This window comes from Methylobacterium mesophilicum, from assembly GCF_022179445.1.
Lineage (GTDB): Bacteria > Pseudomonadota > Alphaproteobacteria > Rhizobiales > Beijerinckiaceae > Methylobacterium > Methylobacterium mesophilicum.
Window position 1 is genome coordinate 1 of the sequence record NZ_BPQU01000008.1, and the last position, 57,671, is coordinate 57,671.

Annotated in this window: 44 protein-coding genes and 4 pseudogenes (1 of these 48 running past the window's edge); 13 read left to right on the forward strand and 35 right to left on the reverse strand. The window is 66.9% G+C overall.

From position 1 onward, the window contains the following. Together MFF40_RS10595 and MFF40_RS10600 are read right to left on the reverse strand one after the other, a co-directional pair. Positions 1-354, reverse strand: a pseudogene (locus MFF40_RS10595) (hypothetical protein); the annotation flags it as partial. A gap of 166 nt (positions 355-520) precedes the next feature. Continuing rightward, on the reverse strand, positions 521-919 hold the full coding sequence (locus MFF40_RS10600) for a hypothetical protein (RefSeq protein ID WP_238260333.1): 399 nt from the start codon (positions 917-919) through the stop codon (positions 521-523). A 149-nt stretch (positions 920-1,068) separates the two neighbouring features. Here MFF40_RS10600 and MFF40_RS10605 point away from each other — a divergent pair, with 149 nt between their 5' ends. The 4 genes from MFF40_RS10605 to MFF40_RS10620 all read left to right on the forward strand — a co-directional run bounded on the left by MFF40_RS10605 (position 1,069) and on the right by MFF40_RS10620 (position 4,395). Continuing rightward, positions 1,069-1,473: a lysozyme inhibitor LprI family protein gene (locus MFF40_RS10605; protein WP_238260334.1), complete on the forward strand. Its 405-nt coding sequence runs from the start codon at positions 1,069-1,071 to the stop codon at positions 1,471-1,473. Between the two features lie 107 nt (positions 1,474-1,580). Then, complete coding sequence (locus MFF40_RS10610; protein ID WP_238260336.1) at positions 1,581-2,117, forward strand: lysozyme inhibitor LprI family protein; 537 nt, start codon at positions 1,581-1,583, stop codon at positions 2,115-2,117. A gap of 453 nt (positions 2,118-2,570) precedes the next feature. After that, positions 2,571-3,863: a sulfite dehydrogenase gene (gene soxC / locus MFF40_RS10615; RefSeq protein ID WP_238260337.1), complete on the forward strand. Its 1,293-nt coding sequence runs from the start codon at positions 2,571-2,573 to the stop codon at positions 3,861-3,863. 19 nt (positions 3,864-3,882) lie between these two features. Then, on the forward strand, positions 3,883-4,395 hold the full coding sequence (locus tag MFF40_RS10620; protein WP_238260338.1) for a c-type cytochrome: 513 nt from the start codon (positions 3,883-3,885) through the stop codon (positions 4,393-4,395). Positions 4,396-4,430: 35 nt separating this feature from the next. Here MFF40_RS10620 and MFF40_RS10625 read toward each other — a convergent pair whose 3' ends face one another. From MFF40_RS10625 to MFF40_RS10665, 9 genes are all read right to left on the reverse strand, one after another. After that, positions 4,431-5,516, reverse strand: coding sequence for a YeiH family protein (locus MFF40_RS10625; protein ID WP_238260339.1), 1,086 nt, complete (start codon positions 5,514-5,516; stop codon positions 4,431-4,433). A gap of 155 nt (positions 5,517-5,671) precedes the next feature. Further along, positions 5,672-6,022, reverse strand: coding sequence for a SorB family sulfite dehydrogenase c-type cytochrome subunit (sorB, locus tag MFF40_RS10630; RefSeq protein ID WP_238260340.1), 351 nt, complete (start codon positions 6,020-6,022; stop codon positions 5,672-5,674). Between the two features lie 11 nt (positions 6,023-6,033). Further along, entirely contained in the window at positions 6,034-7,248 is a 1,215-nt protein-coding gene (gene sorA, locus MFF40_RS10635; RefSeq protein WP_238260341.1) for a SorA family sulfite dehydrogenase catalytic subunit, read from the reverse strand. 47 nt (positions 7,249-7,295) lie between these two features. Beyond that, positions 7,296-8,183 (reverse strand): GntR family transcriptional regulator, encoded by an 888-nt coding sequence (locus tag MFF40_RS10640; protein WP_238260342.1) that lies wholly within the window; start codon positions 8,181-8,183, stop codon positions 7,296-7,298. Then, positions 8,180-9,175: an Ldh family oxidoreductase gene (locus tag MFF40_RS10645; protein WP_238260343.1), complete on the reverse strand. Its 996-nt coding sequence runs from the start codon at positions 9,173-9,175 to the stop codon at positions 8,180-8,182. Before MFF40_RS10645 ends, MFF40_RS10640 begins: the two co-directional genes overlap by 4 nt. After that, entirely contained in the window at positions 9,172-10,119 is a 948-nt protein-coding gene (locus MFF40_RS10650) for a hydroxyacid dehydrogenase (RefSeq protein ID WP_238260478.1), read from the reverse strand. Before MFF40_RS10650 ends, MFF40_RS10645 begins: the two co-directional genes overlap by 4 nt. A 60-nt stretch (positions 10,120-10,179) precedes the next feature. After that, complete coding sequence (dctA, locus tag MFF40_RS10655; protein WP_238260345.1) at positions 10,180-11,565, reverse strand: C4-dicarboxylate transporter DctA; 1,386 nt, start codon at positions 11,563-11,565, stop codon at positions 10,180-10,182. 152 nt (positions 11,566-11,717) lie between these two features. Further along, positions 11,718-12,998, reverse strand: a complete 1,281-nt coding sequence (locus tag MFF40_RS10660) for a UxaA family hydrolase (protein WP_415623788.1) — start codon at positions 12,996-12,998, stop codon at positions 11,718-11,720. 7 nt (positions 12,999-13,005) lie between these two features. Then, on the reverse strand, positions 13,006-13,323 hold the full coding sequence (locus tag MFF40_RS10665; RefSeq protein ID WP_238260347.1) for a UxaA family hydrolase: 318 nt from the start codon (positions 13,321-13,323) through the stop codon (positions 13,006-13,008). Positions 13,324-13,606: 283 nt separating this feature from the next. Between MFF40_RS10665 and MFF40_RS10670 the strand changes: the two genes are divergently transcribed. After that, on the forward strand, positions 13,607-14,350 hold the full coding sequence (locus MFF40_RS10670; protein ID WP_238260349.1) for a sulfite exporter TauE/SafE family protein: 744 nt from the start codon (positions 13,607-13,609) through the stop codon (positions 14,348-14,350). 16 nt (positions 14,351-14,366) lie between these two features. Here the strand turns inward: MFF40_RS10670 and MFF40_RS10675 are convergent, their stop codons facing one another. From MFF40_RS10675 to MFF40_RS10715, 9 genes are read right to left on the reverse strand one after another with little or no spacing between them, the layout of a single operon-like run. Next, a complete protein-coding gene (locus tag MFF40_RS10675; RefSeq protein WP_238260351.1) occupies positions 14,367-15,383 on the reverse strand; it encodes an ABC transporter substrate-binding protein in 1,017 nt (338 codons plus the stop codon). A 40-nt stretch (positions 15,384-15,423) separates the two neighbouring features. Next, positions 15,424-17,055, reverse strand: coding sequence for a thiamine pyrophosphate-binding protein (locus MFF40_RS10680; RefSeq protein WP_238260352.1), 1,632 nt, complete (start codon positions 17,053-17,055; stop codon positions 15,424-15,426). A 39-nt stretch (positions 17,056-17,094) separates the two neighbouring features. After that, positions 17,095-18,825: an L-aspartate oxidase gene (locus tag MFF40_RS10685; RefSeq protein WP_238260353.1), complete on the reverse strand. Its 1,731-nt coding sequence runs from the start codon at positions 18,823-18,825 to the stop codon at positions 17,095-17,097. Then, on the reverse strand, positions 18,822-19,529 hold the full coding sequence (locus tag MFF40_RS10690; protein ID WP_368858850.1) for a fumarate hydratase C-terminal domain-containing protein: 708 nt from the start codon (positions 19,527-19,529) through the stop codon (positions 18,822-18,824). The genes MFF40_RS10685 and MFF40_RS10690 overlap by 4 nt, the downstream gene beginning before the upstream one ends. Then, positions 19,469-20,341 carry a fumarate hydratase gene (locus MFF40_RS10695; RefSeq protein WP_238260355.1) on the reverse strand — a complete coding sequence of 291 codons (873 nt, stop codon included), beginning with the start codon at positions 20,339-20,341 and terminating at the stop codon, positions 19,469-19,471. Before MFF40_RS10695 ends, MFF40_RS10690 begins: the two co-directional genes overlap by 61 nt. Before the next feature lie 25 nt (positions 20,342-20,366). Continuing rightward, entirely contained in the window at positions 20,367-20,747 is a 381-nt protein-coding gene (gene sdhC / locus MFF40_RS10700; protein WP_238260356.1) for a succinate dehydrogenase, cytochrome b556 subunit, read from the reverse strand. Further along, on the reverse strand, positions 20,744-21,073 hold the full coding sequence (locus MFF40_RS10705; protein ID WP_238260357.1) for a succinate dehydrogenase: 330 nt from the start codon (positions 21,071-21,073) through the stop codon (positions 20,744-20,746). The genes sdhC and MFF40_RS10705 overlap by 4 nt, the downstream gene beginning before the upstream one ends. Beyond that, positions 21,070-21,855, reverse strand: coding sequence for a succinate dehydrogenase/fumarate reductase iron-sulfur subunit (locus tag MFF40_RS10710; RefSeq protein WP_238260358.1), 786 nt, complete (start codon positions 21,853-21,855; stop codon positions 21,070-21,072). Before MFF40_RS10710 ends, MFF40_RS10705 begins: the two co-directional genes overlap by 4 nt. 3 nt (positions 21,856-21,858) lie before the next feature. Next, complete coding sequence (locus MFF40_RS10715) at positions 21,859-22,878, reverse strand: ABC transporter substrate-binding protein (protein WP_238260359.1); 1,020 nt, start codon at positions 22,876-22,878, stop codon at positions 21,859-21,861. A gap of 105 nt (positions 22,879-22,983) precedes the next feature. Between MFF40_RS10715 and MFF40_RS10720 the strand changes: the two genes are divergently transcribed. Continuing rightward, positions 22,984-23,781: a GntR family transcriptional regulator gene (locus MFF40_RS10720; RefSeq protein WP_238260361.1), complete on the forward strand. Its 798-nt coding sequence runs from the start codon at positions 22,984-22,986 to the stop codon at positions 23,779-23,781. A gap of 12 nt (positions 23,782-23,793) precedes the next feature. Here the strand turns inward: MFF40_RS10720 and MFF40_RS10725 are convergent, their stop codons facing one another. From MFF40_RS10725 to proA, 9 genes and pseudogenes are all read right to left on the reverse strand, one after another. Beyond that, the gene (locus MFF40_RS10725; RefSeq protein WP_238260362.1) at positions 23,794-24,669 is read right to left on the reverse strand and encodes an ABC transporter permease; all 876 of its coding nucleotides are present in this window, start codon (positions 24,667-24,669) and stop codon (positions 23,794-23,796) included. Between the two features lie 16 nt (positions 24,670-24,685). Beyond that, a complete protein-coding gene (locus tag MFF40_RS10730) occupies positions 24,686-25,480 on the reverse strand; it encodes an ABC transporter ATP-binding protein (protein ID WP_238260363.1) in 795 nt (264 codons plus the stop codon). Positions 25,481-26,807: 1,327 nt separating this feature from the next. Beyond that, a pseudogene (locus tag MFF40_RS28955) lies at positions 26,808-26,873 on the reverse strand (pyridoxine 5'-phosphate oxidase C-terminal domain-containing protein); the annotation flags it as partial. 67 nt (positions 26,874-26,940) lie between these two features. Continuing rightward, on the reverse strand, positions 26,941-28,140 hold the full coding sequence (locus MFF40_RS10735; RefSeq protein ID WP_238260364.1) for an IS256 family transposase: 1,200 nt from the start codon (positions 28,138-28,140) through the stop codon (positions 26,941-26,943). Between the two features lie 74 nt (positions 28,141-28,214). Beyond that, positions 28,215-28,835 carry a pyridoxine/pyridoxamine 5'-phosphate oxidase gene (locus MFF40_RS10740; protein WP_238260365.1) on the reverse strand — a complete coding sequence of 207 codons (621 nt, stop codon included), beginning with the start codon at positions 28,833-28,835 and terminating at the stop codon, positions 28,215-28,217. 341 nt (positions 28,836-29,176) lie between these two features. Next, entirely contained in the window at positions 29,177-29,503 is a 327-nt protein-coding gene (locus MFF40_RS10745) for a helix-turn-helix transcriptional regulator (RefSeq protein ID WP_147812737.1), read from the reverse strand. A 106-nt stretch (positions 29,504-29,609) separates the two neighbouring features. Beyond that, a pseudogene (locus MFF40_RS10750) lies at positions 29,610-29,900 on the reverse strand (transposase); the annotation flags it as partial. A 365-nt stretch (positions 29,901-30,265) separates the two neighbouring features. Further along, positions 30,266-31,225 carry a hypothetical protein gene (locus tag MFF40_RS10755; protein ID WP_238260366.1) on the reverse strand — a complete coding sequence of 320 codons (960 nt, stop codon included), beginning with the start codon at positions 31,223-31,225 and terminating at the stop codon, positions 30,266-30,268. 7 nt (positions 31,226-31,232) lie between these two features. Then, entirely contained in the window at positions 31,233-37,175 is a 5,943-nt protein-coding gene (proA, locus tag MFF40_RS10760; protein WP_415623787.1) for an anti-phage protein ProA, read from the reverse strand. Between the two features lie 408 nt (positions 37,176-37,583). Between proA and MFF40_RS10770 the strand changes: the two genes are divergently transcribed. After that, complete coding sequence (locus tag MFF40_RS10770; RefSeq protein WP_238260370.1) at positions 37,584-38,591, forward strand: dienelactone hydrolase family protein; 1,008 nt, start codon at positions 37,584-37,586, stop codon at positions 38,589-38,591. 14 nt (positions 38,592-38,605) lie between these two features. Here MFF40_RS10770 and MFF40_RS10775 read toward each other — a convergent pair whose 3' ends face one another. Then, positions 38,606-39,577, reverse strand: coding sequence for an alpha/beta fold hydrolase (locus tag MFF40_RS10775; RefSeq protein ID WP_238260372.1), 972 nt, complete (start codon positions 39,575-39,577; stop codon positions 38,606-38,608). A 339-nt stretch (positions 39,578-39,916) separates the two neighbouring features. Here MFF40_RS10775 and MFF40_RS10780 point away from each other — a divergent pair, with 339 nt between their 5' ends. After that, positions 39,917-40,135 (forward strand): hypothetical protein, encoded by a 219-nt coding sequence (locus tag MFF40_RS10780; RefSeq protein ID WP_238260374.1) that lies wholly within the window; start codon positions 39,917-39,919, stop codon positions 40,133-40,135. A 66-nt stretch (positions 40,136-40,201) separates the two neighbouring features. Next, complete coding sequence (locus MFF40_RS10785; RefSeq protein ID WP_238260482.1) at positions 40,202-40,453, forward strand: hypothetical protein; 252 nt, start codon at positions 40,202-40,204, stop codon at positions 40,451-40,453. A gap of 496 nt (positions 40,454-40,949) precedes the next feature. Here MFF40_RS10785 and MFF40_RS10790 read toward each other — a convergent pair whose 3' ends face one another. Beyond that, positions 40,950-41,252, reverse strand: a complete 303-nt coding sequence (locus MFF40_RS10790; protein WP_238260376.1) for a hypothetical protein — start codon at positions 41,250-41,252, stop codon at positions 40,950-40,952. 266 nt (positions 41,253-41,518) lie between these two features. Here MFF40_RS10790 and MFF40_RS10795 point away from each other — a divergent pair. Both MFF40_RS10795 and MFF40_RS10800 read left to right on the forward strand, forming a co-directional pair. Continuing rightward, a pseudogene (locus MFF40_RS10795) lies at positions 41,519-41,968 on the forward strand (transposase family protein); the annotation flags it as partial. A gap of 268 nt (positions 41,969-42,236) precedes the next feature. Further along, entirely contained in the window at positions 42,237-43,775 is a 1,539-nt protein-coding gene (locus MFF40_RS10800) for an ISL3 family transposase (protein ID WP_238260377.1), read from the forward strand. Between the two features lie 342 nt (positions 43,776-44,117). Here the strand turns inward: MFF40_RS10800 and MFF40_RS10805 are convergent, their stop codons facing one another. Together MFF40_RS10805 and MFF40_RS10810 are read right to left on the reverse strand one after the other, a co-directional pair. After that, the gene (locus tag MFF40_RS10805) at positions 44,118-50,465 is read right to left on the reverse strand and encodes a tetratricopeptide repeat protein (protein WP_238260378.1); all 6,348 of its coding nucleotides are present in this window, start codon (positions 50,463-50,465) and stop codon (positions 44,118-44,120) included. 636 nt (positions 50,466-51,101) lie between these two features. Continuing rightward, positions 51,102-54,833, reverse strand: coding sequence for a vitamin B12-dependent ribonucleotide reductase (locus MFF40_RS10810; protein ID WP_238260379.1), 3,732 nt, complete (start codon positions 54,831-54,833; stop codon positions 51,102-51,104). Positions 54,834-55,348: 515 nt separating this feature from the next. On the opposite strand from MFF40_RS10810, the gene MFF40_RS10815 reads away from it, so the two are divergent. Continuing rightward, positions 55,349-55,765, forward strand: a complete 417-nt coding sequence (locus MFF40_RS10815; protein WP_147855414.1) for an NADH:ubiquinone oxidoreductase subunit NDUFA12 — start codon at positions 55,349-55,351, stop codon at positions 55,763-55,765. A 209-nt stretch (positions 55,766-55,974) separates the two neighbouring features. Then, positions 55,975-56,631 carry a DUF2155 domain-containing protein gene (locus MFF40_RS10820; RefSeq protein WP_147855415.1) on the forward strand — a complete coding sequence of 219 codons (657 nt, stop codon included), beginning with the start codon at positions 55,975-55,977 and terminating at the stop codon, positions 56,629-56,631. 3 nt (positions 56,632-56,634) lie between these two features. On the opposite strand, the gene aat is transcribed toward MFF40_RS10820, so the two are convergent. Together aat and accC are read right to left on the reverse strand one after the other, a co-directional pair. After that, positions 56,635-57,318 carry a leucyl/phenylalanyl-tRNA--protein transferase gene (aat, locus tag MFF40_RS10825; RefSeq protein WP_147896701.1) on the reverse strand — a complete coding sequence of 228 codons (684 nt, stop codon included), beginning with the start codon at positions 57,316-57,318 and terminating at the stop codon, positions 56,635-56,637. Between the two features lie 289 nt (positions 57,319-57,607). Then, a protein-coding gene (gene accC / locus MFF40_RS10830; RefSeq protein ID WP_147855417.1) for an acetyl-CoA carboxylase biotin carboxylase subunit crosses the window boundary here: on the reverse strand, positions 57,608-57,671 show its final stretch. Its footprint extends 1,289 nt past the window's final position; the window shows 64 of its 1,353 coding nt (coding positions 1,290-1,353); the start codon falls outside the window, past its right edge; its stop codon occupies positions 57,608-57,610.

Consider the following 57,671-nt stretch of genomic DNA (forward strand, 5'->3'; position numbering starts at 1 on the left):
AACGGTATCGGCCCCCCGGGGTGACAGGATCAGCGCTCGGTCGAGCAGGGTGACGCCGCGCGAACCGCCGCCGAGGGGCCGGTAACAGGCCTCGGTCGCGCAGAGCAGCACGCGGGGGGACGACCGCAGGTCGCCGTAGAACTCGCGTACCTGGGCGCGCGCCGTCTCGATTGTCGCCTTGGCAGCGGCGCGACGGTCCGGGGACATGTCACCCTCGACGTAAACGCCGTCGCCCAGATCGGTGAAACCGTAGCAGGACGGGCAACCCGCGGTGGCTGCGGCCGGGTAGGTAAAATGGAGGACTGCGGTCGCGGCGGCTCCCACGATGACGAGCAGAGCGATGATTCTCTTCATCGGTTCCCCTCCCCCGTTGCGGGCAGCAAGGACTGCCGGAAGGCACAGAAGTCGATCCTGCCGCGGCGCCATCTCTCGCGCCAGCCTAGCGACGGTCTCAGCCAGAAGGGGCTCACGGTGAAGTGATCCGGCCTGTCGCCATCGCCCGACCTGCCGGCCAGCTCATTCAACGTTGACCGGCAACGCCTCTGACGGCGAGTTGCCAGTAGACCGCCCCGCCCACCGCCCCGGCGGCCGCGGCTTGCACCAGGTGATCGACCGTGACGGGCAACAGGCGCCCCAGGACGAGACCGATGGCGGCACCGCAGGCCATGTGGATGGCCGGGTGGCGCAGGCCCAACCGGACCGAGACGGCCAGGCACAAGAGGAAGCCCGGCATCGCGAAGACCGTCACGAACAACGTGGCCATGACGAAAGTGATTGCGACCGAGCCCCAGTCGGATGGGAACACTGGCTCGGCGACGGTTGGGGGTGAAGGCTCGACCAGCGCGGCGGACGCTCCCGCCAGCATCAAGACCGTTATCGCCGCCGCCACGGCGGCGAGGTAGCCGCCGAGCACCCGCACGACCGGGTCTCGGCGTTGGTCTGTCGTGGCTCGGTTCGGCGTCGTAGCCTCCCAAGGTGAGTTCTTGGGCGACGTTAGCGCGCCATGTTACCACAGGCAAAGTCTCGGGCACGGCCGCGATGATGGTTCTGTCCGCAAGGAGCCTCGCAATGAAGCAGGCATGCCTCGCTGTCCTGATGCTCTGGTCGACGGCGGCGGCGGCGGAGGTGCCGACGCTCTGCGCGGACGCGCCGAACCAGATCGAGGGGACGCTATGCGCCAAGCGCAAGTTGGACGATGCCGAGGTCGGCCTCGCGAAGGTACAGGATGCCCTGCAGGCCAAGCTCGACCCGAACGGGCGGCGCAACCTCGACATTGCGCAGAAGGCATGGCGGCGCTTCCGCGACCTCGAATGCCAGCTTGAGACCGGCTACGACGCTGAGCACCCCGATAGGAACGGCTCGATCATGCCCATGCTCATCGAGGAATGCGAGACCGCCATGACCGAGCGCCGGACCCGCGACCTGACGGACCAGTTGGCTTGCCCGGGCGGGGACATGTCATGCGAGCGGTAAGCGTCCTGCGGCACTCGGCGACCTACCTCGGGGCATCCGCGGCATTCGCTATCGTGGCGCCGGCTGCCTACGCGGCAAGCTTTGACTGCGCCAAGGCGTCGACTGGAATGGAGCGCCTCGTCTGCGAGGATGCCGCCCTCGGTGCCCGGGACGAGATCATGGCGAGGCTTTACGCGGCCGCCCTGAAGGCCGGCAAGCGCGATGGGGTCGAGGCGCGGCAGCGAAAGTGGCTGAGGACCGCTCAGATCTGCAACGCCTCAGTCTGCCTGGCCGAGGCCTACGACAGGCGGAACGCCGAACTACAACGGTCCGAGGGAGGGACCATCGTCGGCACGGACTTCTTCAGCGAGGAGCCCAAGGGCAACCACGCGACCCTCAGCGTCGTGGGGCCGGTCCACGGCTTCGCCAGCGTGTCCCTTTCTTCGACGTACATCGGGGCCGGCGGCGAGGAGGCGGGCGATGTGTTCGCCATCGGGACTGACGCCTTGTTGGACCTCCGGGAAGGGCGCGCCACCTTCTCCGATGGCCCCTGCAGGCTGGCCTTTGCGCCGCTGAATGCGGACCGTTGGGAGGTCACCCAGTCCGGCACCTGCGAACTGCCCGGCGGCACGGTATTCGCCGGCGTCTACCGTCGCCTGCCTTGACAGGACCGCGACCGGCCGCCGGTCGCCATTGCGCTCGCGACACCTGACAATCATCGGCGGACAGGCGGTCGATGATGGAAGACGCACCAGCGTGGACGCTCATCAAGGCAGGGCGGGTTCGCTAAGCGTCCGTCCGCCTGCGCCCGGCACGTCCGCTTATGAAAAGAGCCCTGAACTCGTTCTACGTCTGGCTCGGGTCGATGACGGCCAGTCCGCACTGCATTGGATCGGGCGGCGACGCTGGCGTCACGTGTCTCGCTGGCGTCGGCGACCGGGTAGTACGGAGTTACGCGTTAGCGATGGGTCGAAGCCGAACTGCAGCCAAGTGATCAATTAAGGCGTTTCGTTTCGGCGATGTCACCCGGAGGACTGGCTTGGGGATGACTCAGTCGGATTGGCGGAACTACAATCTCGCGTCCGACCACGGCCCCAATCCAGCTGAGGAGATACAGGGTGAGCGGAACAGACTCCGATGCCGAAACGGTCCGAGACATCGAGGCGGTTGCGCCGACGTCGCGCCGGCGGTTCCTTGCACGAGGATCCGCTCTCATCTACGGCGGCGTCGTTGCCGAATTTGCAGCTAGCCCGGCCTCCGCGAACGGGCCGCCAAGCGTGCCGCCTTGGATGAAGGTACCGGGCGCAGATACAGGGGCGCATCCTTACGGAACGCCGTCGCCGTTCGAGGCGCACGTCGTCAAGAACATCCCGAAGACCCTGCAGCAGTCAATATCGGCCTCGGTACGCACGCCGCTGCAGGAACTCGACGGGATCATCACGCCCAACGGCCTGTTCTATGAGCGCAACCATGGCGGCGTCCCCGAGATCGACCCGACCCAGCATCGACTGATGATCCACGGCCTGGTCGAGCGGCCCCTGATACTCTCGATGGACGACATCCGCCGCTTCCCGAGCCTGTCGCAGATCCATTTCATCGAGTGCTCGGGAAACCCCGACTTTAAGGCGGTGCATGCGGGCCGAACGGCATCGGACCTCGTCGGGCTGTTGAGCTGTGCCGAATGGACGGGCGTTCAGCTCAGGACGGTGCTCGAGGAGGCCGGGCTCAAGCCCGGTGCCAAGTGGGTGATCGCCGAGGGTGCCGATGCGGCCGCGCTGACCCGCAGCATTCCGATCGAGAAATGCCTCGACGACGCGCTGCTCGTCTACAGCCAGAACGGCGAGCGCCTCCGCCCGCAGCAGGGCTACCCGTTGCGCGTGCTGCTGCCAGGCTTCGAGGGCAACATGAACGTGAAGTGGCTGCGCCGCCTCAACGTCACGGACGAGCCGGCCTATTCCCGCGAGGAGACCGCGAAGTACACCGACTTGATGCCGGACGGGACCGCGCGGCAGTTCACCTTTATGATGGAGGCGAAATCGGTGATCACGCGGCCGTCGGGCACGCAGCGGATCGAGCCCGGCTTCAACGAGATCACGGGGATCGCCTGGAGCGGGCGCGGGAAGATCGCCCGGGTCGAGGTCTCGGTCGACGACGGCAGGACCTGGCAGGAGGCGCAGCTTCAGACGCCCGTCCTTGGCAAGGCGCTGACCCGGTTCCGCCTCGCCTGGACTTGGACCGGTGTGCCGACCGTCATCCAGAGCCGTGCCATCGACGAGACCGGGTACGTGCAGCCGCTTTTTGCCGAACTGGCCGAGGCCCGTGGACTAAACTCGTTCTACCACAACAACGCTGTCATCCCGTGGCGCATCGCAGGAAGCGGAGAGGTGTCGAATGGCTATGCCAAGGCTTAGCGGCGCTGCCGCCGTCCTGATGCTCGTCGGCGCCGCGAACGCCCTGGCCGCCCCAGCCTCGGCCGAAGGTCGCTACGGCCTCGGACGCGCCGCCACCGAGGCGGAGATTGCCGGCTGGAACATCGACATCGATCGTGACGGCAGGAAGCTCCCAGCGGGAAGCGGCAGCGTCGCGCGCGGCCGTGCGGTTTTCGCCGAACACTGCGCGTCCTGTCATGGCGAGAAGGGGGAGGGCGGCATCGGCGACAGGCTCGTCGGGGGACAGAGCACGCTGGCCTCTGCCAAGCCGGTGAAGACGGTCGGGAGCTTCTGGCCCTATGCGCCCACGCTGTTCGACTATGTCCGCCGTGCGATGCCGATGAACGCACCGCAATCGCTCGACGACGACAAGGTCTACGCTGTGGTCGGCTACCTGCTGAACTTGAACGGCCTCTTGTCGGACGATGCCGTTCTGGACGCCCGGACGCTTCCGGCCGTGCGGATGCCCAATCGCGACGGCTTCGTTCCCGATCCGCGGCCCGACGTGCCCTGAGGCGAGGCGGCGCGCGTATTCCCGAACGATGAGGGTCAGACGATCTTCAGGGCCCAGATCAGGGACAGGCTGACGACGAGTAGGACGACGAGCGATCCGGTGACCGCCAAGGTGACTCGGCCGCCGACCCGCGCCAGCACCCGCACGTCGACGCCGAGACCGAGTGCCGCCATCGACACCACGGTGAGGAGGCCGGCCATCCGGGTCACCGGCTGGGATGCCGCCTCCGGGACTAGCCCGGCCGAGCGCAGGCCGGCCAGGGCCAGGAAGCCGAGGATGAACCAGGGCACGATCTTGAAGAAGCCGAGGCGTCCGGGCCGGACCTTAGCCGAGGCGCCCTCCGTCGGCAGGTGCGGCGCGATGAATGAGAACGCCACCACGACGGGCCCCAGCATGAGCACGCGGACGAGCTTGACCAGGGTGCCGACCTGGGTCGCAAGGATGCCGACTGGGACCGTCGCGGCGAGCACCTGCGGCACCGCGTAGACGGTGAGGCCCGCGAGCGTCCCGTACTGGTGCTCGGACAGACCGACCAGAGGGATGAACAGAGGCAGGCCGAGCACCATCAGCACGCCCAGCACCGCCGTGAAGGCGATGGCGGCGACCACGTCTTTGCTGTCGGCCCCGATCACCGGCGCCACCGCGGCGATGGCCGAGTTGCCGCAGATGGCGTTGCCGCAGGCCACTAGAATGGCCATGCGGGGCGGCAGGCCGAGCGCCCGGCAGATGGCGTAACTAGCCACGATCGCCAGCACCACCGTGGCGACGATGCCGACAAGGAGGCTGGTGCCGGACGCAACGATGGCCCCGAGGCTGATCGAGGCGCCGAGCAGGGTGACGGCGAGTTCGAGCACCTGCTTAGCCGAGAACGCGATCCCGGCCCGGAAGCGGTCGCCTGGGCTCCACAGGGTGCGGAGCGCGATCCCCAGCAGGATCGCGATGACCAGCGCCTCGACGTACGGGTGGCCCGTAGCGCGCTCCTCAAGGGCCTGCACGGCCAGCGCCGCCACCGTGACGGCGAGGCAGACCAGGATGCCGGGCACGAGCGACACGATCCAGCTGCTGGCTGCTTCCGGCCTGCTCGCTCCGGCGGCGGCCGTCGTGATGTTTTTGGCGCTCATGCGAAGCTTTCGAAGCTCATGGTGCCTTTTCGTGATGGAGTCGGAAGAAACACCTGCTCCGGCCGCCGGCGGCGAGAGCGATGTCCGCCCCCATCACTGACATCATCTAAGATCCTTGCGCTTTTCGAATCGGGGTCCATCGTCAGTCCCAACGCCTAGTATGCCTCCGCGAGGTAATCGGCGATGACTTGGCTGTCCGCATCGCTGATCGGCGCATGATAGACTTTACGCATCTTCGTCACCTCGCTGGTCCAGAAGGCCGATCCTTTTCCGGGCGGCTGCATCGCGATGTAGTCGACCGAGTGGCAGCTCTGGCAGTTAGCCTCGGCCGCCGCGCGGCCCGCGTCGTGGCTGGGCGTGGGCCGAAGCTGCGCGGTCGGCTCCGGCAGATCGTAGCTCCGGGGCGCGGCGGCTGCGGGCAGACCAGCCAGAAAGCCGGCTCCCGCAAGCGCGGCCGCGAGGGGAAGGAACGACTTCCCTGCCGTTCTCCTTATGACCCTCGTCATCGTGATCCTCCTCATGCCGCCCGCACCCGGACGGACTCGATGACGTTGCGCATGTAGCCCGGCGGGTTCCATCGGGGCTCCATCGGCTGGGTAGCGCCGTCGTTGCCCGTGGCCTTGACCCGGATCGCGTGCCCCCCCGTGGCCAGATCGACTTCCGCGTTCCAGCGCCGGAAGGCGTAGCCGCCTAGGTCTTGCTCAAGCTTGGCCGGACTCCAGGTCCGGCCGTCGTCGGCGGAGACCTCCACCGTCTTGATGCCGGAGCCGCCGTCGAAGGCGATGCCGCGCAGGGCCACCTTGCCCGCCTTGACGTCCGCCCCGTCCGTTAGGTTCGTCACGAAGGAGCGGACGTTGAGGCGGCCGATCGGCACGGTCTTGTCCGCCGCCTTGCCAGGCTCGGTGCAGGCGCAGGCGTTGTCCGGGATGCGGTAGGCCGTCTTCATCCAAAACCCTTCGTAGGGCTTGTCGAGGACGGTGACGGCGTTGAGGTGCTTCACCCAATAGGTACCGTAATAGCCTGGCACCACGAGGCGCAGCGGAAAGCCGTTGAGCCAGGGCAGTTCCTCCCCATTCATGCTCCAGGCCAGCATCACCGCCCCGTCGCGGGCGTGGTCGAGGGTAAGCGCCTTCGCAAAGTCCGGCGTTTCCGGAAGGACCGGCCCGTCTAGCCCTTCGAAGGAGACCTGCACGGCCCCGGCCTTCACGCCTGCCTTGTCGAGAACGGTCTTCAGGGGCACGCCGACGAAGCGGGCGCAGCCCATGGCCCCGTTCGCGAGCTGGCCGCCCGCGACCCGCGGCTCGACGAAGCCGCGCGAGTTGCCCGAACACTGGTTGACCGCGACTACCTCGGTCCCGCCCATCCCCTTGAGGTCGGCGAGCGAGAGGGAGACCGGGCGCTCGACATGGCCGCCGATTTCGACGCGGAAGGCCTGAGGGTCGATCTCGGTGGGGATGTCGGCGAGATGGTAGCGCACGAAGAAGGCGTCGTTCGGGGTGATCGCGCCTTCGTCGAACACTGAGAACGGCGTTTCGAGCTGCGGCGGCCGTGCGGTCATCTGCAGAAGCGGACGCTTACCGGGATAGGCCACGAGCGGCCGCTCGCCGTTGCCGAACGGGAGTGTGACGGCCTGGCCGGCCCGGGCGGCGAAGGGCGCGAGAGATGCGCCGGAGGCCGCGAGCAGCCCGGCTCCGGCCTGCCTTAGGAGCGTTCTGCGATCGATATTGGTCATCCCGGCATGTCCCCGTCCGGCTGAAGGCGCCTGCAGCGTCCGCGCGGTCATCGCAGGACGGAGGCGTAGTGAATGTCTTCGGTGAGACACGTCGACAGCCGCCACTCCACAGGGCGATCCTCTAGATCGACGGCGATGCGGTCGACCTCAAGCACCGGTGTCCCCGCCGGTTTGCCCAGCAGCTCCGCCTTGTCTGGGTCGAGCGGAATCGCCTTTAGGCGCTCGTGCGCGGTGGCGATGGTGATCCCGAACCGGGTTGCGTAGAGGCTGTAGAGCGTGTTCGGGAGCTCCATCGCCGCTAGTCCGGGAAACAGGCTCGACGGAACCGCGATCGTCTCGAACAGGCAGACGCGTCCGTCGAGGGCGCGCACCCGATCCAGCCGCACCACGCGCGTGTTGCGCAAGAGGGCAAGACGGTCGCGCTCGTCGACGGTGGCGGCGGTCTCTGCGATCGAGACGACCCGGCTCGTCGGCGTGCCGGCCACCGCCCCGTCGGGGCGCAGCTTGAAGAAGCGGAAGACGCTCTGCACGTCGTCGTGCTCGGCCACGAAAGTACCGCGCCCCTGGCGGCGCACCAGCAAGCTGTCGGCGGTGAGAGCGTCGAGGGCCTTCCGGACCGTCCCCTGGCTGACTCCGAGTTCCGCCGCGAGCACCCCCTCGCTCGGGAGGATCTGGCCGGGCTGCCAGACCGCGTCGGCAAGGCGGCGCAGGAGCGTGTCGTAGACTTGCCTGTAGAGCGGCCGGAAGCCCACCGCCTGACCACCCGTACGTTCCATGTCGGCGCGCCCTCGATCCCCGGGCGTGGGAGGAAGGAGGGAGAGCTTTCCCAGCACGGTGTCCCGTCCTTCGTTAAGGCCGAGCCTCGCTCCGGGCAATCGCTCGATCCGGAGGGCCGGCGGCCGGGGGCGGGACCCGTCCGGGATGATGGTCTTCATCGACCGAGCGCCTCGATCTCGGCCACAAGGGCGTCCGGGACGGCGAGGCCCTCGGCTTCAGCCCGGACCCGGAGGGCGAGGCGGCGCGCACCGGGCAGGCGGGCTCCGTCCTGGGCTTCTATGGAACCGGCAAGGTCCGCGAACCGCGCCAGCGCCCCTGGCCCGAAGGCATCCGCCGCGAACGCGATGAAGAGTTGACCGGTGCCCGGAGGATCGCCCTCGGCGTCGAGGAACGAGCTCGCCTCACTGGCGAACCGCCCCCCGGTCAGGCCGGCGGCGAGGAGTTCCACCATAAGGGCGAGCGCCGTGCCCTTGGCGTCGCCGAGCGGCACCATGGTGCCTTTGAGGGCCGCAGCTGGGTCGGTGGTCGGTTGCCCAGCGGCATCGAGGGCCCAGCCCTCGGGAATCGCCTCGCCGCGCTGGCGGGCGGCCATGATCGCGCCACGCGCCACCTTCGAAAGGGACAGGTCGACGACGATGGGGGCTCGGCTCGGGAGGGGGCAGGCGAAGGCGAGGGGGTTCGTCCCGAACACCGCCCGCGACCCTCCCCAGGGGGCCATGGCGGCGGGGGTGTTGGCCAGCAGGATCGCCACGAGCCCGGCCTCAGCCAGGGCCTCGACAGGCCGGCCGGCCGCGCCGCAATGGTGCGAGCGGCGAATGCCGGCCGCCGCAACGCCCTGCTCCCGGACGATCGCCGGAAGTTGCTCCATTACCGCGTCGAGGGCCGGATAGGCGAAGCCATGGGCGGCGTCGATGGCGAGCAACCCGGGCCGGGGTCGCGTCACTGCGACTGTGGCGTCGCCCACCACTTTGCCGGCCTGGACCTGGGCCGCGTAGGAGGCCACCCGCGAGAGCCCGTGGCCCTTCAACCCGTCGGCCTCGGCGCCGACGAGGGCGCGGGCGACGCTCTGCGCGGCAGGTGCCCGCGTTCCGCAGCGGCACAAGGCTTCTGCGACGAGCGTGTGGGCGGCGGCGAGGCTTAAGGTGGTCATGGTCGACCCTCGGAGAGGTGGCGGCGCACGGCCTGAGCGGTCACGCGCGAGACACGCACGTTCGATTCCTGCGTCACGCCCGCGATGTGCGGCGTCAGGATGAGGTTGGGCAGATCCCGGAAGGCCGCGCCTGCGGCGGCGTCGAGGGGCTCCTGCTGAAAGACGTCAAGGGCGGCACCGCCGAGATGCCCGGACCGCAACGCGTCCACCACGGCCGCGCCATCCACTACCTCGCCCCGCGCGGCATTGATCAGCACCGCCCCGGCCGGCATTCGGGCGATGGTGCCCGCATCGATCATCCCGCGAGTCTCGGTTGTCAGCGGCACATGCAGCGACAGGACGTCAGCGCCGGCGACGAGCGCCTCGAGATCGACTCGCGCCACCGCACCGCCATCCGGCCGCCAGGCCGGGTCGTCGGCCGGCAGGAAGGGGTCGTGGGCCGTGACCCGCATCCCGAGGGCGAGAGCGCGGCGGGCGGTCTCGCGAGCAATGGCGCCGAACCCGACGAGGCCGAGGCGCTTGCCCGCGATCTCCCGGCCCATCAGCGCGTTGCGCGGCCAAGTCCCGGCCGCCACCGCGGCCGTGGCGCCGTAGGCGCCGCGCAGGAGCATCATCGCAGTGCCGATCACGTACTCGGCCACCGCGACGTCGTTGGCGCCGGTGGCGGGGTAGACCGCGATACCGCGGTTTCGGCAGGCGTCGAGGTCGATGTTGTCGAGGCCGACGCCGAGACGTCCGACCGCCTTGAGATCGGGCGCGGCGGCCAGCAGTGCCGCGTTCACCTGGGTGCGGTTGCGGACCACGAGTGCGTCCGCATCGGCCAGCGCCTCACGCAGGTCGCTCGGCCGGTCGACCAGGCCCGGGTCGTAGAGCGTCGCGAACGCACCGAGCTCGGCTGCGATGGCAGCCTCGTCCATGAATTCGCTGATCACGACCTTCGGCACGCGGCCCGTCGGGGTATCTGATGTCGGCATGGCACTGGGACTCTGATTGGGCACTGGGGTTCAGGTGGCCGCAACCCCGGCGGGCATCGCCCCGTGAGAGACAGGTTTCGAGGCGGCTCTCGGGGGTGCCGGTTCGTCGATCACCTCGTCCGGCTCGTCGAGGCTGTCGAGGTCGGGCTGGATGCGTCCGTCCAGGACGGCACGGGCGTGGGCGAGGTCGATCTTGCCCTCCCAGCGGGCGATCACCAGGGTCGCCACCATGTTGCCGACGGCATTGGTGATCGCCCGCAACTCGTTGAGGATGCGGTCGACGCCGATGATCAGCGCGATGCCGGCGACCGGCAGGAGCTGGGAGGCCTGGAGCGTCGCGGCGAGCACGAACAGGATGGCGCCGGCGACGCCCGCGACCCCCTTCGATGTCACCAGCGCGATGGCCAGGATCCCGAGTTCCTGCTCCCAGGTGAGCGGGATGTTCAGGGCCTGTGCGATGAAGCCGATCGCCATGGTCAGGTAGATGCACGACCCGTCCATGTTGAAGGACAGGCCGGCCGGCATCACCAGGCCGGTGACGCCCTTCTCGACGGACAGGCCTCCGAGCTTGGCCATCAGGCGCGGCAGGACCGATTCCGTGCTCGTCGTGCCGAGCAGGATGAACATCTCCTCGCGGACGTAGAGGATCAGCTTCCACAGGCTCAGGCCCACGTAGAACCGCATCACGCTGCCGAGGAACAGCACGATGAACACGAAGAACGTCAGATAAAGCGATACGATCAGCAGCCCGTACTGGGCGAGGATGCCAAGGCCGAACTTGCCGATGGTGAAGGCCATGGCCCCGAACGCCCCGATGGGCGCGAAGCGCATGATGATGCCGACGACCTTCATCAGGATATCGCCGAAGGCATGGATCACCTTCAGGGGAAACTGTCCCTTCGGCCCCATCGCGGCGAGGCCCATCCCCACGAGCACGGAGAAGAACATCACCTGCAGGAGGTCGCCTTTGGCGAAGGCGTCGACGGCGCTGTGCGGGATGATGTTGGCGATGATCTCCATCACGCTCTGGGCGTGGGCCTTGCCGGCGATCGTGGCGACGCTCTTGGCGTCCAGGCTCTCCACCGTGGCGTTGATGCCGTCGCCCGGCCGCAGCAGGTTGACGAAGAGCAGGCCGGCGCCGAGCGCGACGGTGGTCGAGACCTCGAAGTAGACGAGCGTCTTGAGGCCCATGCGGCCGACGCTCTTCATGTCCCCGACATGGGCGATGCCGACCACCACGGTGCAGAAGATCACCGGTCCGACGACCATCTTGATCAGGTTGATGAACATGTCGCCGAGGATCTTCAGGCCGACGGCGAACTCGGGAGCCAGCACGCCCACGACGATGCCGAGGGCGATGCCGATCAGGACCTGACCGTAGATCGATCGCAGAAACCTCGATCCCGAACTTCTCATGCGTGTTCCTCCCACAGGACCTTCGAACGGGATGTGCCGCATCGCTGTCGCGCGGTCTTCATCCCTTGGCGAACCTCGCCTTCGCGAAACCCCGATGGCGTCGGGGTGGGGCGCCGCGTTCCGAAAAGGAACGCGGCGGGAGGGCGCGCCCGTCAGGCGCTCCGGTACAGCTTCGTCATCACGAACTCGCGGTGGCCGAGGGATTCGGCGGCCGTGAGACGTCCGTTCGCGGTGCGGACCACCATGTCGATGAGCGCGTCGCCCGCCTGCGGGATGGTCATCTCCCGGGTGAGCACGCCCGAGACGTCGACGTCGATGTGCTCGCCCATGGTGCGCACCGTGCGCGGGTTGCCGGTGATCTTGATCACCGGGACGATCGGGTTGCCGATGACGTTGCCCTGGCCGGTCGGGAAGGTGTGGACCACGTAGCCCGCCGCCGCCATCAGGGTCACGCACTCGGCCGCCGCCGAGGAGGTGTCCATGTAGTACAGGCCCGGCCCCTTGGCGGGGGACTCGGCCGGCTGCAGCGCGTCGATGTAGCGGCAGTCGTGGCCGATCTTCTCGAGGTTGCCAAGCGCCTTCTCCTCGATGGTGCTCAGGCCGCCGAGGATGTTGCCCTTCGTCGGCTGGGAATCCGAGAGGTCGTCGGTCTTGTGGGCCTCGATGACGTCGTCCTGGTAGGACTTCCACATGGTGAACCACTTGTCGCCGATCTCCGGCGTGGCGGCGCGCTCGCGGCAGAGGTGCTCGGCCCCGGTGATCTCCGAGGTCTCGCCGAACACGCCGTAGATCCCCTGCGGGATCAGCTTGTCGTAGAGGTTGCCCACGGTAGGGCAGGAGGACAGGCCGGTGGTGGTGTCGGACTCGCCGCACTTGGTCGAGATCCACAGGTCCGCGATCGGGCATTCCTCGCGGGGCAGCTCGGTCGCCCACTGCACGAAGCGCTTGGCCTGGTAGCTCGCCTTGGCGATGGTGGCGATGTCGCCGTGGCCCTCGATGCCGAAGCCGACCACGGGCTTGCCGGTCTTGGCGATGCCCTCGACGATCCGGTTGGTCCACTGGTCCTCGATGCCGATGACCACCACGGCCGCGACGTTCGGGTTCGAGCCGATGCCGATCAGGGTGCGGAAATGGAGGTCGAGATCCTCGCCGAACTGCAGCCGACCGTAGGCGTGGGGCAGGGCCATCGTGCCCTTGACGTTGTTGGCGACCGCCTCGCAGGCGGCGTTCGAGAGGTCGTCGAGCGGCAGGAGGACGACGTGGTTGCGCACGCCGACGCGGCCGTTCTCGCGGCGCCAGCCCATGAAGGTGGCGGCCCTGACGTCCGCCGAGGGACGGGCGGCGCCGAGGGCTCCGGTCGCGAACTGGTCGGGGGCTCCGCCGACGAAGGGGGAGGTGGTCTCGGGGGCGTTCATGATGGTCTCTCCGGGCATCGCGACCTCACCAGCGCTTCGTCTTGAGGTTCTGGACGTGGACGTGTTCGCCCTTGGCGACGTCCTTGATGATCTTGCCGATATCCTGGCCGTACTTGATGGCCGTATCGCCGGCCTTCAGGTCGGCGAGCGCCACCTTGTGGCCGATCGGGATGTCGTGGCGGACATGCACCGCGAAGGTCGAGTCGTTCTCGGTGATGACGCCGAACGCGTCGGTGTCGGCACCCAGGCCCTCGATGACGGCGACGGCGACGTTGTCCAGCGGGCTGTGGGCGAGAAGGTGCGGCTTCGTCCGCCCCCCGCTCGATCCGGCGTGGCTGCTCATTCCGGGATCCTCCTTGGTGAAGCCGTCGACTCTTTGCGGCGACTGAGTCTTCTATAAGACATCATAATTTACGCAGTCAATCGCGGTTCGTTGCCGAAATCCCTGCCTGGCTCGTCAAACGCACCTTCGCTCTCTTGAGAAAGACCATCAAGACGCCAAAGCGGGTCGTACCGAAGCGGGTTGATCCGTCATCGATCTTATATAAGACAGATAGGGTTCGCGACGTGCATCCGGCCCACGCCAGAGAACCCGGCCCCACAATCCCCGGAGACCGAGACGCATCGTGAGCGAAACCCTCCAGATCGTCCTGTGCCTGAGCTGCGCCGGCCTCATCTCCGGGCTGACGGGCTTCGCCTTCGCCCTGGTGGCCTCCGGCACCCTGCTCTCGATCCGGGCTCCCATCGAGGCGACGGCGCTTGTGCTGACCTGCAGCATCCTCTCGCAGGCGCTGTCGGTGATGCGGCTGCGGACCCTGCCGCCGCGCGCGACGGCACTGGCGATGATCGGTCCCGGCCTCCTCGGTGCACCGATCGGGATCTACCTCCTCAAGGACCTCAATCCCGAGGTGGTGAAGGTGATGATCGGTGTCTTCCTGATCCTCTACAGCGCCGTGGTGGCGCTGCTGCGCACGGACTACCGGGTGGCGTTCGGCAATGCCTGGAGCGACGGCGCTGTGGGCTTTCTCGGCGGCATCCTCGGCGGCATCGCCGGGCTGTCGGGCGCGCTTCCCACCGCCTGGAGCCTGGTGCGCGGCTGGGAGCCCCGTATGCAGCGCGCGGTCTACCAGAGCTTCACCCTTGTCCTGCAGGTCTGGTCCCTGACGATCCTGGCCGCGTTCAATCCGTTCCCGCCCGAGTTGATGGCCGATCTCGCCCTCGGCCTCCCGATCGTCCTCGTGAGCGTTCTGGCCGGGCTGTCGCTGTTTTCCCGTATCGACCAGCGCCGGTTCCGGTCCATCGTCCTGGCGCTGCTCGCCGCCATCGGCTTCACCACCACCGCCCTGGCGCTCCCGGGCCTGCTACACTGAGCCCCCGGGCGAGGCCTCAGCTGCCGGACTTGCCGTGGACGTTGGCGAAGAACAGCTCCCGCCAGTCCCGGGCCCCGCGGCGGATCGCCTTGGTGCGGGCCATGAAGTCGACGTAGTGCAGGATCGCCTGGGGCGTCGTCGTGAAGGTGACCTGGGGCGAGGCCAGGATCGACGCGATAAGGCCGATGTCTGAGCCGTCGCGGGCGAGGCGCGCATAGGCCTGGGCGGCGGCCCGGGGGTCGCCCGCGATCGACGCGACCGCCTCCTCGAGGGCCGCCGTGAAGGCGGCGTGGACGGTGGGATTGGCCTCCACGAAGGCGGCGGAGGCCCAGACCACGTTGAAGGTCGAGGGACCGCCGAGCACGTCGAAGGTGTTGAGGATCGTGCGGATGCCGGGCTTGCGCAGCTCCAGCTCCTGGATCGGTGCGGCGGTGAAATGCGCGCTCACCTCCTGGCCCGACAGGAGGGCCGCCATGCCGTCCGGGTGCGACAGGGTCACGGTCAAGCGGTCGAGATCGTTCCGCCGCGCCTCGCCGAGTTCCTTCTCGGCCGCCATCTGCAAGAACATGGCCTGGACCGAGACCTTCACGGCCGGCAGGGCGATCTTGTCCCGGTCGGTGAAGTCGGCGAGCGACCGGATGCGCTCCGCATTGGTATTCATGAGGAGCGGCATGGCGTTCATCGCCGCCACCCCCTTCACCGCCATGCCGGTTCCCTCGGTCTTGGACCAGAGCAGGACGAGGGGCGGCACGCCGCCGGCCACGAACTGGACCGAGCCGGACAGGAGTGCGTCGTTCATCGCGGCCCCGCCCGCCAGGGTGATGTAGCGCGTGCCGAGCCCGGACAGGCCCCGCGCCGCGGCGTGCTTCTGGAGCAGGCCCTGCTCCTCCATGAGCATCAGCGGCAGGTGCCCCAGGCTCGGCTGGCGCGCGATGCTGACCGCCTGCATCTCGGCCTGCGCCGGCCGCAGCCCCGCAAGGAGGGGCAGTCCCGCACCGAGCAGTCCCCGGGCCAGTACGTCGCGTCGGCGCATGTGAACCTCACTGGGTCGGAGCCTTGTCGGGGATGTGCGGTCAGCCCGCCTTCGCCCGCCGGATCACCGGGGCGGGCACGCTCTCGATCAGCACGTTGAGGCAGGCCGGCAGGCCGCTCGCATAAGCGTCCTCCAGGGCCTGGGGCAGGTCCTCGGCCCGGGTGACGAGGGCCCCGTAGCCGCCCAGCGCCGTCGCGACGCGATCGTAGCGCGAGGTCAGAAGGTCGCAGTGCCGCGCCCGCGCCGCGCCGTAGTTGCGGAGCTGGATCTGGTACTCGGCGTTCCAGCGGGCATCGTTGCCGACCACGGCGACGAAGGGCAGGCCGTAGCGCACGGCGGTGTCGAACTCGGCCATGTGGAAGCCGAAGGTGCCGTCTCCCAGGACCGCGACCACGGGACCGGCCGGATCGTGGAGCCGGGCCGCGAGGGCGAAGGGCAGCGACGCGCCGATGGTGCCCGAGACCCCGTTGATGAGGCGCCGGGGCGCGTTCACCAGGGCCTGCGGCCATTGCCCGATCTCGCCGCCGTCGCAGATCAGCGTGCCGCCGGGATGCCGGTCGAGAAAGGCGGCGACGCCCCGGCACAGCTCCACCGGATGAAGGCGGCCCTCGGAGCCGCGCCGCTCGTCCCAGTCCGGTGGCCGGTAATCGACCGCCGCCCGCACGGCGGCGTACCAGTCCGGACGCGGCTCGTCGCCGAGACGGCGCGCCAGGGCTTCGAGGGTCGGCAGAGCGTCCGCCGTGCCCGAGACCGCGAGGCGGGCCGGGTCGACCCGCGCGAGGAGGACCGGGTCGGGGTCGACGACGACGAAGCGGCAGGCCGGCGCCACCGCGGGCGCCACGCCGAACTTCAGGGTGAAGTCGAGGGGCTTGCCGACGAGCACGAGGCAGTCGGCCTGCGCCAGCACCTCTGCGAAGGCGCCCAGACTCGGATCGTTGAGGCCGCGCGGGCTCTCCATGCCGAGCACGGGAATGCCGGAGGCCGCCTCCAGCGCAGCCATCCGCCCGCGCCCCTCGGCACCGCAGGCGGCCGGGCCGCACAGGATCAGGGGGCGCCGCGCCCGGCCGATCTCCGCCGCCACGGCCTCGACGAGGTCTGCGCCGGGCTCGCCGATCCGGATCGTGGCGTCGGGAGCGGTCGACGGTGCGGCCGCAGCGGGCGCCTCCAGGAGATCGACCGGCAGGCTGAGATGCACGGGGCCCGGCCGGCCCTCTCGGGCGATCCGCAGAGCCCGGGCGATGTCGTCGGCCAGCGTCTCGACGGAGGCGGCCGTCCACGAGGCCTTGGTCATCGGGCGGGCGATGTCCGCCTGGGCGAGTTCCTGGAACGCGCCGCGCCCGATCTCCGACAGGCCGGCATGGCCCGAGAGCAGAAGGACGGGACTCTCAGCCGCGAGCGCCGTGAACAGGGCGGCGGCGCCGTTGGTCTGCCCCTGGCCGCCGGTGACCAGGGCGACCCCGACCTCACCGGTCAGGCGCCCCCAGGCATCGGCCATGTGCACGCAGGCGGCCTCCTGGCGGACATGCACCACCGCGATGTTCGTGCCCAGCAGGGCGTCGAAGATCGGCATGATGTGGTTGCCCGACAGGGTGAAGATGCGGCTGACGCCGAGGCGCTCCAGCGTCTCGACGACGATGTCGGCTCCGCGCGGCCGGCCCCGGGACTGGTCCATGGCGTCTCTCTCCGAGATCCGTCGTGCGGGGGCGCGGCTTCAGGCCGCCGCGTCGAGCAGGGAGGCGCCGGGGCGCACATGGGTGAAGGCGACGGGCTCCATGGTGACGTCGAGGCCGGCCGCACCCTGGCGCACCACGGTGTAGTGCGAGGTGGCGAGATCCGAGGCGTCGGGGAAGTCCTCGCGGAAATGCGCCCCGCGGCTGTCGGTGCGGGCCAGCGCCGCGGCGCGGATCGAGCGGCTGACGAGAACGAGGTTCTCGAGGTTGAGCCGGTCCATCCAGGTCAGGTTGTAGCGGCGGTCGCCGTCGGGGATGCCGGCCTCCGCGACCGCGGCGGCGAGGGCATCGAGGCGCTCGCCGGCCCGCGCCAGCCCGGGCGCGTCGCGCAGGATGCCGACATCGTCCCACATGGTCGCGTAGAGGGCCTCCCGGATCGCCCCGAGGTCCCCGGCCGGGCGCCCGAGGGGACCGTAGGCGCGGGCGAGCCCGGCCTCGACCGCGCGGGGATCGGGCTCGGCGAGGAACCGCATGCCCCGGATGTCGCGGGCCATGGCGGAGCCGGCCAGCCCTCCGAAGACCGTCGAGTTGGCGACGCCGTTGCCGCCGAGGCGGTTGGCCCCGTGCACCCCGCCGGTATCCTCCCCGGCCGCGTAGAGGCGCGGCAGCTCGGTGCCGCAGCCGGGGCGGAAGGCAACCCCGCCCATCATGTAATGGGCTGTGGGGATTACCTCGACCAGGCCCCCGGCGAGGTCGAATCCGCAATCGGCGCAGCGTTCGACCATGCCCTTGAACTTGCGCCGCACGTCCTCGGGGCCGAGATGGCTCATCTGGATGTAGACGCCCCCGTTCGGAGTGGCATGCCCGTCGCGGATGCGCCGCATGATCGAGCGGCTGACGACGTCGCGTGTCGCCCGCTCCGCGCGGGGATCGTAGTGGTGCATGAAGCGCTCGGCCGAGGCGTCGAGCAGGTAACCTCCGGCCCCGCGCAGGCCTTCCTCCAGCACCGTTCCGGTCATCCGGGTGCCGGCCCCCGCCAGCAGGCCGGTGGGATGGAACTGGACCATCTCCATGTCGCGCAGGGGCAAGCCCGCGCGGAGCGCCATGGCAAGGCCGTCGCAGGTCTTGTCGCCCGACGGCGTGTGGAACTTGTACATGGTCGGGCCGCCGCCCGTGGCGAGCAGGGTCGCCTTGGCCCGCACCAGGACCGGGATGCCGGTCCGCATGTCGAGCATCAGCACCCCGGCGAGGCCGGAGCCGTCGGCGGCGGGGATCAGCTCGAGGGCGCGGTGATCCTCCAGGCGCCGGACGTCGCGGCGCCAGACCTGCTCGGAGAGGCGGTTGATGATCTCGATGCCGGTGAGGTCGCCCTTGTGCACGGTGCGGTCGAAAGTCTGACCGGCGAAGGCCTTCTGGTGGACGCTGCCGTCAGGATTGCGATCGAAGAAGCAGCCGAGCTCCGTCTCCAGCTCGCGGATGCGGACCTGCGCCTCGGTCACCAGGGTCCAGGCTAGCTCCTGATTGTTGAGCCACTTGCCGCCCTCGATCGTGTCCATGAAGTGGCGCTCGACCGAATCGCCCGGGGCGAGGGCGACGTTGTAGCCGCCCTGGACCATGCGGGTGCAGCCGCACTTGCCGAGCAACCCCTTGACCGCGACGGTGACCTCGAGCTCCGGGGCGGCCTTCTTGGCGTGGAGGGCGGCGAACAGGCCGGCTCCCCCCGAGCCCAGGATGAGGATGTCGGTCTCGATGGTCATCGGTACGGCGTTCATCGGGAGGCTCCCAAGCTCTCGATGACGGCATCCCGCCGGCTGGCGACGTCGCGCTGGACTTCGGCGAAGAGCGAGCCGCCGTGCGAATCCATGCCGACCAGAAGCGGTCCGAAATCATGGATCGCGAACTTCCACAGGCTCTCGGGATGGAGGTCGTCGAGGTCGATGTCCTCGATCCGCTCGATCCAGGTCGTCTCCAGGGCGGCGGCGCCCCCGACGATGGCGAGGTAGGCGCCACCCTGCTCGGTGAAGGCCTCCAGGGTCTTCGGGCCCATGCCGCCCTTGCCGACGATGAGACGCACGCCCTCCCGCCGCATCAGCGCGTCGGTGAAGCGCTCCATCCGCATGGAGGTGGTGGTGCCGATGCAGAACGGCGCGTAGCCGACGGGGGCCTCGGCCGAGACCGGCACCCGGTGGACGTTGGGCGCGGTGTGGATGACCGCGTGGCCGGCGAGATCGAGATGTGTCCGGCGCTCCCGGTCGAACATGTGGATCAGGGTGGCATCGCGGATGCCGAACAGCGTCTTCCGCAGGGTGACGGTGTCGCCGACCTTCAGGGCGCGGACCTGCGCCTCGTCGATCGGCATGTCGAGAACGTGGTGCATGGCGCTGCCCTCCCGGCGGTGTCGATAAGGCGTTCGGGTCAGTCGAAGGCGATGCCGCCGGGTGTGAAGATCGCCTTGGCCCGGCGGGCCGAATGGCACTGGATGTTCACCGCCACCGGGTTCTGGGTGATGTGGGTCGCGGCGATTTCCACATGGACGGCGAAGCTGGTGGAGCGGCCGCCGAGCCCCTGCGGGCCGATGCCGAGCTCGTTGACGGCGCGCGACAGCTCCGCCTCGATGCGTGCGCCCTCCGGGTCGGAACAGGCGGTGCGCAGCTTGCGCGTGGCCGCCACCTTGGCGAGGTGCATGCACAGGTCCGAGGTGCCGCCGATGCCGACGCCGACGATGGTCGGCGGACAGACGCGGCCGCCGAGCTCGATCACCCGGTCGATGACGAACCGCTTGACCGCGTTGATGCCGTCAGAGGGCAAGAGCATCTGCAGGAACGAGCCGTTCTCCGAGCCCGAGCCCTTCGGGATCATCTCGACCGACACGGTCTCGGGCCGATCGTCGAAATCCACATGGATGATCGGCACGCGGATGCCGCAGGAGGTCTGCTCGTTCACGCGGGTGATCGGGTGGACCACCGAGGAGCGCAGGGAGTGCTCGGTGGTGGCGCGGGCACAGCCGCGCCGGATGGCGGCCTTGAGGTCGGCGCCCTCGAAACGCACGTCGCGCCCGATCGTCACGTTGTAGATCGGGATGCCGGTATCCTGGCACAGGATGTTCTTGGTGCGCTCGGCCACCGCGATGTTCTCGACCATAGTGCCGAGGATCGCCCGGCCGGTGGCGCTGGTCTCCTCCCGTGCCAGCTCCGCGAAGCCCGCCTTGATGTCGGGCGGCAGCAGCTTCAGAGCGCGGACGTAGAGGTCCTTGCACACCGATTCGACTTCCATGAGGTCGAGGTCCATGCCGGTCTCCTTTCAGGGGTTGGGTTCAGGCGCCGCCGAGCAGGAACAGGAGCCCCACCGCGAGCGCCGCTGCCACGCAGGCCGAGACGATGAGCGCCGTCCGCTCCCGGGTCGCGAACCACTCGATGGCGAGCACGCGCAGTCCCAGGACCATGTGCAGGGCCAGCGCGCTGACGAGGCCCCATTCGGCCGTGCGCACGAAGCCGTTATGGGTCAGCCCGAGGAAGCTCTCGAGGCGGTCGGCCCCCTGCAGCGCGGTTCCGAGGGCGATGAAATGCATCGGCAGGAACAGGGCCAGGGCGATCCCGGAGAGGCGATGCAGCACGGCGGCGGCGAAGCCCGCGCGCGGCCGCACTGTGCGGCGGGCGCCGTTCCGGGGGAGGGCGGTCTGTGTCCCGGCGCTCATGCGACGTAGACCGCCAGCGCCGCGCGCAGGCCGAGGACGAGGAGGAGCGCCGAGACGGCGAGCATCGCCCCGTCGAGGGAGCGTCCGCGCCAGCGCGTCCACTCGCGCAGGATGCTGCGCAGGCCGATCGGCGCGTGGACGGCGGCCGCCACGACGAAGAGTCCGTAGAACAGCAGGAAGGCGAGGTTGCCCTGCGTCCGTCCGAGGATCTCCCCGGCGGTGAGGCCGCCGCGCACGGCGTACAGGATCGTACCGAGATGGACCGCAACGGCGACGGCAAGGATCACGGCGGTGCCGCGCTGCGCCACGTAGAGGAGGGGGCTCATGCCGACCTCCGGAAATGCCGGGCACTGAACCGCTTCAGGGCGGACCGGGCGGTGGCGCGCTTCAGTCCAGCGATGGCGAAGGTCGGCGCCAGCGCCTTCGGGCAATGCTCCGTGCAACTCATGTGGGTGTGGCAGGACTGGCAGCCCGCATCCCCGGACACGGCCTCCAGCCGCGCGTCCTGGCCCCGGTCGCGGACGTCGTTCACCAGGGTCCAGGCCCGATTGAGGGCGGCCGGGCCGAGATAGTCCGGGTTCCAGGTGACCACGTCGCAGGCGGCGTAGCAGACGCCGCAATTGATGCATTCGATGCCGGCATCCACCGCGCGGCGCTCCGGTGAATCCGGGGCCACCACGGCGAAGTCCTTGGGCGGCGCGTCGCCCGGTTCGAAAGCACCGTGGGCGGCCGTCCATTTCTCGAAGAACGGTTCCATGTCGACCGCCAGGTCCTTAACCACCGGCAGGTTGCGCAGGGGCTCGAGGGTCAGGCCGCCGTCCTCCGCCACCGCCGCGACGCGGGTTCGGCAGGTCCAGCGCGGGCGTCCGTTCACCATCATGGCACAGGAGCCGCACATGCCGACCCGGCAGGCGAAGCGATAGGCCAGCGTCGGATCCTGCTCGCGCTGGATCTCGGTGACCACGTCGAGGATGGTCTGGGCCGGGCGCCGCGCCACGGTGAAGGCCTGGAAGCCGTCGTCCCGCCGGATGCGCACCGTCAGCGTTGCGCCGGGCACGGCTTCGATCGTGGGATCGGCCAGGGACGCGGTGGGGACCGGAGCGTTCATGCCTCAGCGCTCCGCCTTGGCGACGGCGCCGGGAAAGAACAGCTCGCTCTGATCCGTGGCCTTGGCGGCCACGAGGCCGGCGCGGTTCATGTAGTCGAGATAAGCCAGCATGTTCAGCGGCGCGCTGGTCCACTGGGTCTGCGGCGCGCGAATGATCTCCACGGCCTCCGCCTCGGTCAGCCGGGCATTCTCCGCCTTGATCCACAGGGCGGCCGCCTTGGCGGGCTCCGCCTTGATCAGCGCCAGGCTCTCCTCCAGGGCGGCCCGGAAGGCCGCCACGATCTTCGGGTTGGCGGAGACGAAGCGGTTGCTCGCCCAGACGAGATTGAAGGTGTGCGGCCCGCCCAGCACGTCGTAGCTGTCGAGCACCTTGTGGGCGCGCGGATCCTTCAGCTCCATCTCCTGGAACGGCGGCGAGCCGAAATGCGCGGAGATCTCGGAGCGGCCGCCGAGCATCGCCGTCTGCGCGTCGGGATGACCCATCGAGACCGTCAGCGGATCGAGCTTGCCTTGCTGGCCGGGGCCGAAGGCCTTCTCGGCGGCCATCTGCAGGGTGATCGCCTGGATCGAACTCTTCACCGTGGGCAGGGCGATCTTGTCCTTGTCGGTGAAGTCCTTGATCGACTTGACCGCCGGGTTCAGCGAGACCAGCCAGAGCGGCATCGCATTGAGGGCCGCCACGCCCTTGACCTGCAGATTGGCCCGGGTCCGACCCCAGATCGTCAGCATCGGCCCGACGCCGCCGGCGGCGAAGTCGAGGTTCCCGGAGAGCAGGGCTTCGTTCATGCCGGAGCCTCCGGTGAAGCGCAGCCACTCGGTCTTGAGCTCCAGGCCCTGCTGGTGGGCCTGCTTCTCGAGGAGGTGCTCCTCCTCCATTACGGTCAGCGGCAGGTAGGAGATGCCGAATTGCTTGGCGAGGCGCACCACGGAGGCCTCCGCCCGGACGGATCCCGAGCCGGCCAGAAGGCTCGCCGAGAGCAGGGCTGCGGCTCCGCAGAGCCGGATGAGACGGCCGAGTGCCATGTGTTCCTCCTGCGCAGGCCCGAATTCTCTGGTCCGGTGCCGAGGGCCACGATAGCCTCGCGTCGACCGCTGTCAACGGTCATATGTCATATACATGAGTTGCCGATGTCGAATCGTATGCGCTCCGTCGCACCCCAGGCGCATCTTGCAGCCCCGTCACCGGGCGAGACGCCGACCGCGCGCCTGGCCGCTCCTCTTGCGAGCCGTCCGCTCTACCTACAGGCGCGCGACCTGCTGCTGCGCCGGATCGTGGACGGGACCTGGAAGCCGGGCGGCTACCTGCCGAGCGAGCCGCAGCTGGCCTTCGACCTCGGCGTCTCCATCGGGACGATCCGCAAGGCCATGGAGGACCTCGTCGGGCAGGGACTGCTGGAGCGCCAGCACGGACGCGGCACGCAGGTGGTGCCCCATTCGAGTGACCGGTCGCGGTTCCGCTTCCTGCGCTTCGTCCACGGCGACGGGCGGCCGTTCCGCCCCGTGGCGCACGTCCTCGCGGCCGCGACCGCACGGGCCGATGCGCAGGATCGGGCCGCCCTCGGCCTGGGAGCGGGGGCGAAGGTGCTGGTCCTGTTGCGGACTCGGAGCGAGGACGGCGTGCCGCTGATCTACGAGCGGATCGCCCTGCCGGCGGATCCTTTTGCCGCGCTGAAGGCGGAGCCCGGCGCCGAGATGCTGGAGGAGATCTACGTGCTCTATCAGGCGCGCTGCGGCCAGACCGTGGCGCGGGCGCGGGACACCATCGCCACCGACCGGGCGAGTTCGGCCATGGCGGGCGCCCTCTGCTGTCCGCCGGGGGCGCCCCTGCTGCTGGTGCGCCGGGTCGCCGTCGCCCTCACCGGCGACCCGATCGAGTACCGCCAGAGCTGGACGGCGGCGCTCGAATACAGGTCCGACCTCGATTGACGCCTGACCCGGCTAGGTCTGCATGCCCCAGCGCTGCAGGGTATGGCGCTCGATGGTCTGGAAGATGAGGTTCTCGACGCAGAGGCCGATGAGGATCACCGTCAGCAGCCCCGCGAAGACGTTGGGGATGTCGAGCATGTTCTTGTTCTCGAAGATGAACCACCCGAGGCCGCCCGATCCGGAACTCACCCCGAAGACCAGCTCCGCCGCGATGAGCGTGCGCCAGGCGAAGGCCCAGCCGACCTTGAGCCCCGTGAGGATGCTGGGGAAGGCCGCCGGGATCAGGATCTTGGTGATCAGCCGGGTGCCGCGCAGTCCGTAGTTGCGGCCGACCATCTTCAGGGTCCGGCTGACCGAGAGGAAGCCCGAATGGGTGTTCAGCGCGATCGCCCAGGTCACCGAATGGACCAGCACGAAGATGAGGCTGCCGTTGCCGAGGCCGAACCAGATCAGCGCCAGCGGCAGCAACGCGATCGCCGGCAACGGATTGAACATCGACGTCATCGTCTCGAGGAAGTCGGTGCCGATGCGCGAGCTGATCGCGATACCGGTTAGCACCGTCGCCAGCAGGATCCCGAGGGCGTAGCCGATCAGCAGCACCTTGATCGAGCCCCAGGCCCGCAGCACCAGCGTCCCGTCCGCGACCCCGTGAGCGAAGGCCGTCACGGTGGCGGTGAAGGTCGGGAACAGGAGGTCGTTGTCGAGGTAGCGACCGTAGGCCTCCCAGATCAGGGCCAGCACCGCCAGGATCGCGAGCTTTCGTAACCAGCCGTGATTGTAGAGGCGCTCGACCGTGGATAGCGGCTTCTCGACGATGGCGCCGCCATAGGCGCCACCGGTCTCGCGGACGATCTCGGGGCGGGCGGCTCGGAGGAGGATCGGGGACATGAGCGTCTTCGCGGTCCTAGACATTCTCCGCCTCCTTGATCTCTTCGGAAAAGAGCATCTGATGGATGCGCTGCTCCAGCTGCTGGACTTCCTGCGGCGAGGCGGCGGTGTTGAGCTCGGCCTTGACCTCGCCGGGATGGGGCGAGAGCAGGAGGATGCGGGAGCCGATCTTGATCGCCTCGGGGATCGAGTGCGTGACGAACAGGACCGTGAAACGGGTCTCCTCCCAAAGAGCCAGGAGCTCGTCCTGCATCCGCCGGCGGGTCAGAGCGTCGAGTGCTGCGAAGGGCTCGTCCATCAGCAGGATGTCGGGCTCCATCGCCATGCCGCGGGCGATGGCCACACGCTGCTTCATCCCGCCCGACAGCATGTGCGGATAGCTATCTGCGAAGGCCGAGAGGTTGACCTTGTCGATATAGTGCATGGCCCGCTCGTCGGCGGCTCGGCCCGCCAGGCGTCCCGAGGCTTCGAGGGCAAAAGCCACGTTCTGGCGCACGGTCTTCCAGGGCAGGAGCTGGTCGAATTCCTGGAACACCATCATCCGGTCCGGTCCGGGCTCGGTGACGGCCTGATTCTTCAGGCGGATCTGGCCCTCGGTCGGCGCCATGTAGCCGCCGACCGACTTCAGCAGGGTGGATTTCCCGCAGCCCGAGGGTCCGAGCAGGACGAACCGATCGCTCGGGAACACATTGAAGCTGACCCGGTAGGTCGCCGTGACGAGGTGATGGGGGGTCTTATACTGCAGCGTGACGCCGTCGACTTCTAGCAGCGGCACAGTGAAGTCCGATGGCAAGCCTGTTACCAAGCTCATGACATCCTCCCTTAAGCCACGCGCATGGCGGCAATGCTCGTTTTGTAAGCGGTCTGACGCCGCCTTTGATTCGAACGGTCGGTCTCCCGGATCCCAAGGCGTTGGGCCGGGCCGAACCATTCGCGACACGACTGGATACCAAGCACAATCCATCCTGTAAATATAATAGCTGTCTTTTATAAGACAGGAATATATACTTTTTCGAATCTGGTGTTCGTACGACGCCGAGGATGACGTGTGTGCTGGTTGAACAGGGAGACGTGTTCCTCGGGCAACAGGAAGGCCGCGGGTCGAGTCACCTGCTATGCCAGCGCGCAACAAAGTAAGCTCGAATGCTCGTCCTCCCCGCAGGCGAACAAGCCTGTCAATCGTTTTCGCCTGCGCGAGGATCCGGGTGGACGTCCGATTTCGGGCGGTGGTGGCAGTAGCCCGTACGACCGGGTTGGGTCGGCACCCGCCGGTCCGCTCTACGACCGGGTTGGGTGGTTTCCCGCCGGTCTGCTTTCGGGCAGTGCTCGATTGAAGCGGACATCGCCTCCGTGCCCGCTCACGAGCTAGAGCATACCCTCACGATGCCCGCTAACGCGGCATTCCAGTTTGCCGGTCTGCTATGGTCGGTTTAGCTGAAAAAGTTCGTTTTGGATGGTCCAACTGAACATTCAAAACAGACGGATGCCATGGTTCGCTTGGGCCATACCCAAACCAAACCACTGATTGCTCAGGCTTGTAAGGAGCGGGTCGGATTACGATGGACACGAACCTCCATCGCCACTGCCGCCGTTGCAGGAGGCGCTGCTACTATTCGAACTCGTGAACTGCCCCATCGAATGGGCACCGCTTCCAGATCTGAAGCACAGGCGACCGTCGGTGAGGGCACAGATGATGAGCGAGATGCCATGCAACGGCGCGACACAACCAATCATAAAGCAATAGCCGGCGATACTATCGAGAGGCTTGTGAGGCGGACCGTATACTTCATAGTATCCGCCAGCGGCCATAAGCCCGCCAGCTATCAAAATCAGGATGCCAAGAACCAACATTCCGGACACTCGCCCCCTGGTCGGCTGATTAACTCCCATGTGGTCACCCCTCTGGTTAGGACACAGGACAGTCACAGAGTTCGCCGGCCTTGGCTACTTTGATATTGACGGCTTCAGGCGGTGGCTGTCGCCACTATACCCAAACCGAACCACACTGATCAGCTACTTGGGGTGGCTTCCTGCCCGTCCGCTTCAGGCCGGAGAAGGTATCAGAGCTTACATCGCTGCCCCATGCGCTCTCGTCCTATAACGGCCCGTCGCGTGGCTTCACCCATTCCAAAGAAATATCACGGCCACAGGCGCTCGCTCGTCCAGCCTCCATGGTTCTCTCGTCGGTATCGCAAACGCGCGTGGGTCGTGTCCCTAGGCGTGGTGTAGCTTGGTGAGGACCACCACGATCACCGGCTTGGGCCGGGACGATCAGGCTGCCAGAGTGGGCAGGCTGACGAGGGGATCATCGCCGATCGGGGCGATGCTTTCCAGGGTCATGTAGCGCGACCGCTGGACGGCCCATTCGTCATTCTGTTCGAGCAGGATCGCGCCGACGAGACGTGTGATGGCAGCCTCGTTGGGGAAGATGCCCACGACCTCGGTCCGGCGCTTGATCTCGCCGTTCAGGCGCTCCAACGGATTGGTCGAGTGCAGCTTGACCCGGTGGGCGGCCGGGAAGCCCATGTAGGCCAGCACGTCGGGCTCGGCCGTGTCCATCAGGGCGGCGAGCTTGGGCACCTTGGGGCGGAGTTGGTCGGCGATCCGCCGCCATTGCTGACGGGCCGCCTCGGCATCATCCTGGGCGAAGGCGGTGGCGATGAAGGCCGAGACGACGCGCCGCCCGCTGCGGCCGGCATGGGCGAGCACATTCCTCATGAAGTGCACCCGACAACGCTGCCAGGTGGCGTTCATCACCTTGGCCACCGAGGCCTTGATGCCCTCGTGCGCGTCTGAGATGACGAGTTTGACCCCGCGCAGGCCGCGCCGGGCGAGCTTGCGCAGGAAGTCCGTCCAGAACGTCTCGGCTTCCGACGGGCCGACATCCATGCCGAGGACTTCGCGGCGGCCGTCGGTGTTCACGCCGACCGCCACGATCACTGCCACCGAGACGATGCGCCCGTCCTGGCGGACCTTCACGTAGGTCGCGTCGATCCAGAGATACGGCCACTCGCCCTCGATGGGGCGGTCGAGGAACGCGCCGACCCGTTCGTCGATCTCCTGGCACAGGCGCGAGACTTGGCTTTTCGACACACCCGTGCCGCCCATGGCCTGGACCAGGTCATCCACGGAGCGGGTCGAGATGCCCTGGATGTAGGCCTCCTGGATCACCGCCGTCAGCGCCTTCTCCGCCATGCGACGCGGCTCCAGGAAGCCGGGTAAGTACGAGCCCTTGCGCAGCTTCGGGATGCGCAGTTCGACTGTGCCGGCGCGCGTCTGCCAGTCCCGGTCGCGGTAGCCATTGCGCTGGACCAGCCGCTCGGCGCTCTTCGCGCCGTGGGCCGCGCCGGTCAGACCGCCCACCTCCAGCTCCATCAGGCGCTCGGCTGCAAAACCGATCATCTCGCGCAGCAGATCAGCGTCGGCACTCTTCTCCATCAGCCCGCGCAGGGCCATGATCTCGTCGGTCATCGGAGGTCTCTCGGGTTCGGGGTTGGTCGTCGCAACCCGACCCTACCCGGCAACCGCCGATGACCACCCCTCAGCTACACCACCGCATGGGACACGACCCGCGCGTGTCTGCGTTCCTCGTCCGCCTGCCAGAACTCGACCTCATTAGGCTTTACGGCGTAGACCGCCCAGGTCGGTGATACGGTTGACGGGTCGGCCTCGATCCGACGGCGCTGCTCGGCCAAGCCCGCATCCAACGCTGCGTCGCTCACGAGGACGTCACTCTGCCGAGCGAGCAAAGCACCCGCACGCGAACCGATGGGGCGGGCCAGGAAGTCTGCCTCACAGATCTCCCGACTCATTTCGATGACTGGACCGCGTAGGCGGACCTGCCGACCGAGTGGCTGCCAGTAGAATGTCAGGGCGGCACGGGGCTGGGCGGCGATCTGGCGGCCCTTGGGACTGAGCTTCGTGCTGGCGAAGTGCCATCCATCGGCATCCACGTTCTTGAGGATCAGGACGCGGGCATCTGGGTAGCCCTGCTCATCGATAGTCGAGAGCGTCATGGCATGGGCTTCGGGTATGCCCCCGTCGATAGCATCGCAGAGCCATGTCTCGAAAAGACCGCGTGGGTCATCCGGGGTGGCGGTGGCATCGAATGGCGCGAAAGGACCGGCGAGGGATTTGAGGCCGCGAAGCCGCTCTTTCAGTGCCATGAACTGCTCCGATATCAACCAACAGGAGGACGGCCGAGCCAGCCGACCGCCAACGAATAGTCAAGCTGTTAGATCGCAAATCACCCCAAGCTGTAATTGCCGGACAGCCTATGAATGACGGCTTCTGGGAAACGCCTATGGCGAACCTAGTGGCCGGTTTGGGTCGCTTCTGGATGAAGGGCCGAGATCCCATCGCCATTCCGATCGGCCATTCGCGTAACGGGCTGATTTCGAACGGGGGTCGCATGGGCTGGGGATAGGCGTCGAACGATGGTTCGATGCCGATCCACAAGCTGTCCCGCCAGCACTCAAAATAACCGGCGGCCTTTACAGAGAGCGTATTAGAAATCGGCGACCCCCGGCACGTGCGCTGCACGCTGCCGGCCGGTCACCACTTCAATGCCCTCCCCGATCGGATCGGCTGCGAGCAGATCGCCGAGCCGGGCCGTGTACGACGTATCGAAAATCGTCAAAGCCTTCAGGAGTGTCAGCAGACTTACGCCTGGACGGCCCCGCTCAAGAGACACGACAGACATCCGTCCGACGCCCATACGCTCTGCGAGCTCCTGTTGACTGAGATTTCGCCGTAGCCGGCAGAGGCGAATGCGCCTGCCGAGGGTTTGGAGGCTCTCGAGTTCCTCCGTACTGATGATAGCTGTCGTCCTCATGATCGATATCCCATACACTGTAAGCAGCAATGTATTATGTATCGATCATGCCGAGATCCAAAGCGGCCATCGGCATGCTCGCCCGTGGGTTAGCGGGGTTCCCTTTCGCGCGGTTATTCGTGCCATCGAGAAACGTCATGCCAAGCCGTACGCCGTGCTCCTGCGCCAGGGTCAGCAGGCGCTCCCAGACCCCCAGTCGCGCCCAGCGGATGAAAGTCTGAGCCGCCATCCACCAGGGTCCCAGATCCGGAGGTACGGAGCGCCACTTGGCCCCGTTCTCGTGCCGCCAGAGGATCGCCTCGACCGTGCGTCTCAGGTGTTCGGGCGGCTTCTTGGCGTGTGGACGACACGCCTCCACCATCGGCTCCAGCACGGACCATTGCGCGTCACTCAGCATGCCATTTCCTTCCATCGAAGGAAAAATGCAGCCCCACCCAACTGGTTCAGACGCTAACAGGCCTTAGTCAGTTGTGTCGGACCGCTCCGTAGCTCGGGGGTACGACGATCGGCACTCGGGGGCTTGTTCGGTCCTGGGCGTCTGACGATAGGGGCGATAGTGACAGAAGCTGGAATAAACTGAAGGTCGTGTCCGACTGTCGTACCCCGTCGTTATGCTGATGTGGGTGAGACGCGTTCCAGCCCAGGGCCATTGTCCTGGCCGAGTGCGCTCGTCGCTCAGGAATCGAACAGTGTCTGTTTCGATTTACGCATCAAATGAGCGATGTCCTGCCCTTGCCAGGCCCTCCAGGGTCCGACAGCGGGCTATTTCTGCTTGAATCCGACGACCACGTCGTTTTCGACGACGACACGGTTCTTAAAGCGGTTTTTCCCAGTCTGACCGTACTTCCAGGTCTCGGTTGTCCGGGTCTTGTAGACCTCACGATCGCGATCGACCGGTCTTCCCCACGAATCGGTCAACATCTCAGCGGTCATGCCCTGCCACATCTCGGCAGCCATGATCCGGTCGACGATCGAGGCGTCGCCATACTTCGCCATCAAGTGGTCGTAGCGGCGCTTTCTGGCTCGGCGCTTGGCCACCGCGCGCAACACGAAGACACCGATTACCAGCGCGACGAATCCACCGAAGGCTGACCCTCCACCTCCTGATGGATCCGTGGCGGTGGGTTGTGGGTCCGAGTGAGCCGCCGGCGTGCTCATTGTCGGGTTCGGCACGGGTGCTGGTGCTGCGTTCGCTTGGCGGGTCCGTTGCCACATCGCGTCGACTTCGCGCTTTTCGCGCTCGTCAGCCTCGCGCTTGGCCTGCTCGGCGTTCTGATCGAATGGCTTCGGAGCCGGCTGAACGACCTGAAAGCCCGTGCTCGGTTGTTGTGCGGCGGCGCGTTCCGCGGCTTCCGAGGCGCGGCGCGCGAGTTCTGGACCGATCCGCTTTTGGATGGCCCGCACGAGGTCCTGGAGGTAGGGCCCTTGGAAAAAGGCCTCGCCGTAGCCGGGATAGTAGACCTGATCGTGCGCGGCGATCATCGCGTCGACTTCGTCAGCGCATCGGCGCATGGGCTGAGCGAGAGCGGCCCGGAACTGGCCGGGCCGCGTCGCGCCGTCGATGCCGGGCTCGTTCAGGGTCTCACGTGCGATGCAGTCGGTTGCTTCGCGGACCGAAGGCAGGACAAACCGCCTGCGGCGCGGATCGTCCTGAATACCTTGTGCGACCGCTGCCTCGACGCTGCTCAGCAGAACCAAAGCCGTGACAATCGCGACGCGCATTCTCGCCTCACGCCACCGCGGCATGGCGGGCAAGTTCGCTCGCCCTCGCGAACCGAGCCCGCGCGGAGGCTTCGATGCGAGACAACCCGAGCCGCTGGCCGATCAACCTGGCGCGCTCGGCTTCTGAGGCGTTGGACGGCAGGGTCATCGCAATCCCGACGAGTTCCGGCATCGGCGTGTCGGTGTGACTGCGGATGGCTGCGCTGGCCGGCCGGTGAGGATAGCTCGTGCGGGGCTCCTCGCCACGCGGCCAGAGGACAGGCCGTCCGTCATCCTCAGTTCGGGCGACTGAGGCATCGATCCGGTCCGCGATCGCCTCCCGGACGAGCGGGCCGACCCGCTGGATGTCGTGCGCCCGAGCGATGCGCTTGATGAGCAGCTCCTCGTAGATCGGCCCTTCCACGGCGAGGACGTAGTCGACCATGGCGCTCAGCGCCTGCCGGTAGGAGGCATCGTAGAAACGACCGGGTTCGACCGAGCGGCCGAGATCGTTCAGATCCGCGATCTTATAAGCCCGAACGTCATCGCGGACCTCCGGCTTCGGGGCCGGCGGTGTGACCGGCACGACCTGGTCCGCGTAGAGACGCTGCGGAATGGCGTCGGTGACGGGCTCCTGATCGTTTGCCGGCTCGCTCGGCACCTTATCGACGGGTGGGGTGACCTCGGGCTCCCCCGTCGGCTCGTCATGCTCTTGCTCGACCGCCTCGGGTTCGACAGCAACATCGCTAGGCGCTGCTGCTGCAGCCTTGGCGCGATCGGCTTCAAGGTCCGCGATCAGGCGCTGATCGAGCTTGGCGAGTGCGCCCTCGGCGTTCATCCACCACTCGGTGCTCCACACCCGGCGAATTCGCCAGCCGAGATCGGTCAGAACGTGCTCGCGTAGGCGATCGCGGTCCCGGGCCGTGGCCGAGCTGTGGTAGGTCGCGCCATCGCATTCGACGCCGGCAAGGTAGCGTCCCGGAGCGTCGGGATGGACGATGCCAAGGTCGATCCGGAAGCCGGAGACGCCGATCTGCGTATGGACAGGCCAGCCCCTGGCTTCGAGCCCCGCCATCACCGCGGCCTCGAACGGGGATTCGACGTCGCCGCCGGTCGGCGCGAAAGCCTCGGCCAGCGCCCGCGCGCCACGGTCGGCGAATTCGAGGAAGTGCTTGAAGTCTCGGACGCCTCGCGCCCGCGTGCGGCTGAGATCGATCTGCTCCGGCCTCATCGAGGCGAACACGACGAGTTCGCGCCGGGCGCGGGTGATCGCGACGTTCAGGCGGCGGTGTCCGCCATCCTTGTTGAGCGACGATACCGTGCTCACCGGACGCCCGGTCTGATCCGGACCGACCGCGACCGAGAAGATGATGGCGTCGCGCTCGTCGCCCTGCACGTTCTCGAGGTTCTTCACGAACACGGGCTCATGCCAGCGGTCCTTATCGAAGAACGGCTCCAATTCGGGATAGGACCGCCGCTGCTCGTCGAGGAGGTTCTCGATCAGGCGCTGCTGCTCGCCATTGAACGTGACGACACCGAGCGAGCGACGCTCCTCGGCGAAGCTCGGATCGCGCAAGCGACGCACGATGTCGGCGACCACGGCGCGAGCCTCAGGTCGGTTCACGCGGCCCGATCCACGCTCGTAGACCCCATCCGGCACGAGGGTGAGCCGGACAGCCCGGTCGTCGGTCACGGGGGACGGGAAGGTTACGAGCCGGCCGCCGTAGTAGCGGCTGTTCGAGAAGGCGATCAGGCTTTCGTGGCGGCTGCGATAGTGCCAGTCGAGGTTCCGCCGGGGGATGTTGGCGGCGAGGCATTCGTCGAGGATGGACTCCTGGTCCGTAACGTCGCTGCCATCCTCGATGTCGTCGACGCCGCGATCTCCAACGTTCGTCGGCGGTAGCTGCTCAGGGTCGCCGACGATAACGACCTGCTTGGCTCGAGCGAGCGCACCGATGGCATCCCACGGCGAGATCTGCGAGGCCTCGTCGAAGATGACGACGTCGAACGGCTCCTTATCGGGCGGCAGGTACTGCGCGATCGAGAGCGGGCTCATCATCACGCAGGGGGTGAGCTTGGTCAGCGCCGTCGGCATCCGGCCGAACAGCTTTCGCAGCGGCATGTGCGCCGTCTTCTTCGTCAGCTCGTGCGAGAGCGTGCCCCATTCCGGGTCGGCCCCAAAGGCGGTCGCCCCTGGGATGCCGCCGCCGAGGCGCGAGCGGACGACCTGCTTGGAGAGTTCGGTGACCCGATCGTCGGCGGCGCGGAAGCGCTGGATCGCATCCTCGTGCCGCTCTGGTAGGAAGCGCCGCAGCACCGGGTCGTGGCTGACGACGCGGTCGATCCACCAACGCGCATAGGCGGCCTCAAAGGCCGCTTCCGCGCGGTCAGAGGCGACGCGGCCGTCTTTTAGGGCGTCGATCAGCGGCGTGAGACCGGTCTGACGCGCATTCTGGGCGGCGGCTTGCCAGGCGCACCACCCCTGGGCGCGTCCCAGCCCTGACGACCAGCGTCGGACGAGAGCGAGGCTCTGTTCGATCCAGTCGGCGTCGGCGGCCAACGGCTCCTCTGGATCGGCGCGACCCGCCAGGAGGCCGAGCGTCTTCATCGCCTCGTTCGCCCGGGCTCGATCCTGCGCGAAGGCGGCGTAGCTTTGCGCGATGCGTCCGCCCTCGGCCAGCGCACGACCCTGACGCTCGACGAGATGCACCAGATGATCGCGTAGGCCATCGATCCCGAGGGACAGCGGCCCCAGGATGTCGAGCAGTTGCTCGACCTTCTCGGCCCAAGTGATCGCCGGCGCGAATTCGGACGCCGCGCAGTCCGGATTGCTCCACGGTAGCCCGAGCCGGGCGAGGAGCAACTCCTCCAGGCATCCGGTTTTGACGTGTTTGGCGACCTCGATCAGCCCCGTGAGATCCGGCCCAAGATCGGGGGGCAGCGGCCCCTCGGCGTAGGGCTGGACCTGCGCCGCAACGCGTCTTTGCTTGCCGCCCTTTGTCAGGAAGTTCGACCCCTGTGCGGCGACCCACTCGGCCAGCAGCGCGCTTAGATTCTGATCGAGGATGCCCGATCCGTAGCGACCTGTGAGACGGCCGATTAGCTGGGCCTTTGTGGCCTGAAAGCGCTCGCGCGCGGCGACGGCCCGGCGTAGGTCGCCGGCCCCGTCGGCCAGGAAGGCGACCCCGCAACGGGCTTCCGACCGCACGAGGTAGTTGCCGAGCACCATGAGCCCGCGCGTTCCAGCGTAGGTCGCGAGCAGGGTGGGTAGGCCGACCGCCTCGGCGAAGGTCTGCCCGCTGACACGAAGCGCGCCGAGCGTCTGTTCTACGGCTCGGATCGCGGTGCCCATGTCGTCGCGCCAGACCGGCGACCACTGGGTGGCCTCGACGCCCTGGAGCGGGTGATCCACCAGCGATCCGACGGACGCGAGGACGGGGCGAAGCTCTCGGCAGGCCGTGCGCAGGTTGGCGAGCGTCGTCTCATTGTGGGCGAGGTGATCCGGCCACGTGAGGACGAGCGGAGGCGCGCCGCCGCCGGCCGCGATCACACGCCCGAAGGCCTCATAGGCGGAAAGCCCGTTCTCGCGTCGTCGATGTAGGGCGTTCACGAGGCCGTTCAGTTCCTCGCGCAGGCTTGCGAGGTCGCTCGTCGCAGCGTCCCAGGTGCCCTGTGACGGTGTCGAGCGCTCGTGCCAGGCCCGGCGCAGCTGGCCGAGGACGGCCGATTTCTGGGCCTTGGTCGAGTGGACCTCGAGGCAATAGTCGCCAAGGCCGATCTCCTGCAGGCGGCGCTGCACGACCTCCAGGGCGGCGGTCTTTTGCGAGACGAACAGCACGGTGCGCCCCTGGGCGAGGCACTGGGCGATCATGTTGCCGATGGTCTGGCTCTTGCCGGTCCCGGGCGGCCCGAACAGCACGAAGTCCTTGCCACCGGCGGCGGCGAGGACCGCTGAGAGCTGAGAGGAATCGGCTGACAGCGGCGCAAACACGGTCTCAGGCGGGTGCTCCCGATCAAGGCGTGTCGGTTCCGGGAAAGGCGTGCCGTCGCCGTAGGAGTGTTTGGGCGTGTCGATGAGATGGCGCACAATGGGGTTGCGCTTGAGCACCTCCGCGCGATCCACCAAGTCCTTCCACATCAAGTACTTGGTGAAGGAGAAGGCTGAGAGGACGACGTCCGGCACCACCTCCCAGCCGCGCAGTTCCTTCACGTGCTGGCGGACGATCCGGAAGATGCCGTCGACGTCGTACCCGGACGCGTCCCGAGGGAGGTCCCCCTCCAACTCCGGCATCCGAAGCTTGAAGTCTTCGCGCAGCATCTCGAGCAGGGTCGGGTTGATCCGCACCTCGTCGTCGTGGAGGGCAAGCTTGAAGCCGGCCCGCACGCTCGACCGCTTGAGGGTGACGGGGACCAGGACCAGCGGGGCGCGATAGGCAGCCTCACCCTCCTTCTTCGTCCATGACAGGAAGCCCACGGCCAGGAACAGGATGTTGGCCCCGCCCTCCTCGAAGCCGTTGCGGGCGAGCCGGTAGAGATCGAGCAGGCGATGGTCGAGGTCGGCCTCGGTCGAGGTCGTGTAGATCTCCTTTCGCGCGAGCGCGGCCTCCAGATAGCTGCGGCGGCCATCGTCGTGATGACGACGCGCGTAGAGGTCTGCGCTGCGCTCGTCCGATCCGGTCAGAACGTCCGAGAGCGGCTTCAGGCGATACTCGGTGCCCGCCGCGAGGCCATCTTCCAGCGACCCGGGCGAGGCGCATTCGAGGCTGACGGATCCTTTGCCCGGCTTGAAATTCAGCAGCTTGTTGCGCAGCGTCAGGTCAAGAAGCTTACGCTTCCAGCGTTCCACGCGACCGACCGGCGTCTCGGGGGCCTCGTCGATCGGCGCGCGCGCTTCCTCGTCGAAGCTCGGCAGTGCGGACAGCGTCTGGTTCAGCGGGATTGTCGGCCCAGGCGCGATGCCGGTCGGCTTTCCGTCGCCGAGATCCATCGGACGGATCCCGCGCCGACGGCAGCGCCGGACGTCGATGGCGATTTCCAGCGCCGCGGGGGCCTCGTCTTCGACCTGGGCGTTACCTTGGCTCGTGGCGACCTTGAACATCGCTGGCGGATCCGGCGTGAGCAGGGTCGTCTCGACGAAGACGAGATCCTGGAGGTCGCGCCGCTTGCGGAGCAACTGCATGTCGTCGACGGTCGCGCTGGCGAAGTCGTCGTCCTGCAGCCAGACACCGACGAAGGCATGGCCGGCCGTGAGCACCAGCACGGGGTTCAGCCCAGCCTGCTCGAGACAGGCGGCGTAGAGCAGCGAGAGATCGAGGCAGGTGCCGACCTTGCGCTCCAGCACGTCGCTCGGGCCGCGGACTTTTTGGCCAGCTCGCTCGAAGCTCGCGGGCGGCAGGACGTAGGCGATCCGCCGATCTGCAATCGCCGCCCAGATCGCCTCGGCCAACTCCCAGGCGCGGGACTTCTTGGCGGTCTTGTAGCCGTTCAGCCCTGTTTCGCGCCCAGCCTCGCCGAGCTTGGTCGCGGCATCGCGCAGGACGACGTCGACGGCGGGGTCGTTGGGGCGGACGAAGGCGGCGAGGAGTTCGGGCGCGCTTCGGCCACCACCCCAGTGCGAGGGCGGCAGAACCCGAAGCTCTTCGAGATGCCGGCCTTTCTCGCCGGCCGCATCCTCGACGATGACCGTCAGTTCAAGACGGCTTGCCTCGGTGAAGTTGGCGAGCAAAGCCGCATCGAGCCGAACGTCCGGCAATTCGATGTGGTGGTTCGATCCTGCCGGAATGCGATCGATGCGGAGAGTGAGCGGCTGGACGACGGCGGGCCGGCTTTCGATCCGCACGCGGACATCGGAAAGCTCCTGCTCTGAGGTGTTCTCGACCACCACCTCGCGGATCACCGGAACCGCATTCTCGTGGTACGCGAGACTGACGTGCTCCGTGACCGAGCACGTGATTTGGATACCGTCCTGCACGGCTTCCCCCTTATCTTGAGCTGGACTGTATGGGGACAGCCTCAAGTAGCGCAAGGTCGGCGATTCGCGGACGAGCTAACCTATATCAAGCATCTCAGGATTTCCGCGCCGCGAATGCTGCGGCGAATTCCTAAGCCCGCGGCTTCCGTCGCTTTGCTGCCAAGGCGCAGCGGAGCCCTTTTAGAATTAATCGTCGAACGCCCAAGGGCGCGCGGACGTAGACCTGAGGCTTACCGACCAATTGTCGGGCTTGTCATTCGCAGGGCGCAACGTGTCCCGATGGGGTTGGGGGCGTCCTCTCTGAGCGCTCTTCCTGACAATAGCGTGGATTGCGACACAGGCTGCGCACCGCACGCGGGACAAGCATCGGAGCCTGTCCTTATGATCGCCCGACCTTGGGAGGATCAGATGCGGCGACTGTCCTTATTCCTCGTGGCCGGCCTGACGGCGTTCGGTTTCAGCGGGGCGGCGGCCGAGCCAGTGGGCGATGGCGTCGCTGATCTCGGCAGCTACGCCGCCCGCGTCGAGGTCCATCCGATCGCCAGCCTGACGCTGACCGACCGGCATTTCCTGACTGGGTCATCGGACGGCGCAAAGCCGGTGACGGTCACAGGTGTTCTGCGCATCGCCAAACCGGGCGCGGATCGTCTGCCGACCGTCATTCTGATGCATGGCTCGGGGGGCCTCAGCGGCAACATCGAGTTCTGGCAGCGGGCTCTTGGCGCGCGGGGGATTTCGACCTTCGCCCTCGACGGCTTCACGGGTCGTGGCCTGACGTCGGTCAACACCGATCAGAGCCTACTGTCTCGCACGAACCTGATCCTCGATATCTACCGGGCGCTTGGCGTTCTAGCGAAGCACCCCCGGGTCGACCCGGCGCGGGTCGCGGTGATGGGGTTCTCGCGCGGCGGGCAGGCCGCGCTCTATGCCAGCCTCAAGCGCTTCGACGCGAACTGGAACCGCTCAGGTATTACGCCGGCCGTGTTCCTGCCTGTCTACCCCGACTGTTCAATCCGCTTCCAAGATGACACCGCGGTCGCTGCCCGCCCGATCCGGATGTTCGGAGGCAGCGGCGACGATTACAACCCGGCGGCGTCCTGCGCTGCCTACACGGAGCGGTTAAAGGCGGCGGGGTCGGACGTCAGCCTCACCGTGTTTCCAGGGGCGCAGCACGTCTACGACAACCCCGCGGGACCGCCCCAGCCAACGGTGGCCAAGGGCGCGCAAACGGTGCGGGCCTGTTCGCTCCATGAGGCGGCGGACGGTGTGATCGTTGAGGGTCCGAAGGATACGCCGTTCACCTACACCGATCCGTGCGTGCAGCGAGATCCTCACATCGGCTCGGACGAGGCCGCCCGCGTCGCGACCTTCAAGGGCGTCACCGATGCACTCGAGGCCACTTTCGGAAAGCGCTGAGACCCTCTTGGCGTTTAAGCCGCCTCGCGCACGTGCTCCGAAACCCGGTCGATCGCGGCGATGACCTCACGCGGCGCGAGGTGCTGGATCATGTGGCCCATTCCAGGAACGACGACGAGCTCGCTGTTCGGCAACTCCATATGCAACCGCTTCGACTGCCGGTCGACGTCGGCGATCTGATCATCGCCGCCGGCGATGATCACCACTGGCAGCGTCAGATCGCGGTAGTGCTTCTCGAGCTCGATCGTCACCGGCGTCATCAGCGCGGCGTCTTCCGCCGAGGCCCGAAGCTGCAAGGGTCGCAGCATCATGGCCTTTGGAAACTTCCGGTCGAAGCGCTCGGTGACCGCGGCTGGCGCGAACATCGCCTTGATCATCGCCGGCTGCATCAGGCGACCAAGCACGGGTGACACGGTATGGCGCATCAGGTCACCGACACCTGGGATTGCCACCGGGGACGACAACAGTACGTCGGCGCGGAGCGTCGGATAGTAATAGCCGGAGGCCAGGACGAGGCTGCTGACGAGCCGCGGTGCTTGAAGCGCGAAAGCAACCGCGACCAGCGAACCCCACGAGTGCCCGAGCACAACGGCCTGAGAGACGCCGAGCCGCTGAAGCGCTTTTTGGAACAGCGTCGCGTGATCGCGGGGCGTCCAGAGGCCACGCGGGCGATCGCTGTAGCCGTAGCCAGGACGGTCGATGATGATGACGCGGTACCGCCCGGCGAGATCGTCGACGATACCGCTTACCAGGAAGTCCTGAATCATCATGCCATTGCCATGGATGAGGACGAGCGCCGGTCCCAGACCCCGCTCAACGTAGTGCAGCCGCACCCCATCGACGGTCAGGAATTGGCCAATCGGTGGCGTCTCACGCTCGGCCGCACGCGTCTTCGCAGCGGCGTAGACTGCCGACGCTGCGAGCGCAGCGGCGGAGCCGATCATCGTGGGGGCAAGCCAACGGCTGGTGGAGGAACGGCGGGTCATAGGGTGATCCTGATGCGGCGGCCACACGCGTCGATCGACCGGATCGCCGGGCCGTAAATACCCCGGCTCAAGGGCGAGCTTCCGGCGTTACGCGAAGCGATTGTTGCGATGCAAAACGACAACGGGTCGGAGGGCCGAATGATCCGGTCCGACAGAAGCAATCGCCATCGGGAAAGTCGCCGCTTTTCGGGGATTTGGTCTGCGGAACCAGATTGGAACCGGCATACATATCGATGCCATCGATATCGGCTATCAATTATATCTGTTTGAACGATGGTGCGTTGCGGCGCATCTTCCCCTCACAAGCCGGGCACACCCGGCATATGAGGGAAGATCACCATGACCATTCGCGCTTTCGTTCTCGCCGCTCTCGCTGTCGTTCCGACGCTCGGTTCGGCTATCGCCGGTGAGCGGATCGACTTCACGCCGCCCCTTTATCGGGAGCAGGCGCGCCCGACCGCCTCTGTCCGGCCGGCTTCGGAGATCACCACGACGCCAAGCCTCGTGCGTGCTTCGTCGGACCTTCCGCGTCGCATCGTCGAAGCCACAGCTCGCTGAGGACCGATCGGAACGGGAATTGGCAGGAGCATGTTCGACGACGAAATTCCATCCTGGAGTTTCGCCATGCGCGCGCTGACTATCGCTTCCGTATTCGTCCTTACCGCTGTTGCTGGCCTCGGCCAGGCGGTGGCCAAAGGTTGCATCAAGGGGGCTCTTATCGGCGGTCTTGCTGGTCATGCGGTCGGCCACGGCATGACCGGTGCGGCCGCCGGCTGCGCCGTCGGTCACCACGGTGCCAATAAGGCCTCGTCGACAAACACGGTGCCGACTTCGACCAGTGCATCGGACTCCACCACGACGTCGCGCTCGTACTGATCGCAACGAACGGCTCTGTACCTTGGAAAAGGCCCTGGCATATCGCCGGGGCCTTTTTGTAGGGCGACCCGTCCGGCCTATTGTCAGGATCGTCTGGTGGGCCGGGCGTTAGGCGATCAGGGTACCACGGGCAACCGATCACGGCCGACGGCTCTCCAGTCGCTGACAGATGGGTCAATCGCGACAAAACCCTGCCTCAATGTCGTACCCGGATGCGCCCGAGCCCTCCTCAAGCGTGAACGCCGAAGAGAGACGCGGCCGCCGTGTGCCTGTGCTCCAGACCACACCAGCCTGATGCGCCCATGTACAGGGCGATCAGTAGTCATCGGTCTGCTGCTCGAAATTCTTTGACCTGGGCGTGTAAAACGCCGTTTTCGGCCACAGGTCCATGCTGTCGCCGGCGCAGCCCTCGCGTTCGACGTAAGCTGGCCATGCTGAGTTCATGCCAGAATGGTCAGGTTTGTCGGACGTCCGCTGGATCGAAGCGAGAGCGAACCTACCGGTTGTCCTCTTCGACGAGGACCTGAAGTCCGCCACGCGCTCCCGCGATCAGGCCTTCTTTGACCATGAAGGCCACCAGGGATGCGACAGGCCGTGTGCCTTTCGGGCCGAGTGCCGTTCGGAGCACATCGGTCGTGAGTTCACCGGGGTTCGTGGTCTCGTCCGCGATGCGAAGGCACACGTTGGCCTCGTAGTGGACCTGCTCGACCGCTTTCCTGCTCGCGAGCGGGATCCGGCGATCCTTGCAAAAATCCGTGAAGAGCTCGGCGAGCCAAGGGGGCCGGATCAAATCGGCCAAGGCCGCGACGTAAAGCTCCGAGCGGAGGCGGAGGCCGCAGGCGTAGCACGGCTCTTCGCCGCTCCCGGCAACGAGGCTGTCGCAGGACGGGCAGCTGTGGAACGTTCCCACGGAACACGGGAAGTATATGTGCGAGTTCGCCATCATCGGGCGGCGGCGTCGGCATATACGGCAGGTTGCATGCATCGTCGTGCGCTCTGGGCTTCTAGATGTTTGATCCCAGGGTTTGATGGTGCAATCTTCTCCTCGGAGTGGAGGGATGCGCTGTGGGCCAAGTTCTTCACGGCAGCGCCACGACGACTGAGGCGATCCGTCGAGCGATCCAGCATAGTCAAGCGAGCTTGAGGGCCCTCTCGAAGCGCTATGGGATCAACCAGAAGACGGTCGCCAAGTGGCGGCAGCGGACCTCGGTTGCCGACCAGCGCACCGGTCCGAAGGATCCGCGCTCGACGGTGCTGTCACCCGAGCAGGAAGCGATTGTCGTCGCCTTTCGTCGTCACACGCTCCTGGCGCTGGACGACTGCCTCTACGCGCTCCGGGCCACGATCCCGCACCTGACCCGCTCGTCGCTGCATCGTTGCTTGCAGCGCCACGGCATCAGCCGTTTGCCGGAGATCGACGGCGACAAGCCCAAGCGCTCGCGCTTCAAGGCCTACCCGCTCGGCTACTTCCACATCGATCTGGCCGAGGTCCACACGGCGGAAGGGCGGCTCTACTCAGATCAAACCCGCTCCACCAAATGCCGGGACCAAACATCTAACGCACTCTCTGATCTGCGAAAATCGAGATCGGGGTGGGGTCACGATCGGCGCCGATCGTGACCCCACCCCAAAGCGAATTTTAGCTTATATTCCAACGTATTAAGCCCAGTCCTGGGAGGGGTGAACCTTCGGGTTCATCCGCAATTTCGGTGCTGCGGGATGATTCGGGCGTTGGTTCACGTGGTGGCCCGAGGGCAGCGCTATGCCGATTTCGAACCCGTCGGTGCCGTCGGTCCCGGACGGCCTGCACGTCGATGGTCTGACGCTGGACACGTCCGGGTTGCTGATCACCGCCCAAACCACGGCAGCCCAAGCCTGCTGTCGGGTCTGCGGGCGGGCGTCAGTGCGGGTGCACAGCAGGTATTGGCGGACGTTCGACGACCTGCCCTGGCAGGACCGGTCGGTGACGTGGCGGGTGCAGGTTCGCCGCTTCCGCTGCGGCCATTGCCCGGGGCGGATCTTTGCCGAACGCGTGCCGGGGCTGGGTCCGCGCAAGGCGCGCCGCAGCGACCGGTTGGCCGAGGCGCAGACCGACATCGGCATGGTGCTGGGTGGTGAGGCCGGCGCAAGGTTGTCGCGGCGGCTGGCCATGCCTGTCAGCGGCGACACCGTCCTGCGCCTGATCCGTCGTCGCGGGACCGTACCGTCTCCGCCGCCGCGGGTCATCGGCATCGACGATTGGGCGTGGCGGCGCGGCCGGTCCTACGGCACCATCGTGTGCGACTTGGAGCGGCGGCGCGTCATCGATCTGTTGCCCGGCCGCTCGTCGGCACCGGTGCGGGACTGGCTCACCGCCCATCCGAGCGTGACCGTCGTCAGCCGTGACCGTTCGGGACCCTACGCTGAGGCCGCGCGCACGGCAGCACCGACGGCGACGCAGGTCGCGGATCGCTGGCACCTGCTCGTCAACGCTTCCGAGGCCCTGCGCGGCATCGTCGAGCGGCACCAGTCCGAGATCCGAGACGTGGCGCACCGCGCCGTGCACAACCCCGCCGGCTCCCCTGATCTGGCGAAGACGAAGACAGCGCCAACGAACGTGAGCAGCCGGCGACGCGACCGCTGCGAGGCGGCCCTGTGCCTCCACGGCGAAGGTCTGCCGACCAAAGAGATCGCTCGCCGTCTCGGAGCATCCCGCAACGCCGTGCGCCGCTGGGTGCGGGCGGGCCGGTTCATGCCCTACCGCCGCGCACCTGGTTCGAGCCTGCTCGATCGCCATCTCCCCTTCCTCGAGGCACGCTGGCGGGAGGGCCAGCACAGCTCCACCGTCCTCCACCGCGAGTTGCACGCGCAGGGCTTCATTGGCAGCCACGACATCGTCCGGCGCTGGGCCTCACGACGGAGGCAGGATGCGCCTGCGCGATCACCGTCCGCCCGGGTCCCCTCGACGCGCCGCATCACCCGTTGGCTCACCGCCGACCCGGCCGCACTATCGCGGGAGGATCGCGCCTTCACCGAAGCGCTCTGCAGCGCCGCGCCGAAGCTGAAGCAGGCCGCCAAGGATATCCGCGCCTTCGCCGAGCTCCTGCGCCAGAACGATCCCACCGGACTGACGACCTGGCTGGAAGCTGCAGCCGCGACCGATCTCGGCGGCTTCGTCACCGGGCTCCGGCAGGACGAGCCAGCCGTGCGCGCCGCTATCATTGAGCCCTGGAGCAACGGACCCGTCGAGGGGCAGGTCAACCGCCTCAAGCTGATCAAGCGGAGCATGTACGGTCGCGCCGGTTTCGATCTCCTGCGCCAACGCGTCCTGCATGCTGCATGAGCCGAGATCGGCAAAGCTTGATCGGATGCCAAACTTTCAGCACCGAAAGTGCGGAAGAACCAACCTTCGACGCCTTTTCACAGGCAGGTCAACCGCTTCAAGCTGATCAAGCGGAGCATGTACGGTCGCGCCGGTTTCGATCTCCTGCGCCAACGCGTCCTGCATGCTGCATGAGCCGGGGTCGGCAAAGCTTGATCCGATGCCAAACCTTCAGCACCGAAAGTGCGGAAGAACCATGCTTCGACGCCGATCCACATCCGATACCGTGCTACTGTCTATCTGTACGACAAAACCAAGATCGCGGTCGGTCCCTGTCGATGTCGGGCCTCGCCGTACCCCGGGTCAGGGAATCGTCCGCCCCCGCAGATCGATGAGGATCGGCCAGATCGAGACCGCCTCGTCGAACTCGATCTGCCGGGCGACAGCGTCGAGACTTCCCACCGCGGCTGCGAGGCCGTTCGGCCACGCATCGATGATCGATCGGACCGTCTCGGCGAAAGCGAGCATTCTATCCGGACCCGACCTCGGTAGATCATCGGCGTGCTGGAATGCGAGATCCATGAAGCGAGCCATCGTACGTGCCGCATCGGTGTCGGTGATACGGAAGCGCAGGCGCTCGTGCGGCCATTTCTCGGCGCAGCGCCGAGCCTGCCTAGCGAGTGCGGCCGTCATCGCAACGACGTCGTCCTGCTTAGAAGTTGCGTCAGAGAGGGCATTCAGGATCCGTATCATGCTGATCTGGTCGGGCTCGACCAAAGGATCCTGCTCCGCCAGAGTCACGGCCTCTGCCACGCGGATTCTGCGGTGCTCGTCGATGCGCGCGAAGTCCACAAGCGACAGTAGGATCGGCATCAGGAGCCGCATCGCCGGATCGGTCTCTGCAGCCGCGGCCTCTAGGAGTCTGTCGGCGAGCGTCGTATCCTCTCTGGCGCCGAAGACGTGATCCGGATTCAGCCATCCCGCTCCCACGAGCACGCCGAGTGCGTCGCGACCGGCCCAACATGCCTCCGGAGCCCCGGACGGAATGGGTACGATCGCAAGCGACGGCAACCACGCTTCGCCATCGACGTGCCCGGTCGCGACCTTGAAGGCTTCCACCGATGCCGTGGGCACACGTTCGATCGATCCCTCGCGGATCATGTCCGCCACAACGGACGCTGCAAGGATTTCCGGCGTAAGGCCGAAGGTCAGGCGGATCTCCCAGTCAGGAAGGAACGACCGATTCCGGCGGTCGGCCAGATCGAACGCCGAGCAGCCCTGCACCCAATCTGCCAGCTGGTCCGCGTCCGCCGTCGCCGGCGCGAGGGCCCGCGTCAGCTGGTCGGCGCGTATCCAGAGCAGAAGCGTACGTATAGCTGGGTCGAGAGCTCGCCAGTCCTCGCGGTGCAAGGCCGCCTGGGCGCCGTGCCGAAGTAGAGCTGCGAACAGCCGCCCCTGCAGTCGGACGGCTTCGACAAACTCGTTCGCTGCCGCGGCAATAGTCGTTTCTTCTGCGGAAGCGATACACAACGTCCGGAGCCGGAGAGCCGCGAGGAGCGGAGATTGCGATCTCCGCGGCCGGCCCTCGTCCGGATCGCAAAGCAATGCTCCCCATCGCCGCAGGAGATCGTCCGGGAGCCGAAACGGCGAGGCCGCGAGGCGCGAGGCGGCTGTCCGAATATCGAGCTCGTTATCGAGCCGAAGAGCTGCTTCCTTCACCGCATCGGCGAGGCAATCGGAAAGGCGCATCCGAATGAAGCCGAGAACTGCTTCCGCCGATGGGAGCGTCAGGGCGTCGAGAGTGATCGTGCCGGTCTCCCGCAGGCGGCTGCGGAGGCTGGTCACCGAGCCTTGGAGATCACGGTCCGTCAGTGCCTTGAATGCTGCGAAACGATCGTCGACGGCGGCATGTCGTGCAGCTGCGGCAGCATCCTCGGGCGAAATCCAGCCGCGACGATCGACGAGGTGGTGTAGCGCGCCCGACGCTGCGAGCCGTCGATCTTCATCCGGGTCGAGAAGCACGCTCGTGACGGGATCCATGCGCACGGTTTCAGTGCCGATCCCGATCGTCGCGAGCCGGACCGATCGTTCGGGCGGAGCAAGCTCGAAGCGGCCGACGGAACCGTCCGGAAGATTGAACGAAGCCGTCGCCGGGCCTCCGGAGACTTCGGCGTCGCAGGCGGCCCGATAGGCATCGACCAGAACGTCGGGTTCGAGCTCGATGGTTTCGCCGAGATGCAGCACCATGCCGGACTTGATATCGAGCTTTCTGCGCAGATCGTGCCGATCGACGATGCGGTCGCTCCAATCGTCCGGGAACAGGATGACGAGACGGAGCGCGATCTTCACGAAGGAGCGGCGGACTTCCTCCTCGATCTCTCCCTCGACGCCGGTCGGCCGCTCGAGCAACTCCGAAAGCATGCCGGCCAGAATGTTTGCGACCGCATCCGTCGTTGCCGGATCGCCTTTTGCCGTCGCGAAAAGCTGTTCGTCGACGAACCATTCCATGAACTGGCGGCGGACGTCGAACTCCATGCCGTGCTCCGCGGAAAGATCCGCGAACAAGGGCAGGTCGACGACGTGGGCGAGCGACACGGCATGGATGTACCGACGTGCCTCGGGCTCGGCATCGGCGGGCAAACCCGGAATGCGGCCAGCCCTGAGGCAGATCCAGGCCCACCTCGATCTGGCCCTCTTCTCGGCTTCCGTCGCAGTTCGGTTCGCCCAAAGGCGGTCGAGCACCGAGCGGACCAGGTTTCCATGGTCCAGCACACGGGTGATCTCGCCGACCACCTCGCCGTCCTTCGACGGCTGAAACGTCTTGTCGAGGTGTGACAGGAGCCGGGTCTCGTTCGCGAACCAGATCCGGATCTCCTCGAGTTCACGCGTCTCGAGCACATTCTGCCCGTCGATCGAGGCCGCCTCGATCCGGCCAGCGACCGAAGCCGGATCCACCGGTGCGAAGGAATAGCCGAGGCGACGGAGCTCGCGCAGCAGGAAGGTGCGCCTCCCGGTCGGGATGACGCCTCGAGCGTGCAGCCGATCGATCACGTCATGGATCTGCACGGCACCGGCCATCCGTGCGTGGGAGAAGGCACGCTCCTCCACCCAGAACATCTCGGGAGCGCTCCGGCGGGCACCGATGACCTCCATCACGCATCTGAGATGTGCGGGCATCCTGACGGTCTGGGTGGCGTCCTCCTCCGGACGATCGAGGCTCGTCCAGCCGTCGTCCGCAAGCAGACGTTCGGAGACGGTCGCCACGAGCGCTCGAAGCACGTCGCGCAGCCGGTCGTCGTGGACTGCACTTTCGAGCTCGCGGGCGATTCTCGTCGCGTCCTCTTCCGAAAGGAACGTCGGCGTCGCCCGCGCAATCGGCGCAAGGACACCCGCGGCGGCCAAACGGTAGATGATGCGCGGCGTCAGCAGGGCGGAGGAAATCCGGCGCCCCAGGCCTGCATCGATCACCTGCAGGCTTGCTCGTGCTTCCTCCATGGCGTCGCGATCGAGATGACCGGAGCAGAAAGCCGCATCCAGCAGACCTGCGACAACCTCGGGGTCGAGTTCGCCCGCCCGATCTGGCACCTCGATTGAGGCGGCATCCTCCGGTACGTCACGTACGACCCTGACTTCCCCGGCAGCGGGCGAGAGGGAGCTCCGACAAGCTTCGACAATACCGTGATCGACGGAGCGGAACTCGCCTTGCATCTCCATCAGGGCTTCTGCGGTCGACTTCGGGACACGGATGGTTAAGGCACGATCGAGCTCAGGTAGAAGCTCGAGCCGACTGGCCAGCAACAACGCCGACACATCCATCCGTAGAACCGGCCGCTCTCCTTCGGTCCAGACGGCCGGCGACCGACGCGCACCGGACAGAAGGAGCATCGGAAAGAGGTTGCCCCTGTTGTTGCGCCGCTCGGCCGGCTCGGCCAGGAAGAGACGGCCGTAGGCGGCGAGGTCCGACTGCATAGCCAGAACTGCGGGCATGGCGCCGCGCAGCCAGTCTTCGAAGCGGGCCTCGTACTCGCGCGAGCGTTCGTCGATGAAGGCGACTGCCTCCTCGACGGTGTCGAACCGGATGTGGCCGCCAGCTTCTGCGTCGGCAGACGCCAAGAGACGGAACATGCGGTCCTGCACCTCGGAAAGACCCAAGTCGGCTGCAAGAGACGCCGCGGCGCCGACCGCCTCTGGATGGATTCCGAGTTCCGCGGCCCGGGCCAGCGCACGCCTTGCCGTCTCCGCGTCATACGTGCGCAGAGCATAGGCGATCCTGAGCGCCTGATCGGGGGCGAGATCGACTCCTTCGAGGATCCGCGTGGCCGCGTTCCGTACTTCGTTAAGTGCCCCGACCCGCAGGTATGCTTCGAACAGACGTCCCTCGATGTACGGGTCGTCTCCGGCCCGGCGTATCGAAAGCAGATCGTCGACGATCTGCCGATGCCGGCCCATCTCCTCGTTGGCACGTATGCGCATGGCGACGAAGCGGCGCGGGAGTCCGCCTCCGGCCGAATCGGCAGCGATCTGCTCCAGTACCTCCAGACATTCTGCCGGACGCCCGGCGTTGAGAGGTGCCAGCGCCGCGAGTTCACGCGGCCGGACGGCCTCCATGGCAAGCAGCCGCGACCGCAAGCGGTCGAGATCGTCCCAGGCCGACCGCCATGCAAGGAATTCCGCACCTGTTAGGACGTCTTCGACGGTCGTACCGGGATCTTCGAGGAGCACGATCAGAGGCGAGCTGTCGGAGCCGCGGAGGCATTCCTGCACCACGGTCGCGTATGACGTGGCATCGTCGGTCGAACGGTCGCCGAACCGCGCCTTCCAGTCGGCGAGAAACTCGCCGTCGTCGGGAAATTTGCTCTCATATCGTCGTATGACGTCTAGGCCGCGCTTCGGCCGGTCGACGCCCGCGCTCAGAAGCGCGAGGACGATGACGTGGGCAACGGTACCACGGTCCTGGCGCACCATGTCGCCGAATAGCTTCGTGATCCGACCGGGCTTCTCGACCAAGCCGAAGTTTCCAGCCCACGCTACGGCCACCGGGTCCGGAGCCGAGCGCTTGAGAAGTTCACGCGCCAAGTCTGCTCCTTCCTCCCGTCTTGCAGGATTGAGGAGCAGCGCCGCGAGTTTCCAGATCTCGATATGCCCACGAACCGGTGGTTCCGCGAGGCGCAGGAGACGCGAGAAATCCTCGTGGGCCAGTTCCAGAAGCGTCGCCGCATCGGGATCATCGCGCAGGAGGCCTGGATTGATCGGCTGAGGCATCCAGCCGAATTGCGGTCGGACACCCTCGATCATGGCCGAGAAGAGGCGGATGGTCGCAAGCGTCATTTGGGGCGCTATCTCGTCCGGTGCTCGCTCCAGAGCGGACGATGCATCCTGCATGGCACTTGCGCGGTCGCCGACGATGAAGGCGGCGATCGCGCGCAGACGCAGGATTTCCGAAGTAATCTTGTCACCCGTTGCCGTTGCGAGAGCTGCCACGGCCTCCTGTGCCCGTCCTCCCTCAAGCAGAAACGCGCATCTCGCCTCCAGTTCGCGTGAGTTGGCTGGTTTCGCGACCATGGCCAAAGCTTCGTCTGGCCGTCCCTCCGCCCATGCGAGATGAGCGCGTGCCGAGGCGTCTATCGGTGCGGCTACGCCATCGGCCTCGTCGAGCAGATCCCCGGCCACGGACGTCTCGCCATCCCGAAGATGCAGGAGGGCAGTCGCCCGCAGCGCCTTCGCACGGATCGCGGGGGTGAGACCCGCCCAAAGGCGGTCGGTCGATCTCGCCTCGCCAAGCCAAATCCGTAGCTCGCTGACGCGTCCCCTGCGAAGCGCTGCGATCGCGTCTTCGAGGCGAGCGGCCATGAGATCACTCACCCCTCCCGCCCCGGCGGAAGCAAGCTCGGCTGCCTGTCGCAGAAGCTCGGCAGCAGCGATCATGCCGGGATCGCCAATCGCGGCGTTCGTCGGTCCCGCTACGACCGGCGAACCTGTTCCCAGACCCGCCGAGATCGCCTCGGTCCAATAGCGGGAGAAATAGCGGTCGATGATCGAGAGGTCGCGGCCGGCGAGCCTCGAGATGCGGTGCGTGTTCCAGAGCTCGAACTCGATGCCCTGCGCTCGGAGTTCGTCGATCACTGCCTTCGCGGCCGCGTTCATCGCATCGTCGTTGCATTCATGGGAAATCGCGAGGACGAAACGACGGACGCCCTTGCCCTTCCAATGACCGTCGAGATGTTTGGTGAAGTCGACGATCCACGGTTTGAAGTCCCAGGCCTTGATGTCGCGGTAGCACTTCACCGACACGACCACGAAAGGGTCGCCGTTCTCGTCGAATCCCTCTACATCGACTCCGTACTGCTCGACGCCGCCGACCCGCTTCAATGACGTCCGCTTCGTATCCGGGAAGGCGATCTCGACGAGGTCTTCGCAAAGCTCCTCGAATTTTCGGCTCCCGACCGAGACGAGCGGTAGCAGCCGTTCTCTTGGTGTCGATGGCGGGATGGGGCTTGGGGGCGTCACACCACGCGGTGGGCAGTATCCCGCAGGCGATTCACAGGCAGGATCAGCGCGACGCCGCGTTCCGCTGTTGCTCTTGCCCGACGGCTTCGGTTTCGTGGTGGCGCGTGCGATCTTCGCCTTGATGGCAGCCGCATCGCTCCTTGGAATGTCGGTTGAAGGCTTTCCGCCCCGCTTGCGGTCACCGCCACCCTTTTTCACAGGCATTTTGTTGCGACTGAACCTCTAGGTGCGTTCCGACGTCGGCGGCACCGTCCTTCGGATCGTCCGCGCATTGCGTGATCTTGCAGTTGATGAAGAGCCTACGACCGCTCTGTGAAGTGCGAGGGTCATATTGTCGTTGCCGACCTGAAGGTGCGTCGTCGCGACCTTCTTAGTGCGTCTTCGAGGAAGGCAGTACCGGCGACAGGCTGCCAAGTTCGCCACAAGCTTGGTCGTACTTATTTTGTTCCGATCGGTATTGGAGGACGCCGATCCGGCGTCCTCCCACGTCCAATTCGGCTACGATTGCCGGGTACCTTCCGTCAGGGACGTCACCCTAATTTAAGTTGCCGGCTGACCGGTAAAGCAACTTCAGGTCATATTTTCCAAATTGTGCCTCTCAAATAGAGGCTGCTCTGAAGTATTCTTGACCATCTTGTGCCTCACGCTACACAAACCGAAACCATTGAATTTCAAGGCTCGGCGTTGTGCTCCCGCAGATCTTGCATTTTGAGCAGAGGCCATTTCGGACTAGCCCAGAGCGCGCCGCCTCAAGCAAACTTTTGGTGCTCTAAGAACTCCAAAACCGGCGAAAAACACCGAACTCAAAGGCGGCCCACAACAGCAGCTCCGTCGCGTCGATTACGAACAACCGGTCGTGGAGCCGCAGGTGTCGCACTTCAGGCAGGTCCCGTTGCGGACCAGCGTGAAGTTGGCGCATTCCGGGCAGGCTTCGCCGACGTAACCCTTCATCTTCGCCTCGGCCCGTCGGTCGGCGACGGTGCGTTCGACCTTGGTGAAGGGGAGGGTGTCGGCGATCGTCTCGGTCTGACGCGCCACCGCAGGCTCGGATTTGAGCGCCGAGGTGCCGTGGATCGCGTGAACCGTCCCGCCGGCCGGAGAGGTCTGGCCGGTGCCTGCGGCGCCGACGCCGACCGTTCCGCCGGCCGGGCCGCCCTGGATGAGGGTGAGGCGGTCGGCCGAGCCGCGCAGCAGGCCGCGCGAGACCACCGAGGAGGCCGGGGCGGGCTTGGACCCGTCGCGCGTGGTGTCGCCGGCCTCGCCGCCGCCGAGCACCGTGCCGCCGATCTCGGCGGGGCTTACATGGGCCAGGTCGGCGCGGCCGAGATACGACACGGCCAGCTCGCGGAACACGTAGTCGAGGAGCGAGGTCGCGTTCTTGATCGCGTCGTTGCCCTGCACGAAGCCGGCCGGCTCGAACCGGGTGAACGTGAACGCTTCCACATACTCCTCAAGGGGCACGCCGTACTGGAGGCCGAGCGAGATCGCGATGGCGAAGTTGTTCATCAGGCTCCGGAAGGTCGCGCCCTCCTTGTGCATGTCGATGAAGATCTCGCCGAGGCGGCCGTCGTCGTACTCGCCGGTGCGCAGGTAGACCTTATGGCCGCCAACCACCGCCTTCTGCGTGTAGCCCTTGCGCCGGGCCGGCAGCTTCTCGCGGGACCGGATGTGCTCGACCCGCTCGATCACCCGCTCGACGATCTTCTCGGCGATCTGAGCGGCCTTGGCCGCGGCGGGCGCCTGGATCAGCGCCTCGAGGGCGTCGTCGGCCTCGTCGTCCTCATCGGCGATCAGCGCGGCGTTGAGCGGCTGCGACAGCTTCGAGCCGTCGCGGTAGAGGGCGTTCGCCTTCAGCGCCAGGGTCCAGGACAGGCGGTAGGCCGCCTTGCAATCCTCGACGGTGGCGTCGTTGGGCATGTTGATCGTCTTGGAGATCGCCCCGGAGATGAACGGCTGGGCTGCCGCCATCATGCGGATGTGGCTCTCCACCGACAGGTAGCGCTTGCCGATGCGGCCGCACGGATTGGCGCAGTCGAACACCGGATAGTGCTCGCGCTTGAGGCCCGGAGCCCCCTCGAGCGTCATCGCCCCGCAGATATGGGTGTTGGCGACCTCGACGTCCTTCTTGGTGAAGCCGAGGAACGGCAGCAGCTCGAAGGTCGGGTCCGACAGCTTCTCTGCCGGGACCTTGAGGGTCTGGATCAGGAAGTCGTCGCCCAGCGTCCACCGGTTGAACACGAACTTGATGTCGAAGGCCGACTTCAGGCCCTTCTCGATCGCGGAGATCTTGTCGTCGGTGAAACCCTTCGCCCGGAGCGTCGTCGGATTGATCGCCGGGGCCTGGCCCATGGAGCCGTGGCCGACCGCGTAGGCCTCGATCTCGGCGATCTCGGATTCGCGGTAGCCCAGCGCCCGCAACGCGTCGGGTGCCGCCTGGTTGATGATCTTGAAGTAGCCGCCGCCGGCGAGCTTCTTGAACTTCACCAGGGCGAAATCGGGTTCGATGCCGGTGGTGTCGCAATCCATGACGAGGCCAATCGTGCCGGTGGGCGCGATGACGGTCGTCTGGGCGTTGCGGTAGCCGTGGGTCTCGCCGAGCTGGAGTGCCCGGTCCCAGGCCGCGCGGGCATGGGCACCGAGGTTGTCCTGCGGGATATTGGCGTGGTCCAGCGGCACCGGGGCGATGCTCAGGAACTCGTAGCCCTCGGCCTCGCCGTGGGCGGCGCGGCGGTGATTGCGGATCACCTTCAGCATCGCGTCGGCGTTGTCGTCGTAGGCCTGGAACGGACCCAGCTCGGCCGCCATCTCGGCGGAGGTGGCGTAGGCCACGCCGGTCATGATCGCGGTGAGCGCACCGGCCAGGGCGCGGCCCTCATGGGAGTCGTAGGGCAGGCCCATGGTCATAAGCAAACCGCCGATATTGGCGTAGCCGAGGCCGAGCGTCCGGTACCGGAACGACAGCTCCGCGATCTCCTTCGACGGGAACTGCGCCATCATCACGGAGATCTCGAGCACCACCGTCCAGAGGCGGTTCAGGTGCTCGAACGCCTCGACATCGAAGCGCTTGGTTTGCCGGTCGTACATCGTCAGCAGGTTGGCCGAGGCCAGGTTGCAGGCGGTGTCGTCCAGGAACATGTATTCCGAGCACGGGTTCGAAGCCCGGATCCGGCCGCCCTGCGGGCAGGTGTGCCAGTCGTTCATCGTGGTGTTGAAGTGCAGGCCCGGATCCGCCGAGGCCCACGCCGCCTCGCCGATCTTTTCCCACAGCTCGCGGGCCGGGATGGTCTTCGCGACCTTGCCGGTGGTGCGCTGGGTCAGGTGCCAGTCGGCGTCAGCATCGACCGCCCGGAGGAAGTCGTCCGTCAACGAGACGGAGTTGTTGGAGTTCTGGCCGGCGACCGTGAGGTAGGCCTCGGAATCCCAATCGGTGTCGTAGACGGGGAAATCGATCTTGGTGAACCCCTGGCGGGCGAACTGGACGACCCGCTTGATGTAGGCATCCGGCACGGAGGCCTTGCGGGCGGCCTTGATCTCGCGCTTCAGCGCGGGGTTACGGTCCGGATCGAAGCAGGCATCGCCTTCCGCCTCGCACTGGGTGCAGGCCTTCATGACCAGGCCGAGATGCTTGGACACGACCTTGGAGCCGGTTACCAGGGCGGCGACCTTCTGCTCCTCCTTCACCTTCCAGTCGATGAACGCCTCGATATCCGGGTGGTCGATGTCGACGATCACCATCTTGGCCGCCCGGCGGGTGGTGCCGCCGGACTTTATCGCCCCGGCCGCCCGGTCGCCGATCTTGAGGAAGCTCATCAGGCCCGACGACTTGCCGCCGCCGCCGAGCTTCTCGTTCTCGCCGCGGAGCGCGGAGAAGTTCGAGCCGGTGCCGGAGCCGTACTTGAACAGGCGCGCCTCGCGGACCCACAGGTCCATGATGCCGCCGTCGTTGACGAGGTCGTCCTGCACGCCCTGGATGAAGCAGGCATGCGGCTGCGGGTGCTCGTAGCTCGACGCCGAGCGGGTCAGCTCACCGGTGCGGTAGTCGCAGTAGAAGTGGCCCTGGCTCGGGCCATCGATCCCGTAGGCCCAGTGCAGGCCGGTGTTGAACCATTGCGGGGAGTTCGGCGCCACCATCTGCTTGGCGAGCATGTAGCGCAGCTCGTCGAAGAACGCCGAAGCGTCCTCCTCGGAGGAGAAGTAGCGGCCCTTCCAGCCCCAGTAGGTCCAGCAGCCGGCCAGCCGGTCGAACACCTGCGTGGCCGAGGATTCCGAGCCGATCCGCTCCTCCTCGGGGAGTTCGGCCAGGGCGGCCTCGTCGGCCACCGAGCGCCAGAGGAAGGACGGGACGTCGTTCTCTTCGATCTTCCTCAGGCGCGCCGGAACGCCGGCCTTGCGGAAGTACTTCTGCGCCAGCACGTCGCTGGCGACCTGGCTCCAGCTTTCCGGCACGTCGATGCCATCCAGGCGGAACACCACCGAGCCGTCGGGATTGCGGATCTCGCTCAAGGCATTGCGAAACGGAATACCGGTATAGGGCGACTGTCCGGCCGTGGTGTAGCGACGCTCGAACCGCATAAGACACACCTCTCCCGTCGGGACACGAATGTCCCGGCCCCGCTGGACGCGGGGTCGATTCCCAATAAGGGGGTCGCGTTCGCTCGGGCCCGGAAACCGGACGCGAGGCGACTCAGCGAAGATGATTTTAGGCCGGTCGAACCTGCCGAAACGCACCACGGGGGGCGGCGCGACCGATGCAGGGACAATACCGCCGCCATCGCTCTCACGTCAACAAGTAGTGTGCGTCGGTGCGGTTCCCCGCTAGATGTTGTGCCGGCTCGCATAAACCTGTGGATATCGACGGCGACTCGGATAAGTGCCCTTCCGGCATTCGGGATTCGGAGCGGAAAAATTTTCGATCCACACCCTGAAGTAGAGGCACTTTATCGCGGTTCTTGAATAGCCGGCTGATGTCCGGCGTGGGCGTTGCCGCGCAGCGACAGTTGGGCCGAACCGCTGGACTCGGGCGCGTGCGCTCACCATAACGACGCCACGAAGCGCCGGCGTGGCGCGGCTTGAATCCGGGACCGGCGATGGCGCTGAAGGACACTTTGCTGCGCGTCTTCACGTGGTGGAACGGACAGACCGTCTCGCTCGCGCTCCAGACCGCCCGCACCGGCATCTTCGTCGGCGAGGACGATTTCGGAAACAAGTACTACAAGGCCGAAGGCGCGCTGATCGACCGCTCGGTCGGCTCGGAACGGCGCTGGGTGGTCTATAACGGCTACGCCGACGCCTCGAAGGTTCCGCCCGGCTGGCGCGGCTGGCTGTGCCACAACGTCGATCTCGCCCCGAGCGAAGAGACCTACACGCCGCGCGCCTGGCAGCAGCCGCATGTCGAGAACCAGACCGGCACGCCGAACGCATACCGACCGCAGGGCTCGCAGCTCTCTTGGGGCTCGCGACCGGCCGCGACCGGCGATTACGTCTCCTGGACGCCCGGCGAGTAGGCTTGCGGCTGCGGCGCCCTTTTACCGCCACCGTTCCAGTGTTCACCTCGGGGCTATCCGATCCGACCGCCGCGCCCGTGACGGCGTGACCGGCCTTCCTCTAGAGCCTCGTCCCGAATCCGGGCCGCTGCCCTGGGGTCCTTGTTCCGCATCGTCGTCTTCCGAGAGACGGTCCCACGTTTCGGGGCGATGCATTAGGGGTCCGAGCCTTGAGCCGCACCAAAGCCCTCGCACGCGCCGGACTGCTCCTCGGCCTGGCACTGGCCCTCGGGGCCGGCCCGGCCGCGGCCGACAAGATCAAGAACCCGACCGCGGTGTTCTCCGGCCTCGACAAGATCACCGGCCGCATCGTGTCCTTCGAGGTTGCGGTGGACGAGACCGTGCAGTTCGGGTCGCTGCAGATGACCCCGCGGGTCTGCTACACGCGGCCGCCGACCGAGAGCGCCAAGACCACGGCGTTCCTTGAGGTCGATGAGGTCACCCTCGACAACAAGTATCGCCGCATCTTCACCGGTTGGATGTTCGCGTCGAGCCCCGGCCTGCACGCCATCGAGCACCCGATCTACGACGTCTGGCTGGTCGACTGCAAAGGCGGCAGCGACGTGATCGCAGAGGCGAAGGAGCAGGAGGACGTGCCGGCGGTGGCCGCCAAGCCGGAACGGACGAAACGCGCCGGCCGGGATTCGACCAAGACCGCCCAGCAACTCAACGCCGCCGGCCAGGTCGATGTCGAGGCGCCGCGCGGGGTGCCGGTGCAGCCGCGACAGAAGCCCTCGCGAAAGTTCTTCCCGTCGAACGAAGGGCCAGCTCCAGCCCCGCCGCCCCCGCCGCAGCCGCAGAACCTGTTCGACGCGCTGTTCCGCTGAGGCTCAGTCGGCCGCGCCGACGCCCAGCGCGTCCAGCGCCCGCGCGCCCGGGACGGTCCCGTCGCAAGGCCAGACGTTCCAGTCGGCGACCGCGTCGAGGGCGACGGCGAGCCGCCGCTTATAGATGTGCCGCGGCAACTCCTCGGCGCCGAACTGCGTGAGGTGGTCGGTCACGAACTGGGTGTCGGCGAGACGGTAACCGCCAACGCGCAGGCGCGCCATCAGATGGACCAGGGCAACCTTCGAGGCGTCGCGCACCTCGTGGAACATGCTCTCGCCGAAGAAGGCCGCCCCCATCGAGACGCCGTAGAGGCCGCCCACCAAACGCCCGTCCGCACCGGCATACACTTCGACGGTGTGGACATGCCCGAGGTCGAACAGCGCGCCGTAGAGCTCGCGGATCCGCCCGTTGATCCAGGTCTTCTCACTGTCCCGGCGGGGTGCGGCGCAACCGCTGATCACCCCGTCGAAATCCGTGTCGCACCGGACCTCGAACTGGTCGGACCGCACCGTCCGGGCCAGGCGCCGGGACACCCGGAACCCGTCGAGGGGGAGAACGCCGCGCGCCCGCGGCTCCACCCAGTACAGGGTCGGGTCGGTCGCATCCTCCGCCATCGGAAAGATGCCCGCCGCGTAGGCCTTCAGCAGGATCTCGGGGGTGATGTCCACGCGGGTCGGATCGTGCATGGGACGAGTGTCGCGCGGCGCCGGTCCAAATGCCAGAGCCGGCGCCGGACCTGATCGCCGCAAGCGCAGTTTCAAAGTCGGATTGGAGACACGATCTCGGTCAGACGACAGCTCTCCGAAACACCCCCCTCATCCCGCGGTGCGAGCGCGGCGAGCCCTGAAGGAGCCCCCAAGGGATCGCGCAGCTGGCTGGAGCCCTCCTTCGACGCCTCCGCTTCGCTCCGTCGCCTCCGGAGGAGGGCGAGGGTGGGAAGAACCGGTCGAACTGGCTCGCGGTCTCCGGCCGGGCTCACACCTTCATGCCGCCATCTTCCAAAAAGTGCTCGAGCCAATGGATGTCGTAGAGGCCGTTC

Bases quoted from the DNA above. Each gene is read 5' to 3' on its own strand.
- MFF40_RS10755 (WP_238260366.1), bottom strand. From the start codon at position 31,225: ATGCGCGTCGCGATTGTCACGGCTTTGGTTCTGCTGAGCAGCGTCGAG.
- MFF40_RS10645 (WP_238260343.1), bottom strand. From the start codon at position 9,175: ATGACCACCTTAAGCCTCGCCGCCGCCCACACGCTCGTCGCAGAAGCC.
- MFF40_RS10810 (WP_238260379.1), bottom strand. From the start codon at position 54,833: ATGCGGTTCGAGCGTCGCTACACCACGGCCGGACAGTCGCCCTATACC.
- sorA (WP_238260341.1), bottom strand. From the start codon at position 7,248: ATGACCAATATCGATCGCAGAACGCTCCTAAGGCAGGCCGGAGCCGGG.
- MFF40_RS10680 (WP_238260352.1), bottom strand. From the start codon at position 17,055: ATGGACCAGTCCCGGGGCCGGCCGCGCGGAGCCGACATCGTCGTCGAG.
- MFF40_RS10710 (WP_238260358.1), bottom strand. From the start codon at position 21,855: ATGAACGCTCCGGTCCCCACCGCGTCCCTGGCCGATCCCACGATCGAA.
- dctA (WP_238260345.1), bottom strand. From the start codon at position 11,565: ATGAGAAGTTCGGGATCGAGGTTTCTGCGATCGATCTACGGTCAGGTC.
- MFF40_RS10815 (WP_147855414.1), top strand. From the start codon at position 55,349: ATGGCGCTGAAGGACACTTTGCTGCGCGTCTTCACGTGGTGGAACGGA.
- MFF40_RS10715 (WP_238260359.1), bottom strand. From the start codon at position 22,878: ATGGCACTCGGCCGTCTCATCCGGCTCTGCGGAGCCGCAGCCCTGCTC.
- MFF40_RS10660 (WP_415623788.1), bottom strand. From the start codon at position 12,998: ATGCCCGGAGAGACCATCATGAACGCCCCCGAGACCACCTCCCCCTTC.
- MFF40_RS10730 (WP_238260363.1), bottom strand. From the start codon at position 25,480: ATGAGCTTGGTAACAGGCTTGCCATCGGACTTCACTGTGCCGCTGCTA.
- sorB (WP_238260340.1), bottom strand. From the start codon at position 6,022: ATGACGAGGGTCATAAGGAGAACGGCAGGGAAGTCGTTCCTTCCCCTC.
- MFF40_RS10675 (WP_238260351.1), bottom strand. From the start codon at position 15,383: ATGCGCCGACGCGACGTACTGGCCCGGGGACTGCTCGGTGCGGGACTG.
- MFF40_RS10610 (WP_238260336.1), top strand. From the start codon at position 1,581: ATGGAGCGCCTCGTCTGCGAGGATGCCGCCCTCGGTGCCCGGGACGAG.
- sdhC (WP_238260356.1), bottom strand. From the start codon at position 20,747: ATGAGCGCCGGGACACAGACCGCCCTCCCCCGGAACGGCGCCCGCCGC.
- MFF40_RS10740 (WP_238260365.1), bottom strand. From the start codon at position 28,835: ATGGCACTGAAAGAGCGGCTTCGCGGCCTCAAATCCCTCGCCGGTCCT.
- MFF40_RS10805 (WP_238260378.1), bottom strand. From the start codon at position 50,465: ATGCCTGTGAAAAAGGGTGGCGGTGACCGCAAGCGGGGCGGAAAGCCT.
- MFF40_RS10620 (WP_238260338.1), top strand. From the start codon at position 3,883: ATGCTCGTCGGCGCCGCGAACGCCCTGGCCGCCCCAGCCTCGGCCGAA.
- MFF40_RS10695 (WP_238260355.1), bottom strand. From the start codon at position 20,341: ATGGACCTCGACCTCATGGAAGTCGAATCGGTGTGCAAGGACCTCTAC.
- MFF40_RS10665 (WP_238260347.1), bottom strand. From the start codon at position 13,323: ATGAGCAGCCACGCCGGATCGAGCGGGGGGCGGACGAAGCCGCACCTT.
- MFF40_RS10775 (WP_238260372.1), bottom strand. From the start codon at position 39,577: ATGACCCGCCGTTCCTCCACCAGCCGTTGGCTTGCCCCCACGATGATC.
- MFF40_RS10625 (WP_238260339.1), bottom strand. From the start codon at position 5,516: ATGAGCGCCAAAAACATCACGACGGCCGCCGCCGGAGCGAGCAGGCCG.
- MFF40_RS10705 (WP_238260357.1), bottom strand. From the start codon at position 21,073: ATGAGCCCCCTCCTCTACGTGGCGCAGCGCGGCACCGCCGTGATCCTT.
- MFF40_RS10725 (WP_238260362.1), bottom strand. From the start codon at position 24,669: ATGTCCCCGATCCTCCTCCGAGCCGCCCGCCCCGAGATCGTCCGCGAG.
- MFF40_RS10685 (WP_238260353.1), bottom strand. From the start codon at position 18,825: ATGAACGCCGTACCGATGACCATCGAGACCGACATCCTCATCCTGGGC.
- MFF40_RS10780 (WP_238260374.1), top strand. From the start codon at position 39,917: ATGACCATTCGCGCTTTCGTTCTCGCCGCTCTCGCTGTCGTTCCGACG.
- MFF40_RS10785 (WP_238260482.1), top strand. From the start codon at position 40,202: ATGCGCGCGCTGACTATCGCTTCCGTATTCGTCCTTACCGCTGTTGCT.
- MFF40_RS10720 (WP_238260361.1), top strand. From the start codon at position 22,984: ATGTCGAATCGTATGCGCTCCGTCGCACCCCAGGCGCATCTTGCAGCC.
- MFF40_RS10745 (WP_147812737.1), bottom strand. From the start codon at position 29,503: ATGAGGACGACAGCTATCATCAGTACGGAGGAACTCGAGAGCCTCCAA.
- aat (WP_147896701.1), bottom strand. From the start codon at position 57,318: ATGCACGATCCGACCCGCGTGGACATCACCCCCGAGATCCTGCTGAAG.
- MFF40_RS10640 (WP_238260342.1), bottom strand. From the start codon at position 8,183: ATGAAGACCATCATCCCGGACGGGTCCCGCCCCCGGCCGCCGGCCCTC.
- MFF40_RS10770 (WP_238260370.1), top strand. From the start codon at position 37,584: ATGCGGCGACTGTCCTTATTCCTCGTGGCCGGCCTGACGGCGTTCGGT.
- MFF40_RS10735 (WP_238260364.1), bottom strand. From the start codon at position 28,140: ATGACCGACGAGATCATGGCCCTGCGCGGGCTGATGGAGAAGAGTGCC.
- MFF40_RS10605 (WP_238260334.1), top strand. From the start codon at position 1,069: ATGAAGCAGGCATGCCTCGCTGTCCTGATGCTCTGGTCGACGGCGGCG.